General features: G+C 70.1%; 45 protein-coding genes, 1 tRNA gene and 1 pseudogene (2 of these 47 only partly in view). 21 read left to right on the top strand and 26 right to left on the bottom strand.

Annotated elements, in window-relative coordinates:
- Positions 1 to 1,085, top strand: the 3' portion of a protein-coding gene (locus KHC27_RS10180; protein ID WP_213338567.1) for an acetoacetate--CoA ligase. Its footprint begins 883 nt before the window's first position; the window shows 1,085 of its 1,968 coding nt (coding positions 884–1,968); its start codon lies off the left edge, out of view; it ends in the stop codon at positions 1,083 to 1,085.
- Here KHC27_RS10180 and KHC27_RS10175 read toward each other — a convergent pair.
- From KHC27_RS10175 to coxB, 15 genes are all read right to left on the bottom strand, one after another.
- Positions 1,055 to 2,737 (bottom strand): ABC transporter permease, encoded by a 1,683-nt coding sequence (locus KHC27_RS10175; protein WP_213338999.1) that lies wholly within the window; start codon positions 2,735 to 2,737, stop codon positions 1,055 to 1,057. The two genes, KHC27_RS10180 and KHC27_RS10175, sit on opposite strands and share 31 nt — an antisense overlap.
- A 38-nt stretch (positions 2,738 to 2,775) precedes the next feature.
- Positions 2,776 to 3,837, bottom strand: coding sequence for an extracellular solute-binding protein (locus tag KHC27_RS10170; RefSeq protein ID WP_213338565.1), 1,062 nt, complete (start codon positions 3,835 to 3,837; stop codon positions 2,776 to 2,778).
- Between the two features lie 269 nt (positions 3,838 to 4,106).
- Positions 4,107 to 4,586: a bacterioferritin gene (bfr, locus tag KHC27_RS10165; RefSeq protein WP_213338562.1), complete on the bottom strand. Its 480-nt coding sequence runs from the start codon at positions 4,584 to 4,586 to the stop codon at positions 4,107 to 4,109.
- Between the two features lie 135 nt (positions 4,587 to 4,721).
- Entirely contained in the window at positions 4,722 to 4,958 is a 237-nt protein-coding gene (locus tag KHC27_RS10160) for a (2Fe-2S)-binding protein (RefSeq protein WP_213338560.1), read from the bottom strand.
- Between the two features lie 194 nt (positions 4,959 to 5,152).
- On the bottom strand, positions 5,153 to 5,761 hold the full coding sequence (locus tag KHC27_RS10155; RefSeq protein WP_213338558.1) for a GNAT family N-acetyltransferase: 609 nt from the start codon (positions 5,759 to 5,761) through the stop codon (positions 5,153 to 5,155).
- Between the two features lie 26 nt (positions 5,762 to 5,787).
- Positions 5,788 to 7,083 (bottom strand): M16 family metallopeptidase, encoded by a 1,296-nt coding sequence (locus tag KHC27_RS10150; RefSeq protein ID WP_213338556.1) that lies wholly within the window; start codon positions 7,081 to 7,083, stop codon positions 5,788 to 5,790.
- Positions 7,080 to 8,486, bottom strand: a complete 1,407-nt coding sequence (thrC, locus tag KHC27_RS10145) for a threonine synthase (RefSeq protein WP_213338553.1) — start codon at positions 8,484 to 8,486, stop codon at positions 7,080 to 7,082. Before thrC ends, KHC27_RS10150 begins: the two co-directional genes overlap by 4 nt.
- Positions 8,487 to 8,549: 63 nt before the next feature.
- Positions 8,550 to 9,377 (bottom strand): SURF1 family protein, encoded by an 828-nt coding sequence (locus KHC27_RS10140; RefSeq protein WP_343210882.1) that lies wholly within the window; start codon positions 9,375 to 9,377, stop codon positions 8,550 to 8,552.
- Entirely contained in the window at positions 9,374 to 9,760 is a 387-nt protein-coding gene (locus KHC27_RS10135; protein WP_213338552.1) for a DUF983 domain-containing protein, read from the bottom strand. Before KHC27_RS10135 ends, KHC27_RS10140 begins: the two co-directional genes overlap by 4 nt.
- Before the next feature lie 87 nt (positions 9,761 to 9,847).
- Positions 9,848 to 10,684 carry a cytochrome c oxidase subunit 3 gene (locus tag KHC27_RS10130; protein WP_213338550.1) on the bottom strand — a complete coding sequence of 279 codons (837 nt, stop codon included), beginning with the start codon at positions 10,682 to 10,684 and terminating at the stop codon, positions 9,848 to 9,850.
- A gap of 70 nt (positions 10,685 to 10,754) precedes the next feature.
- Complete coding sequence (locus KHC27_RS10125) at positions 10,755 to 11,363, bottom strand: cytochrome c oxidase assembly protein (RefSeq protein ID WP_213338549.1); 609 nt, start codon at positions 11,361 to 11,363, stop codon at positions 10,755 to 10,757.
- Between the two features lie 7 nt (positions 11,364 to 11,370).
- Positions 11,371 to 11,547 (bottom strand): hypothetical protein, encoded by a 177-nt coding sequence (locus KHC27_RS10120; RefSeq protein ID WP_213338548.1) that lies wholly within the window; start codon positions 11,545 to 11,547, stop codon positions 11,371 to 11,373.
- Positions 11,548 to 11,574: 27 nt separating this feature from the next.
- On the bottom strand, positions 11,575 to 12,531 hold the full coding sequence (locus KHC27_RS10115; RefSeq protein WP_213338547.1) for a heme o synthase: 957 nt from the start codon (positions 12,529 to 12,531) through the stop codon (positions 11,575 to 11,577).
- 153 nt (positions 12,532 to 12,684) lie between these two features.
- The gene (ctaD, locus tag KHC27_RS10110; RefSeq protein WP_213338542.1) at positions 12,685 to 14,277 is read right to left on the bottom strand and encodes a cytochrome c oxidase subunit I; all 1,593 of its coding nucleotides are present in this window, start codon (positions 14,275 to 14,277) and stop codon (positions 12,685 to 12,687) included.
- Positions 14,278 to 14,334: 57 nt separating this feature from the next.
- A complete protein-coding gene (gene coxB, locus KHC27_RS10105) occupies positions 14,335 to 15,225 on the bottom strand; it encodes a cytochrome c oxidase subunit II (RefSeq protein WP_213338994.1) in 891 nt (296 codons plus the stop codon).
- Between the two features lie 330 nt (positions 15,226 to 15,555).
- On the opposite strand from coxB, the gene KHC27_RS10100 reads away from it, so the two are divergent.
- From KHC27_RS10100 to KHC27_RS10045, 12 genes are all read left to right on the top strand, one after another.
- On the top strand, positions 15,556 to 16,071 hold the full coding sequence (locus KHC27_RS10100) for an invasion associated locus B family protein (protein ID WP_213338539.1): 516 nt from the start codon (positions 15,556 to 15,558) through the stop codon (positions 16,069 to 16,071).
- A gap of 63 nt (positions 16,072 to 16,134) precedes the next feature.
- Complete coding sequence (locus KHC27_RS10095) at positions 16,135 to 16,785, top strand: HAD family hydrolase (protein ID WP_246519798.1); 651 nt, start codon at positions 16,135 to 16,137, stop codon at positions 16,783 to 16,785.
- Between the two features lie 24 nt (positions 16,786 to 16,809).
- Positions 16,810 to 17,742: a bifunctional DNA-formamidopyrimidine glycosylase/DNA-(apurinic or apyrimidinic site) lyase gene (gene mutM, locus KHC27_RS10090; protein ID WP_213338538.1), complete on the top strand. Its 933-nt coding sequence runs from the start codon at positions 16,810 to 16,812 to the stop codon at positions 17,740 to 17,742.
- Between the two features lie 11 nt (positions 17,743 to 17,753).
- Positions 17,754 to 18,566 (top strand): enoyl-CoA hydratase, encoded by an 813-nt coding sequence (locus KHC27_RS10085; RefSeq protein WP_213338537.1) that lies wholly within the window; start codon positions 17,754 to 17,756, stop codon positions 18,564 to 18,566.
- Positions 18,567 to 18,703: 137 nt separating this feature from the next.
- Positions 18,704 to 18,967: a 30S ribosomal protein S20 gene (gene rpsT / locus KHC27_RS10080; protein ID WP_213338531.1), complete on the top strand. Its 264-nt coding sequence runs from the start codon at positions 18,704 to 18,706 to the stop codon at positions 18,965 to 18,967.
- A 1,159-nt stretch (positions 18,968 to 20,126) separates the two neighbouring features.
- Positions 20,127 to 21,638, top strand: a complete 1,512-nt coding sequence (gene dnaA / locus KHC27_RS10075; RefSeq protein WP_213338529.1) for a chromosomal replication initiator protein DnaA — start codon at positions 20,127 to 20,129, stop codon at positions 21,636 to 21,638.
- 195 nt (positions 21,639 to 21,833) lie between these two features.
- Positions 21,834 to 22,949: a DNA polymerase III subunit beta gene (gene dnaN / locus KHC27_RS10070; protein WP_213338527.1), complete on the top strand. Its 1,116-nt coding sequence runs from the start codon at positions 21,834 to 21,836 to the stop codon at positions 22,947 to 22,949.
- The gene (gene recF, locus KHC27_RS10065) at positions 22,949 to 24,100 is read left to right on the top strand and encodes a DNA replication/repair protein RecF (protein WP_213338991.1); all 1,152 of its coding nucleotides are present in this window, start codon (positions 22,949 to 22,951) and stop codon (positions 24,098 to 24,100) included. Before dnaN ends, recF begins: the two co-directional genes overlap by 1 nt.
- 5 nt (positions 24,101 to 24,105) lie before the next feature.
- Positions 24,106 to 24,498, top strand: a complete 393-nt coding sequence (locus KHC27_RS10060) for a VOC family protein (protein ID WP_213338525.1) — start codon at positions 24,106 to 24,108, stop codon at positions 24,496 to 24,498.
- A gap of 66 nt (positions 24,499 to 24,564) precedes the next feature.
- Positions 24,565 to 25,179 carry a LysE family translocator gene (locus tag KHC27_RS10055; RefSeq protein ID WP_213338524.1) on the top strand — a complete coding sequence of 205 codons (615 nt, stop codon included), beginning with the start codon at positions 24,565 to 24,567 and terminating at the stop codon, positions 25,177 to 25,179.
- 58 nt (positions 25,180 to 25,237) lie between these two features.
- Entirely contained in the window at positions 25,238 to 27,664 is a 2,427-nt protein-coding gene (gene gyrB / locus KHC27_RS10050) for a DNA topoisomerase (ATP-hydrolyzing) subunit B (protein ID WP_213338523.1), read from the top strand.
- A gap of 235 nt (positions 27,665 to 27,899) precedes the next feature.
- Positions 27,900 to 29,609 carry a thiamine pyrophosphate-binding protein gene (locus KHC27_RS10045; RefSeq protein WP_213338521.1) on the top strand — a complete coding sequence of 570 codons (1,710 nt, stop codon included), beginning with the start codon at positions 27,900 to 27,902 and terminating at the stop codon, positions 29,607 to 29,609.
- 180 nt (positions 29,610 to 29,789) lie between these two features.
- Here KHC27_RS10045 and KHC27_RS10040 read toward each other — a convergent pair whose 3' ends face one another.
- On the bottom strand, positions 29,790 to 31,268 hold the full coding sequence (locus tag KHC27_RS10040) for a hypothetical protein (protein ID WP_213338518.1): 1,479 nt from the start codon (positions 31,266 to 31,268) through the stop codon (positions 29,790 to 29,792).
- A 408-nt stretch (positions 31,269 to 31,676) separates the two neighbouring features.
- Between KHC27_RS10040 and KHC27_RS10035 the strand changes: the two genes are divergently transcribed.
- Positions 31,677 to 32,204, top strand: coding sequence for a hypothetical protein (locus KHC27_RS10035; protein ID WP_213338514.1), 528 nt, complete (start codon positions 31,677 to 31,679; stop codon positions 32,202 to 32,204).
- A 53-nt stretch (positions 32,205 to 32,257) separates the two neighbouring features.
- Here KHC27_RS10035 and KHC27_RS10030 read toward each other — a convergent pair whose 3' ends face one another.
- From KHC27_RS10030 to KHC27_RS10020, 3 genes are all read right to left on the bottom strand, one after another.
- Positions 32,258 to 32,815 (bottom strand): hypothetical protein, encoded by a 558-nt coding sequence (locus KHC27_RS10030; protein WP_213338512.1) that lies wholly within the window; start codon positions 32,813 to 32,815, stop codon positions 32,258 to 32,260.
- Between the two features lie 39 nt (positions 32,816 to 32,854).
- Positions 32,855 to 34,513: a lysine--tRNA ligase gene (locus KHC27_RS10025; RefSeq protein ID WP_213338506.1), complete on the bottom strand. Its 1,659-nt coding sequence runs from the start codon at positions 34,511 to 34,513 to the stop codon at positions 32,855 to 32,857.
- A gap of 169 nt (positions 34,514 to 34,682) precedes the next feature.
- On the bottom strand, positions 34,683 to 35,639 hold the full coding sequence (locus tag KHC27_RS10020; RefSeq protein ID WP_246519797.1) for a transporter substrate-binding domain-containing protein: 957 nt from the start codon (positions 35,637 to 35,639) through the stop codon (positions 34,683 to 34,685).
- 104 nt (positions 35,640 to 35,743) lie between these two features.
- Here KHC27_RS10020 and KHC27_RS22035 point away from each other — a divergent pair.
- A pseudogene (locus tag KHC27_RS22035) lies at positions 35,744 to 37,822 on the top strand (glycosyltransferase); the annotation flags it as partial.
- A 324-nt stretch (positions 37,823 to 38,146) separates the two neighbouring features.
- On the opposite strand, the gene KHC27_RS10015 reads toward KHC27_RS22035, so the two are convergent.
- Entirely contained in the window at positions 38,147 to 38,737 is a 591-nt protein-coding gene (locus KHC27_RS10015) for an SCO family protein (protein ID WP_213338989.1), read from the bottom strand.
- A gap of 465 nt (positions 38,738 to 39,202) precedes the next feature.
- Here KHC27_RS10015 and KHC27_RS10010 point away from each other — a divergent pair, with 465 nt between their 5' ends.
- The 4 genes from KHC27_RS10010 (at position 39,203) to KHC27_RS09995 (ending at position 44,839) form a co-directional block, all read left to right on the top strand.
- Positions 39,203 to 41,308 (top strand): putative bifunctional diguanylate cyclase/phosphodiesterase, encoded by a 2,106-nt coding sequence (locus KHC27_RS10010; RefSeq protein WP_213338504.1) that lies wholly within the window; start codon positions 39,203 to 39,205, stop codon positions 41,306 to 41,308.
- Positions 41,309 to 41,376: 68 nt separating this feature from the next.
- Positions 41,377 to 43,611: a VTT domain-containing protein gene (locus KHC27_RS10005; RefSeq protein ID WP_343210881.1), complete on the top strand. Its 2,235-nt coding sequence runs from the start codon at positions 41,377 to 41,379 to the stop codon at positions 43,609 to 43,611.
- Entirely contained in the window at positions 43,608 to 44,435 is an 828-nt protein-coding gene (locus tag KHC27_RS10000) for an endonuclease/exonuclease/phosphatase family protein (RefSeq protein ID WP_343210880.1), read from the top strand. The genes KHC27_RS10005 and KHC27_RS10000 overlap by 4 nt, the downstream gene beginning before the upstream one ends.
- Positions 44,432 to 44,839, top strand: a complete 408-nt coding sequence (locus tag KHC27_RS09995; RefSeq protein WP_213338500.1) for a dihydrofolate reductase family protein — start codon at positions 44,432 to 44,434, stop codon at positions 44,837 to 44,839. Before KHC27_RS10000 ends, KHC27_RS09995 begins: the two co-directional genes overlap by 4 nt.
- A gap of 69 nt (positions 44,840 to 44,908) precedes the next feature.
- On the opposite strand, the gene KHC27_RS22030 is transcribed toward KHC27_RS09995, so the two are convergent.
- Positions 44,909 to 46,849 (bottom strand): ABC transporter ATP-binding protein, encoded by a 1,941-nt coding sequence (locus tag KHC27_RS22030; RefSeq protein WP_213338498.1) that lies wholly within the window; start codon positions 46,847 to 46,849, stop codon positions 44,909 to 44,911.
- 92 nt (positions 46,850 to 46,941) lie between these two features.
- Positions 46,942 to 47,832: a LysR family transcriptional regulator gene (locus KHC27_RS09985; RefSeq protein WP_213338496.1), complete on the bottom strand. Its 891-nt coding sequence runs from the start codon at positions 47,830 to 47,832 to the stop codon at positions 46,942 to 46,944.
- A gap of 106 nt (positions 47,833 to 47,938) precedes the next feature.
- Between KHC27_RS09985 and KHC27_RS09980 the strand changes: the two genes are divergently transcribed.
- Both KHC27_RS09980 and KHC27_RS09975 read left to right on the top strand, forming a co-directional pair.
- Positions 47,939 to 49,510 carry a proton-conducting transporter transmembrane domain-containing protein gene (locus KHC27_RS09980; RefSeq protein WP_213338494.1) on the top strand — a complete coding sequence of 524 codons (1,572 nt, stop codon included), beginning with the start codon at positions 47,939 to 47,941 and terminating at the stop codon, positions 49,508 to 49,510.
- Between the two features lie 25 nt (positions 49,511 to 49,535).
- Positions 49,536 to 51,974, top strand: a complete 2,439-nt coding sequence (locus KHC27_RS09975; RefSeq protein ID WP_213338492.1) for a YbcC family protein — start codon at positions 49,536 to 49,538, stop codon at positions 51,972 to 51,974.
- Between the two features lie 291 nt (positions 51,975 to 52,265).
- Here the strand turns inward: KHC27_RS09975 and KHC27_RS09970 are convergent.
- The 4 genes from KHC27_RS09970 to KHC27_RS09955 all read right to left on the bottom strand — a co-directional run.
- A tRNA-Gly gene (locus KHC27_RS09970) sits at positions 52,266 to 52,339 on the bottom strand.
- A 231-nt stretch (positions 52,340 to 52,570) separates the two neighbouring features.
- A complete protein-coding gene (locus KHC27_RS09965) occupies positions 52,571 to 55,699 on the bottom strand; it encodes an efflux RND transporter permease subunit (protein ID WP_213338490.1) in 3,129 nt (1,042 codons plus the stop codon).
- A 124-nt stretch (positions 55,700 to 55,823) separates the two neighbouring features.
- Complete coding sequence (locus tag KHC27_RS09960; RefSeq protein ID WP_213338483.1) at positions 55,824 to 56,930, bottom strand: efflux RND transporter periplasmic adaptor subunit; 1,107 nt, start codon at positions 56,928 to 56,930, stop codon at positions 55,824 to 55,826.
- 212 nt (positions 56,931 to 57,142) lie between these two features.
- A protein-coding gene (locus KHC27_RS09955) for a gamma-aminobutyraldehyde dehydrogenase (RefSeq protein ID WP_213338481.1) crosses the window boundary here: on the bottom strand, positions 57,143 to 57,671 show its 3' end. The gene runs 911 nt beyond the window's last position; the window shows 529 of its 1,440 coding nt (coding positions 912–1,440); its start codon lies off the right edge, out of view — the gene reads right to left on this strand; its stop codon occupies positions 57,143 to 57,145.

The following is a 57,671-nucleotide window of genomic DNA, read 5'->3' as shown; positions in this document are numbered from 1 at the left end:
TCCAGCACATCAAGGAGCACCGGCTGCACTGCGACCTGCGCCCGGGCGACCGGCTGTTCTATTTCACCACCTGCGGCTGGATGATGTGGAACTGGCTGGTCACCGGCCTCGCCAGCGGGCTGACGCTGTGCCTGTTCGACGGCTCGCCCTTCGCCCCCCGCCCGTCCGTGCTGTTCGACTACGCCGAGGCCGAGCGGTTCGCCCTGTTCGGCACCTCGGCGAAGTACCTCGATTCGCTGCACAAGGAGGGGGTCCGCCCGATCGAGACGCACGACCTCTCCGCGCTGAGGGCGATCACCTCGACCGGCTCGCCGCTGGCGCCGGAGAGCTTCGGCTTCGTCTATGAGGGCATCAAGCGGGACGTCCACCTCGCCTCCATCTCGGGGGGCACCGACATCGTCTCCTGCTTCGTGCTGGGCGACCCCACCGCCCCGGTCTACAAGGGCGAAATCCAGTGCGCCGGCCTCGGCATGGCGGTGGATGTCTGGTCCGACGAGGGCCAGCCGCTGCGCGGCGAACGCGGCGAGCTGGTCTGCACCCGGCCGTTCCCCTGCATGCCGGTGATGTTCTGGAACGACCCGGAGGGGGCCAAGTACCGCGCCGCCTATTTCGAGCGCTTCCCCGATGTGTGGTGCCACGGCGACTTCGCCGAATGGACCAGCCATGGCGGGCTGATCATCCACGGCCGCTCCGACGCCACGCTGAACCCGCAGGGTGTGCGTATCGGCACCGCCGAGATCTACGCCCAGGCCGAGCAGGTGCCGGAGATCGTCGAATCCCTCGCCATCGGCCAGGAGTGGGACAATGACGTGCGCATCGTGCTGTTCGTCCGGCTGAAGCCGGAGGCCAACCTCGACGCCGATCTGGAAAAGCGCATCCGCGCCCAGATCCGCACCGGCGCCTCGCCACGCCACGTACCGGCGAAGATCGTCGCGGTGGCGGACATCCCGCGCACCCGCTCCGGCAAGATCACCGAGCTGGCGGTGCGCGACGTGGTCCACGGCCGGCCGGTGAAGAACACCGAGGCGCTCGCCAACCCGGAGGCGCTGGAGCTCTACCGCGACCGTCCCGAACTGGCGACCTGATCGCCGCCGCGCGACAACCGGGCGAGCAGGATGACCGGGGCGAGGCCGACCAGCACGATGAGCAGCGCCGCCAGGGCGCCGTCCTCATAGGTGCCGCGGGCGGCCTCGCCATAGACGTGGCTTGCCAGCGTCTCCAGATTCAGCGGGCGCAGCATCAGGGTCGCCGGCAGCTCCTTCATGCAGTCCACGAACACCAGCAGCGCCGCGGCGCCGAGCGCCGGGCGCAGCAGCGGCAGATGGATGCGCCGCACCATGCCGGGGGGCCGCTCGCCGAGGCTGCGCGCCGCCATGTCGAGGGTTTCGCCGATCTTGCCGTAGCCGGCTTCCAGCGACCCCACCGGAATGGCGAGGAAGCGGATGGTGTAGGCCAGCACCAGCGCCGCCCCGGAGCCGGAGATCAGCAGCCCCGGGGCGAGGCCGAACAGGGCGGCACCGAGCGTGGCGAGCGCGTTGTCGAGCTTGGCCAGCGGCACCAGCAGCCCGACGGCCAGCACCGTTCCCGGCACGGCATAGCCGAGCCCGGCCAGTCGCCCCGCCACCGCGGAGCCAAGCGCCCCGGTGCGGCGGGCCACCACCACCAGCGCGCCAAGACCGAGCGCGACCAGCGTGCCGAGCGCGGCGAGCAGCGCCGTCGCCCCCGCCTCCGCCAGCAGCCCCTCGGGAAGACGGCCATGGAACTGGTAGCGTCCCAGCGCGGTGTGCAGGAGATGGCCGGCCGGCAGCAGGAAGCCGAGCGCCACCGGCAGCAGGCAGGCGAGGAAAGCCCCCGCCGCCGCCGGGCCGCCGAGCCGGCGGCGCAGCGTCGGGTGGGCCCGCCCGCCCACCGCCCCGACCCGGAGCTGCCGCCGGCCCCAGCGCTCCGCCAGCGTCAGCGCCACCACGATCGCCAGCATCACCAGCGCGATCTGCGCCGCGCCGGGCAGATCGGAGCGATTCAGCCAAGTCGAATAGATCGACAGCGTCAGCGTCTGCACGCCGAGGAATTCGGAGGCGCCGATATCGTTCACCGTCTCCATCAGCGCCAGCGTCAAGCCGACGACGATGGCGGGGCGCGCCAGCGGCAGCGCGATGCGGCGGAAGGTGGCGGCCGGGCCGAGGCCGAGGGTGCGCGCCGCGTCCAGCGCGGCGGCGGTCTGCACCAGAAAGGCCGAGCGCGCGGTGAGATAGACATAGGGGTAGAGCACCAGCCCGAGCAGCACGATGCAGCCCCACAGCGAGCGCACCTCCGGCAGGGGCAGGTCGCGCGGGCTCGTCATCCCCAGCGCGGCGCGGATCGCGGTGGGGATCGGCCCCAGCGGGTGCACGGCGTCGAGATAGACATAGGCCTGGATGTAGGTCGGCACCGCGAGCGGCAGCAGCAGCGCCCATTCGAACACGCCGCGGCCGGGAAAGCGCGCGGTGGCCACCAGCCAGGCGGTGCCGGTGCCGATGACCGTGACCACGACGCCGACGCCGGCGACCAGCAGCGCGGTCTGTGCCAGCGCCTGCGGCAGCACATAGACCAGAAGATGCGGCCACAGCGCCGTCGAACCGGACGCCGCGATGGCCGCCAGTGCGAGCAAGGGTGCCAGCACCACCCCCACCACCGCCCAGACGGCGCCCCGCAGCAGCGGCAGCGGCGCACGCCGCCGCGACCGGGAGGCTGCCGTCAGGAGGGCCGGGGCGGCCCCCGGCGCTGCGCCCGTGGCCGTCAATTGTCGAAGCCGACCTTGTCGATCAGGTCCGCCGCCGCCTTGCGGGCACCGGCGACCTTGACGAGATCGACATTGTCGACCTTGAGCGGACCGAAGGCGGCGATGATCGGATCGACCGGCGCGCCCGGCACCACGGGGTACTCGAAATTGCCCCGGGCATAGAGGTCCTGCGCCGCCGGGGAAACGAGGTATTCCAGCAGCTTCACGGCATTGGCCCTGTTCGGCGCGTTGGCCGCCACCACGGCGCCGGAGACGTTCACATGGGTGCCGCCGCCTTCGAAGGTGGGCAGGATCACGTTGATCGCCTCGGCCCACTTCTCCTGGTCCGGCCCACCCTTGCCCGAGCGCATCAGCCCGACATAGTAGGAATTGCCGACGCCGATATCGCAGATGCCGCCGAGGATGTCGCGGGCGTTCTCGCGATCGCCGCCGGCCGGCTTGCGCGCGAGGTTGGCCTTCACCCCCTTCAGCCACTCCTCGGCCTTCGCCTCGCCGTGGTGGACGATAAAGGCCGCGATCAGGGCGGTGTTGTAGGGGTGCTTGCCGGAACGGATGCAGAGCTTGCCCTTCCACGCCGGGTCGGCGAGCCCCTCATAGGTCAGCGCGGTGTCCTTCACCCGGTCCTTCGAGACATAGGCCACGCGGGCGCGGGCGGAGAGCGCGAACCAGCGGCCGTCCGCGCCGCGCAGATTGGCCGGAATGGCGGCGTCCAGCACCGGCGAGGCGATCGGCTGGGCCACGCCCTGGTCGACGATATCAAGCAGATTGCCGATATCCACGGTCATCAGCACGTCCGCCGGGGAGGCCGCGCCCTCCGCCTTCACCCGCTCGACCAGACCGTCCTTGATGAAGACGCTGTTCACCTTGATGCCGGTGGCCGCGGTGAAGCCGTCGAACAGCGGCTTGGCGAGGCCCGGCTCCCGGGTGGTGTAGATGTTCACCACCTCCTCGGCCGCGACCGGGCCCGCCGTCAGGCCGGCGGCCAGACCAAGGACGGCCGCAGCGGCGAGAAATCGGCGCCGGGTGGCGCGCAGGGAGGGGGCGAGACGGTGGCGCATCGGTGATCTCCGGGTTCAGCCATGAGCGGCGCTCCCGGACGGGCGGCAGCGCCGGCTACGGCATCTAGAGAAGACATGACCCAGGGTCAATCAAAAGATGAGTGAATTCAATACGTTAGAAATTTTCCAATGAACAGCCACCCGCCATGGAGCTATGGCAGGCGCTTCCATGGGGATGCGGGATGCGGCAAGGAGCCGGGGCGGCGGCGGAATGAAAAGGGCGGCCGTACGGCCGCCCTGTGGGTCGTATCGGTCGGGCCGGGACGCACTCAGTCGTCGAGATCGCCGATATGGTGCTGGGCGTAGAGCTGAAGGCCGATCTGCCCGATGAGGTCGAGCTGGGTTTCGAGGAAGTCGATATGGCCTTCCTCATCCGCCATCAGCGCCTTGAAGAGGTCGCGGCTGGGGTAGTCCTGCACGGTCTCGGCGTAGGTGGCGGCTTCCTGATAGAGCGAGCGGGCCTCGAGTTCGGCCGCGAGGTCGCACTCGATGACCTCCTTCACATTCTGGCCGATGCGCAGCGGATCGAGCACCTGCAGATTGGGGAAGCCCTCGAGGAACAGGATGCGGTCGATGAAGCGATCCGCGTGGTGCATTTCCTCGATGGACTCGGCACGCCACTTGGCGGCCAGCTTCTTGTAGCCCCAGTTGTCCAGCATGCGGAAATGCAGCCAGTACTGGTTGATGGCGGTCAGCTCCGACCTCACTCCGCGATTGAGATAGTCGATAACCTTGGGATCGCCCTTCATGGCCGCGGCCTCCTGATCACATGAACCCGACCTGTTTAGAGTCTCTCTAAAGAGAGCGCCAGCCGGTAAACGGGATTTTACCGACGAAACCGGGCTATGGAAGCCTTCCAATGCCAAAGAATGGCGTTGCCCCGGCTATTCCGCCGCCGCCGCGTGGCCGGCCGCCGCCGGGCATTCCAGCGGGCAGGCGCCGCAGGCGGAGCCGAGCGCCTGATCGATGATGGAGCGGATGGTGCGGGCGCAGCGGCCGCATTGCGGGCTGCAGCCGAGGCAGCGATACACCTGGCCCGCCGTCCGCACCGCCGCACCGGGGCCGGCGACGGCATCGCGGACCTGAGTGTCCGACAGCACATTGCAAGAGCACACGATCATCGCGCCAACGCACCTGAAGTGATGAGCTTGTTAGAATAATTCCAAACAAGCCTGTCATCTTCCGTTGTCGCGCTACAGCTCGCGGCCGTCAACGGGCAAATGCGTATCTGGCGATAGAGTGATCGAATAATACTGGCTTCGCGCCAGCTTTACATTTTACTTCTTCCAGACTGCGCAGCGTGAAGGCGCAGCGTCTATCCCGCGCCGTCGGCATGGGGCGCGATGGGATCGCTGGAGAGCCGGGCGAACAGCAGGTGATCCTGCCACACCCCGTTGATGCAGAGATATTCCCGGCCATAGCCCTCCTGCCGGAAACCGACCCGCCGCAGCAGCCGGATCGAGGGCTCGTTGTGCGGCAGGCAGGCCGCCTCGATCCGACGCAGCCCGAGGCTGCCATGGGCGAAGGGCAGCAGCGCCGCCACCGCCGCGCTCATATGGCCCTTGCCGGCGTGGTCCTGCCCCATCCAGTAGCCGAGGCTGGCGGTCTGGGCGACGCCCCGGCGCACATTGGAAAGGGTCAGCCCGCCCAGCAGCGCCTGGTCCTCCAGCCGGAAGACGAGGAAGGGATAGGCCTGGTCCTCCCGCACATCCCGGGCGTAGCGCCGCAGCCGCCGGCGGAACGCGCCGCGGGCGAGGTCATAGGCCGGCCACAGCGGCTCCCACGGCGTGAGGAAGGCCCGGCTGCGCTCGCGCAGCGCCGCCCATGCCGCATAATCCGACATCACGGGCGCCCGCAGCAGCACGCCGCGCCCCTCGATCAGGGGCGGCGAATCCGGCCAGGCGACAACGCGGAAGAGAGCCATGAGGGTGCGCCGTCTTGCGGCGGCCGCTAGGCCGCCTTTACGTCAAGACGTTCGACGATGCGGGCAGCGGTTTCAAGTGTCTTGCCCGGCCCGAGCGCGACGAAGGTCGGCCGGCCCTGCCCGAGCAGGCGGCGCCCCGCCGCCCGCGCGTCGGCGAGCGTGACGGCTTCCAGCCGCGCCACGATCTCCTCCAGCGGGATCGGCCGGCCAAAGGCCAGCATCTGCCGCGCGAGCTGGTCGGCCCGCGCGCCGGAGCTTTCCAGCGCCGTCAGCAGCCCCACCTTCGCCTGCGCCTTGGAACGGGCGAGTTCGGCCTCGCTCATGGTCTCGCTGCACTGGCCGATCTGATCGATCACCACATCGGTCAGTTCGGACACGTCGCCGCCGTCGGTGCCGGCGTAGATGCCGAACAGGCCGCTGTCGCCATAGGCCCAGTGGAACGAATAGACGGAGTAGCAGAGCCCCCGGCTCTCCCGCACTTCCTGAAACAGCCGGGAGGACATGCCGCCGCCGAGCACATTGGTGAAGATCTGCAGCGCGTGGAAGCCGGGATCGCGGAACGACAACCCCTCCAGCCCCACAAGCAGGTGCGCCTGTTCGAGATCGCGCCCGCCGCCGATCCGGGTGCCGCCCTGGTAGCGCGCCGCCGCCGGCTCCGGCTTGGCCTCCGCCGGGAAGCGGGCGAGCCGGCCGGCGACCTCCGCCACCACCCGCTCATGCTCCACCGCGCCGGCCGCGGCGACGATGGCGCGCGGGCCGCGATAGTTGCGGTCGAGATAGGCCTGGAGCTGGGCGGGACCGAAGGAGCGCACCGTCTCCGGCGTGCCGAGGATCGAGCGGCCGATCGCCTGCTCGGGGAAGGCCCGCTCCTGGAACAGGTCGAACACCAGATCGTCCGGCGTGTCGAGCGCGGCGCCGATCTCCTGCACGATCACATTGTGCTCGCGGGCGAGCTCCTCGGCATCGAACGCCGGCTCGGTCAGGATGTCGGCCAGCACGTCGATGGCGAGCGGCACGTCCTCGCCCAGCACCCGGGCGTGGTAGGCGGTGTGCTCGACGCTGGTGGCGGCGTTGATGTCGCCCCCCACCGCCTCGATCTCCTCGGCGATGGCCCGGGCGCTGCGCCGCCGCGTGCCCTTGAACGCCATGTGCTCCAGAAGGTGGGAGATGCCGTGCTCGTCCGGCCGCTCGTCGCGCGCCCCCGCGCCGACCCAGATGCCGAGCGAGGCGGTCGCCAGATGCGGCATGGCGTCGGTAATGACGGTCACGCCGTTGTCGAGCGTGGAAATACGCGGCACGCCGCCGGCCTCGCGGTCCGTCATGCCCCGGCTCCCGCCCGCGCGTGGCGGGAAATATACGTCTCGATCGCGGCGAGATCGTTCGGCAGCACCGGCGTGCGCTCCGGCCGCTCGTAGAGATCGGCGAGGTGCGGCGGCAGCTGCGGGCGCTCGCCGCAGGCCCGTTCCACCGCGTCGGGGAACTTGGCGGGGTGCGCGGTGGCAAGCACCACCTGGGGCACATGGGGATCGTGCCGGACCCGCTCGGCGGCGCTCACCGCGACCGCGGTGTGGGGATCGAGGAGATAGCCGGCCTCGCGCCGCACCCGGGCGATGGTCGCCGCGGTCTGTTCCTCGTCGCTGCGCAGCGCGTCGAACTCGGCCCGGATCGCCTCCAGCGCCGCCGTGGGCGGGGCGAAGGAGCCGGATTGCGCCAGCGTCGCCATCAGCCCGCGCAGCGCGCCGGCGTCGCGGTCCAGCGCGTCGAACAGCAGGCGCTCGAAATTCGACGACACCTGTATGTCCATCGAGGGCGACGAGGAGGGCACCACGCCGGTGACGTCATAGCGCCCGGTCTCCAGCGTGCGGGCGAGGATGTCGTTCACATTGGTCGCAACCACCAGCCGGTCGACCGGCAGGCCCATGCGCTTGGCGACATAGCCGGCGAGCACGTCGCCGAAATTCCCGGTGGGCACGACGAAGGAGAGCGGCCGGTGCGGCGCCCCGAGCGCGGCACCCGCGGCGAAATAATATACCACCTGCGCGACGATCCGCGCCCAGTTGATGGAGTTCACCCCCGCCAGCGCCAGACGGTCGCGGAAGGCGTGGTGGTTGAACATCGCCTTCACATGGGCCTGACAGTCGTCGAACGTGCCCTCGATGGCGATGGCATGGACATGGGGGCTGTCGACGGTCGTCATCTGCCGGCGCTGCACCTCGGAGACGCGGCCGGCGGGATAGAGGATGAAGACATCGGCCCGCGCGCTGTCGCGGAAGGCCTCGATCGCGGCGCTGCCGGTGTCGCCGGAGGTGGCGCCGACGATGGTGGCGCGGGCGCCGCGTGCCGCCAGCGCATGGTCCATCATGCGGCCCAGCAGCTGCATGGCGACGTCCTTGAACGCCAGGGTCGGCCCGTGGAACAGCTCCAGCACGAAGCGGTTGGGCGCGATCTGCACCAGCGGCGTCACGGCGGGGTGGCGGAAGCCGGCATAGGCGGCCTCCAGCATCGGGCGCAGCACCTGGACCGGAAACAGCTCATCGGCGAACGGGGCGATGACGCGCTCCGCCGTATCGGCATAGCTGAGCCCGGCGAGCTGCGCGATCTGCGCGGGCGCCAGCACCGGAAACTGCTGCGGGACATAGAGGCCGCCGTCGCGGGCGAGGCCCGCCAGCAACGCATCGGTGAAAGCGAGGACGGGAGCTTCCCCCCGGGTCGAGACGTAGCGCAACGGCGCCTCCGTGAATGCGCCGGCAACCTAGTGGCCGGGCGGCCGTCACGCAAGCGCGCCGCGTCAGCGCGGCTCCCGCAGCCGCACCCAGGCAAAGGCGGCGAAGACGCCCAGCAGGGTGGCGGCGAGGCCGAACCAGGTCAGGGCATATTCCAGGTGCCGGTTGGGGAAGGTGACCCGGGTGAGCCCGCCAATGGGCAGAGCCTTCGGCCGCGTGGCGTCCGCATCCGCGTCGATCAGGAAGGGGGCGACCCTCAGCAGGTTGCGGGCCGCCGCGATGGCGACGGGGTCGCGGGTGTACCAGGCGTCGCGGGCGGGGTCGTTCTCCGGGGTGAAGAGTCCCTCTTCCTCCGGCATCCGCAGCAACCCGGTGACCGTGACGAGGCCATCGGTCTGGGCTTCCGGCCGGGTTGCCGGCGCACGGCGGTCCAGCGGCACGAAGCCGCGATTGACCAGGATGGCGGCGCCATCGGTGAGCACCAGCGGCGTCACCACCCAGTAGCCCGGCCCGCCGCTGCCGTCCGGCGCGGTGTCGACCAGCGCGTAGACCTGCACCTCGAGATCGTGCCGGAAACGCCCGGTCGCGCTGATGTGGCGGTACTCGTCGGCATCGAAGCCGACGCCGCTCCACTCCGTCTCGGCCGGTGCCGGGACCGGCGGCTGGTGGATGCGCGACTCGACCTTGGCGAGAAGGCCCTCCTTCCACGCCAGCCGTTCGAGCTGCCAGCTGCCGAGGCTGACCAGAATCGCGAAGGCGACCAGCGTGGCGAGGCCGGGCACGATGAGCCGGCGCCAGCGCGGCTTGCGCGGCCGCGGCGCCGGGGCGCCCGCCCCGGCCGGGCGCGTCGCCGGGCGGGCGGCGTCCATGGCCGGCTGATCGTGAAGCGTCACGGAGTGCCCCGGTCGAGGCGCCCCTCGGCGGCGCGCTTGGCATATTGCTGGGCGATCAGCAGCGCCTTGAGGGGTCGCATGAGCCCGACCGTCGACAGCAGCACCAGCGGGGTCCAGAGCAGGGCATGGACCCAGAGCGGCGGCGACCAGGTGAGTTCCACCCACAGCGCCAGCCCGACCACCAGCGTACCGGCGAGGAGGATGATGAACACCACCGGCCCGTCGCCGGCATCGGCGAAATCATAGCTGAGGCCGCAGCGCTCGCAGGCCGGGGCGACGGTGAGAAAGCCGCTGAAAAGGCGGCCACGCCCGCAACGCGGGCAGCGGCAGCCGAGGCCGGCGGCGACGGGCGAGACGGCGGTGTCGAAGGGCTTCAGGTCCATGGCCGCAGTTCTACTCCTCCGGCGCCTCGCTGCAAACGCAAACGGGGCGGCCCAGGGCCGCCCCGCCGATACCGTCCGGTCCGGGGGTCAGTGCGCCGCCGCGCCGCCGCCCCACACATAGATGAAGGTGAACAGGAACAGCCACACCACGTCAACGAAGTGCCAGTACCACGCCGCCGCCTCGAAGCCGAAGTGATGGGTGGGGGTGAAGTGCCCGGCATAGAGCCGGCCCAGGCACACGGCGAGGAAGATGGTGCCGACGATGACATGGAAACCGTGGAAGCCGGTCGCCATGAAGAAGGTGGCCCCGTAGATGTTGCCGGAGAAGGCGAAGGTGGCGTGGCTGTACTCATAGGCCTGGCACAGCGAGAACAGCACGCCGAGGCCGACGGTGAGCCAGAGGCCCCACTTCGCGCTCTGGCGATCACCATGCACCAGCGCATGGTGGGCCCAGGTCAGCGTGGTGCCCGAGGTGAGCAGGATCAGCGTGTTCAGCAGCGGCAGGTGCCAGGGGTCGAAGGTCTCGATGCCCTGGGGCGGCCAGTGCCCGCCGGTGAACTCGTTGCGGGTGAAGTTGATGGCTTCGCCGGAATAGAGCGAGGCGTCGAAGAACGCCCAGAACCACGCCACGAAGAACATCACCTCCGAGGCGATGAACAGGATCATGCCGTAGCGCAGGTGAAGCTGCACCACCTTGGTGTGGGCGCGGGTGTGCTGCGCCTCGCGGATGATGTCCCGCCACCACACCACCATGGTGTAGATGACACCCAGCAGGCCGACGATGAAGACCAGCGAGGTGAGCTGGCCGTGCATCCAGAAGACCGCGCCGACGGCCATGACGAAGGCGAAGACCGAGATGACGAAAGGCCACGGGCTCGGGTCGACGAGGTGGTAGTCGTGGTGCTTGGCGTGGGCCTCGGCCATGGGTCGCGCTCTCCGTGCGTCTGTTTCTAGCGGGCCAGTCGGATGGCCGCGATATTACCATTCCGTTTCGTCACAGGGGAGCCTTCGCGGGGGTACCCTGGCCCGAGGCGACCGGCGTCGCCTTGGGGAAGAAAGTGTAGGACAAGGTGATGGTGGACACGCTGGCGGCGTCGATGTCGGTGACCATGTCGGGGTCGACGAAGAAGACCACCGGCATCTCGATCGACTCGCCGGGCTGCAGCGTCTGGTCGGTGAAGCAGAAGCACTGCATCTTGCCGAAATGGCTGCCGACCACGCCGGGAGTGACGTTGTAGGTCGCGGCGGCGGTCACCGGCCGGTCGGCGTGGTTGGTGGCGCGGAAATGCACCAGCTTGGTGTCACCGAGCCGAACCTGCATCGAGCGCACTTCGGGTTCGAAGCTCCAGGGCAGGCCCGGCGCCACATTGGTATCGAACCGCACCTCGACCACCCGGTCGATGGCATGGTCCGGCGCCGCCGCCGCGACCCGGGTCGCGCCGCCGAAGCCGGTGACCTGGCAGAACATCTTGTAGAGCGGCACGGCGGCGTAGGAGGCGCCGACCATGGCGCCGACGAACGCGACGCAGGCGACCGCCACCACGGCGTGACGGCGGCTGCCGGCGCGGGCATCGGGGGCAGGCGAAGGATCACGCGCGCGCATCGTCACCTCACAGCGGCCGGTTGAGGACGTTGGGTCCGAGCTTCACGATGGTGACGACGTAGAACAGGACGCAGAGCGCGCCCAGCACCACGGCGATGGCGATCGAGCGGGAGCGCTGGCGGCGCTTCTGCTCGGGGGTGAGGACCACGCCCGGGTCGCGGGGGTCCTTGGGTGTGTTGGCCATGATGTCTCTCCCTGCCGCGCCCATGGTTCAGATGCCGATCCCGGACGGTACCGGCAGGGCTTCGACCAGAAGCACCGCGAACAGCAGGAAGAGATAGAGGATGGAGAAGGCGAAAAGACGCTTGGCCGCCTTTTCCGCCGCGACGCCCTCCCGCCGGCGGTACACCTCCAGCGCCAGCGCCAGCATGGCGGCGCCGGAGACGACCGAGACGACGCCATAGGCGAGCCCGGCCATGCCGAGGGCGAAGGGCGCGATGCCGAGCGGCACGAGCACCAGCGTGTAGAGCAGGATCTGCCGGCGGGTTTCCGCCTCGCCCGCCACCACGGGGAGCATGGGCACGCCGGCCCGGGCGTAGTCGCCGGTCTTGTAGAGCGCCAGCGCCCAGAAATGCGGCGGCGTCCAGAAGAAGATGAGGAGGAAGAGCAGCACGCTCTCGAGCCCGATCCCGCCCGAGGCGGCGGCCCAGCCAACCATGGGGGGAAACGCCCCGGCGGCGCCGCCGATGACGATGTTCTGCGGCGTCGAGCGCTTCAGCCACATGGTGTAGATGACGGCGTAGAAGAAGATGGTGAAGGCCAGCAGCGCCGCCGACAGCACGTTGACCAGCAGGCCGAGCACCAGCACCGAGCCGACCGACAGCGTCATGCCGAAGGCCAGGGCTTCGCCCGGCGTCACCCGGCCGGCGGGGACCGGGCGGCCGCGGGTGCGGGTCATCACCGCGTCGATGTCGGCGTCCCACCACATGTTCAGCGCGCCCGAGGCGCCGGCGCCGATGGCGATGCACAGCAGCGCGGTGAAGGCGATCACCGGGTGCACGTCGCCGGGCGCGCGCACGATGCCGACCAGCGCGGTGAAAATGACGAGCGACATCACCCGCGGCTTCAGCAGGGCGATGTAGTCCGACACCGAGGCGAAGGACGGAACGTCGATCGCCGCGGGTTCGGAACCGGTCACTTCGTATTCGCGCGAGGCGACGTCACTCATCATGCGCTCCGGTTCCGCGCCGTCCCCCCGCCCGGCGCAATGGCCGCCGGAGCGGTTTCCCGGGGGAAGGCGCGTCCTTGGTTCAGGCGACCGGCGCGAGGTGCGCGCCGGGAACTCGTCGGGCCACGGGCCGAGGCCCGGGCCGGCTACCGCTCACTTGATGCGCGGCAGGGTGTCGAAGTGGTGGAACGGCGGCGGCGAGGACAGCGTCCATTCCAGCGTGGTGGCGCCGACGCCCCACGGGTTGTCGCCGGCCGGCACCTTGGCCGCGAACATGCGGTAGACGCCGAACAGGAACACCAGCACCGCGACGCCCGAGATGTAGGAGCCGATCGAGGAGATGAAGTTCCAGTGGGCGAAGGCGTCGGGATAGTCGGCGTAGCGGCGCGGCATGCCGGCGAGACCCAGGAAGTGCTGGGGGAAGAACACCAGGTTCACCCCGACGAAGGTCATCCAGAAATGCAGCTTGCCGATCGACTCGGAGTACATGTAGCCGAACATCTTCGGCGCCCAGTAGTACCAGCCGGCGAAGATCGCGAACACCGCGCCGAGCGACAGCACGTAGTGGAAGTGCGCCACCACGTAATAGGTGTCGTGCAGCGAGCGGTCGATGCCGGCGTTCGACAGCACCACGCCGGTGACGCCGCCCACGGTGAACAGGAAGATGAACCCGATCGACCACAGCATCGGCACGCGCAGCGAGATCGAGCCGCCCCACATGGTGGCGATCCACGAGAAGATCTTCACGCCCGTGGGCACCGCGATGATCATGGTCGCGGCGACGAAATAGGCCTGGGTCGAGGCCGACAGACCCACCGTGTACATGTGGTGCGCCCACACCACGAAGCCCACCACGCCGATCGCGACCATGGCGTAGGCCATGCCGAGATAACCGAACACCGGCTTCTTGGAGAAGGTGGAGACGATGTGGCTGACGATGCCGAAGCCCGGCAGGATCAGGATGTACACTTCGGGGTGGCCGAAGAACCAGAACAGGTGCTGGAACAGGATCGGGTCGCCGCCGCCGGCGGGATCGAAGAAGGTGGTGCCGAAATTGCGGTCGGTCAGCAGCATGGTGATGGCACCCGCCAGCACCGGCAGCGAGAGCAGCAGCAGGAAGGCCGTGACGAGCTGCGCCCAGGCGAAGAGCGGCATCTTGTGCAGCGTCATGCCCGGCGCGCGCATGTTGAGGATGGTCGTGATCAGGTTGATCGCGCCCAGGATCGAGGAGGCGCCGGCGATGTGCAGCGACAGGATCAGCAGGTCCATCGCCGGGCCGGGGTGGCCGAGCTTGGACGAGAGCGGGGGATAGATGGTCCAGCCGCCGCCGAAGCCGTTGGAGCCGGCCGCGCCCTCGACGAACAGCGACAGGATCGCCAGCGCGAAGGAGGGCGGCAGCAGCCAGAAGGCGACGTTGTTGATGCGCGGGAACGCCGTGTCCGGCGCGCCGATCATCAGCGGGATGAAGTAGTTGCCGAAGCCGCCGATCATCGCCGGCATCACCATGAAGAAGATCATGATGAGGCCGTGGCCGGTGGTGAACACGTTGAAGGTCTGCGGGTCCGAGAAGATCTGAAGGCCCGGCTGCTGCAGCTCGGCACGGATGCCGATCGAAAGAATGCCGCCCACGACCCCCGCCACGATGGCGAAGATCAGGTACATGACACCGATGTCCTTGTTGTTGGTCGAATAGACCCAACGCTTCCAACCCGTGGGGTCGCCCGCGTGACCGGCTGCGTATGCCATGAACTCGTCCCTCATCCGCGCTTGCGCGCTTCTCATCTCAAACCAGTCTGCCGGCGCTCAGCGCGTCGTCGGCAGGGCGGCAGCCGCATCGTTCTCGGCGAAGGTCGGACGCGGCGCGTCGCCCGAGGCGAATTTCTGCTTGGCTTCCTCGACCCACGCCGAGAAGGCCGGCTCGCTCACCACGCGGATCGCGATCGGCATGAAGGCATGGTCCTTGCCGCACAGCTCCGAGCACTGGCCGTAGAACACGCCTTCCTGGGTGGCCTGGAACCAGCTCTCGTTCAGGCGGCCCGGCATGGCGTCGATCTTCACGCCGAAGGACGGCATGGCGAAGGAGTGGATGACGTCGGCCGAGGTCACCTGGATGCGGACGATCTTGTTGACCGGCACCACGACCTCGTTGTCCACCGCCAGCAGGCGCGGCTGGCCCGGCTTGCGCTCCTCGTCGGTCAGCATGAGGCTGTCGAAGGTGAAGGCGCCGTTGTCGGGATATTCATAGGACCAGTACCACTGGTGCCCGGTGATCTTCACCGTCATGTCCGCCTTGGGGATGTTCAGCTCGAGGAACAGCAGGCGGAAGGAGGGAATGGCGATCGCCACGAGGATGAGGACCGGGATCACGGTCCACGCCACCTCGATCAGCGTGTGGTGGGTGGTCTTGGAGGGAACCGGGTTCGCCTTCTCGTTGAACTTCACCAGCACGATGATGAGCAGCGCCAGCACCAGAAGCACGACGCTGACGATGATGAAGAGCAGGAAGGTGTGGAAGGAATGGATGCTTTCCATCACCGGCGAGGCGGCACCCTGCAGGTTGACCTGCCAGTCAGACGGCTGCCCCGTACCGGCGAGGGCGGCACCCGAGCCCGCCAGCACCGTCGCGATGCCCGCGGACAGGCCCGTTCCGAAGCCCCCGCACCTGCGCACGGCTTTGCTGATCCACGACTGCATCGCGATCGTCACTCCCTAAGATCTTGGCTGCGCGCCCTCAACCGTTGCGTCAGTCGCGTGCGGGGAACGGCGGCAATTGACCTACATCAAACACAAAACGCCACCCCGGGCAACGAGACATGGGTCCGCTCCTGTGCGACATGACGTCGGGTCTGGCTGGAGCCATTCCAATTCCGGGAGAACCTCCGCGCGCCCCATTCTTGACATAGCGCGCGTGCGCTGTAGGCCTCCTTCCCACGGGAGGCTGCGACCGACCGAAGCAGCCCCGAATCGTCGGCGCCCCTCCAGGCGCAGGCCCCCTCCGAAGCCATTTCCTCGGGAGAGTAGACCATGCGCGGGTTCCCCTCGCTCAATCTCGTGGCGCCCGCCTTCCTGGCCCTCGCCATGCTCCTCGCCGCCGCGGGAGGCGCCAGCGCGCAGGGGGTGGTGCGTTCCGTCCACGGGGACTGGCAGATCCGGTGCGACACCCCGCCCGGCGCCCAGTCCGAGCAGTGCGTGCTGCTGCAGAGCGTGCAGGCGGACGACCGGCCCAATGTCGGCCTCACCGTCATCGTGCTGAAGACCGCGGACCAGCAGAGCCGCCTGCTGCGGGTGCTCGCCCCGCTCGGCGTGCTGCTGCCCTCGGGCCTCGGGCTGAAGATAGACAACACCGATGTCGGCCGCGCCGGCTTCGTGCGCTGCGTGCCCAATGGCTGCGTGGCCGAGGTGGTTCTCGACGACAAGCTGGTGGGCCAGCTCCGCAATGGCCAGAACGCCACCTTCATCATCTTCCAGACACCGGAAGAAGGTATCGGCATTCCGCTGAGCCTCAACGGGTTCGGCGAGGGCTTCGACAAGCTTCCCTGACGCGAGGACGCCGTGAGCCGATCCGAGCCGCCGCCTAACCGCCCGGACACGCCCGGCCAAGAGATGCCCGGCCAAGACACGCCAGCCTCCGGCATGCCCTCCCCCGGCGGGCCGCGGCTGGTGATCTTCGACATGGACGACGTGCTGGTGCGCTACGACCCGCAGGCGCGGCAGGCGGCCATGGGGGCGCTGGCCGGGCTCGACGCCGGGGAAGTCGAGCGCCGGATCTGGCACAGCGGCATCGAGGACGCCGGCGACATGGGCGCGCTCGACGCCGACCAGTATCTCGCCGCGGTGGGCGCGGCCCTCGGCATCGCCTTCGACGACGCCGCCTGGGTGCGCACCCGCGCCCCGGTCACCCGGCCCGACCCCGCCATGACGGCGCTCGCCGCACGGTTGGGGGAGCGCGTGCCCCTCGCCCTGCTCACCAATAACGGCCTGCTGATGAAGCGCCATTTCGACGCGGTGGTGCCGCATCTGCGCCCCGTCTTCGGCACCGCCATGCATGTCGCGGCCGACTTCCGCACCAAGAAGCCCGACCCCGCGATCTTCCGCCGCCTGGCCGCGCTGCACGGGGTGGCGCCGCAGGACGCCCTGATGATCGACGACAAGGCCGTGAACGCCGCTGGCGCCCGGGAGGCGGGGCTGCGCGCGCACCATTTCACCGGCATCGACGGGCTGATCTCGGAACTGCGCGCGCTTCACCTTATATAGGGCGCAGCCACAGCGAGCCCGCCCATGCCCGAACTGCCCGAAGTCGAAACCGTCCGGCGAGGCCTCGCCCCCGCCATGGAGGGGCTGCGGCTGAGCGCGGTCGAGGCGCGGCGCCCCGACCTGCGCTGGCCGCTGCCGGAGCGCTTTGCCGAACGCCTCGCCGGCCGGCGTGTCCTCGGGCTGGGGCGCCGGGCGAAATATCTGCTGGCCGATCTCGAGAGCGCGGCGGAAGACCCCGCCGGCGGCGAGGTTCTGGTGATGCATCTCGGCATGTCCGGCTCGTTCCGCATCGAGAAGGCCGGCGGAGCGGCGGGCCCGGACGCGCCGGGCGGAACGGTGGAGATGCCCGGCGCCTTCGCCCTCGCCCGCTCCCGGCTGGAGGCGCACGACCACGTCGTCTTCGAAATCGAGGACGGCACCCGCATCGTGTACAACGACCCCCGCCGCTTCGGCGCCATGCTGCTGGTGCCGCGCCGCACGCTGGAGGAGCACCCCCTCTTCCGCGGCGTCGGGCCCGAGCCGCTCGGCAACGCCTTCGACGCCGCCTATCTCGCGCGCGCCTGCGCTGGCCGCGCCACCTCGCTCAAGGCGGCGCTGCTGGACCAGAAGGTGGTGGCGGGGCTCGGCAACATCTATGTCAGCGAGGCGCTGCACCGCGCCGGCCTCTCGCCGCGCCGGGCGGCCGGCACGCTCGCCACCGCCGCCGGCGGGCCCACCGCCGCGGCGCGGCGGCTGGTGCAGGCGATCCGCGACGTCCTCGCCGAGGCGATCGCCGCCGGCGGCTCGACCCTGCGCGACCACGCCGGGGTCGACGGCACGCTCGGCTATTTCCAGCACACCTTCCGCGTCTATGACCGCGAAGGCGCGCCCTGCCCTTCCCCCGGCTGCCGCGGCGCGGTGCTGCGCTTCGTGCAGAACGGCCGCGCGACGTTTCACTGTGAGAGCTGCCAGCGATAGGAGGGCCGCCGATGTCCTATGAGAACATCCTCGTCGAAACGCATGGACGCATCGGCGTCCTCACCCTCCACCGCCCGAAGGCCCTCAACGCCCTCAACCGGGCGCTGATAGCCGAGCTGAATCAGGCACTTGATCGATTCGAGGCGGACCCCGGCATCGGCTGCATCGTCCTCACCGGCTCCGAGCGCGCCTTCGCCGCCGGCGCCGACGTCAAGGAGATGCAGCCGCTGACCTTTCCCGCCACCTACACCGACGACTTCATCACCGACTGGGAGCGCCTGTCCCGCTGCCGCAAGCCCGTCATCGCCGCCGTCTCGGGCTATGCGCTGGGAGGCGGATGCGAGATGGCCATGATGTGCGACATCCTCATCGCCGCCGACAATGCCCGCTTCGGCCAGCCGGAGATCCAGCTCGGCATCCTGCCCGGTGCCGGCGGCACCCAGCGACTCACCCGTGCCATCGGCAAGGCCAAGGCGATGGAGATGTGCCTGACCGGGCGCACCCTGGACGCGGCCGAGGCCGAGCGCGCCGGCCTCGTTTCCCGCGTGGTGCCCCTTGCCGACCTCCAGGCGGAGACGATGAAGCTGGCGGAGAACATCGCCGCCCTCGCCCCCGCCGCGGCCCTGATGGTGAAGGAGAGTGTCAACCGCGCCTTCGAGACCACGCTCGCCGAAGGCATCCGATTCGAGCGGCGCCTGTTCCAGGCGCTGTTCGCCACGGCCGACCAGAAGGAGGGCATGGGGGCTTTCGTCGAGAAGCGCCAGCCCAGCTTCGGCAAGGATTCCTCCCATGAGGCGGCGGCCAGGACCCGCCACGAAGATTGACGCGCTGCCCTTCCGCGACTATAAGGCCCGCCACACGCGAAGGCGTCCCTTCGGAACGCCGCGCACCCCTATTGCCACCTGACAGCAGGCATGGGCAGGGTCACCCCTGACCCTTGCGACGTAGAAAAGGACGGCCGATGGCCAATACGCCTTCCGCCAAAAAGGCGGCGCGCAAGATCGAGCGCCGCACCGAGGTCAACAAGAACCGCCGCTCGCGCATGCGCACCTTCGTGCGCAAGGTCGAGGAGGCGCTCGCCTCTGGTGACCGCGACGCCGCTGGCGTTGCCTTCAAGGCTGCCGAGCCGGAGATCATGCGCGCCGCCCAGAAGGGCGTGCTGCACAAGAGCACCGCGTCCCGCAAGGTGTCGCGCCTCGCCCATCAGCTCGCCAAGCTCGGCTGATCGAGGCGCCCGGCCACACGCCGGGACATCGCTTCCGACCTGATTGCTGAACCCGGCCGCGAGGCCGGGTTTTGGCGTTTTGGCCTCCCTCGCCTCTCTGGTCGACAGCCCCGCCGCTGGAGCGCTGGAGCAGCGAAATACCTACGCGTGCTGCGGTGCGAAAACACCTCCGGCCGCGCCGGAAACACGTTGCACAAGTGTCACACTCGGCATTGAGCGGCACGATGGCGGCCGGAATCATGCTTGACTCTCGCGGCACACTTCCGGCGTGGAATCGGCGTTGAAGGCGGCATGACACGACCTCCGCATGCCAGAAAATATGATGCAATATCCGTATGTTACGACCCACGCCGCGCCAGCCTCACCGAATCTGTGGTGGACATGGGTCCACCCTTGCGGCTCGTCGAAAAACCTCTCCTTTTCCGCCAGCCGGAAGGCCCGGCGAATCTCGCAAGCGACTCAGAGATTTGCCGACTAGGGGTCAGTCGCATGCATGCCTCCCCGGCTGGGCTCGCGGCCTTGGCAGGCCCAATGGCGTTGCACCCGCGAAGACCCCTGTGTATGTTCACTCCATCTTCGGTCGGCCGAAGATCGCTCAGCGCAAAGTTGAGATATCGGCTACCACTCATCGGTGGTGAGGGGCTCGGAGGTGCATTGCCTAAATGAAGACGCCTATTGTCGTTTGCGTTGTTTGTTGAGTTTCGGGGCCGTCGGCAGCGTCCGCTCGACGATGCTTCCCGAATGACGATTGAGTTCTTGTGGTTGTATTCCAAAACAAGCAAAAACTTTGACAGGCAGACATCTATATTGTCTGCGAAGGGGCTACTATGACTCTCGATGCCTGCGATCTAGAACGTCTTCCTGCCCGCACCGAAAGGGTGCGGTCCAGGGACATCTTCCCGCCGAACTCATCCACTCATTGCGCGGAAGACCAGAGCCCTCACGCCTGCTGTGAGGTTCGATCGCAGGAATAGGCGCGAGAAGCGCCTCATCCACCTGAAGCCATATTCGAGACGGCGATACCGACACGTAGCGCTCCCCAAGGCGTAGCGGCCGCATTTTGCGGTGTGCGCCCCGGTTGGAGCGCCTTGCGCATGCCGGTCCTTGCCGCCTCGTCCTGTTGACAACAAGACCTCAATTCGCAAGGCGGGAGCTCACCATGTTCAGGCCAGATGATCTGGATATCTCCGACCGAGCCGGCACGGCGCAGCCCGCCACCCGGTCTGCTGTCGGCGGCCGCGACGGGGGCAGCGTCCGCGACATCTGGGAGCGCGTGCGTGCGTGCCTTCGCGCCAAGATCGGCGAAGAAATCTATGCGAGCTGGTTCACCCGTCTGGAGCTGGACGGCGTGCAGGGTGAGACCGTTTATCTCTCCGTGCCGACGCTGTTCCTGAAAAACTGGATCCAGCAGCACTACGTGGAGAAGATCGCGGAACTCTGGCAGCCCGAGCTGCCGAATGCCCGCGTGGAGCTCATGGTACGTTCCGCGGTGGTGCGCTCCGGCTCCTCGCCCGCGTCTGTTGCCGCCCGCCGCATCGTCCGCCCGGCCGAGCCCCGCCGCGAGGCCACCTCCGCGGCGTCCGCGCCGACCCCGGCGCCGGAGGCCCGCGCGGTTGCCAGCGACATGACGGGCGGTTCGCCGCTCGACCCCCGCTTCACGTTCGAGAGCTATCGCCTTGGCAGTTCCAACCGCCTCGCCCATGCCGCCGCGCTGAAGGTCGCCGAAGCGCCAGCTGGCGCAAACCCAGTATTCAACCCGCTCTATCTCCATGCCGAGGTCGGGCTGGGCAAGACGCACCTGCTCCAGGCCATCGCCGCCGCCGGGGCTGCCCGCGGCCGCCGGGTGGTCTATCTCACCGCCGAACGCTTCATGTACGGCTTCGTCAATGCGCTGAAGACCCAGTCCTCGCTGGCCTTCAAGGAGCAGCTGCGCGGCATCGACGTTCTGGTCATCGACGACCTCCAGTTCCTGCAGGGCAAAAGCGTCCAGCAGGAATTCTGCCACACCCTCAATGCGCTGATGGATGCCGGCCGGCAGGTGGTCATCGCCGCCGACCGTCCTCCCGCGGAACTCGACGCCCTGGAGGAGCGGGTGCGCTCGCGCCTTGCCGGCGGCCTCGTGGTGGAGATCGCCGCGCTCGACGAAGAGCTGCGGATCGCCATTCTGAACGCGCGGGTCGCCGCGCTCGCCCAGCAGCATGCCGGCTTTGGCGTGCCCGCCGATGTGCTGAGCTTCATCGCCCGCAATTGCGGCCAGAACGGCCGCGACCTCGACGGCGCACTGAACCGCCTGCTGGCGCACAACCAGTTCAACAGCAGCGCCATTTCTCTGGAAATGGCGGAAGTGGTGGTGCGCGACCTCGTCCGCTCCTCCGAGCCCAAGCGGGTGAAGATCGACGACATTCTGCGCATTGTCGCCAAGCACTACAACGTAACCCGCGCCGACATCCTCTCCCAGCGCCGCACTGCCAATGTGGTGAAGCCGCGCCAGATCGCGATGTACCTTGCCAAGATGCTCACGCTTCGCTCGCTGCCGGACATCGGCCGCCGGTTTGGCGGACGCGACCACACCACGGTGCTGCACGCCGTGCGCAAGATCGAGGGTCTGGCAGGCACCGACCGGGTGCTGGCCGACGAACTCGAGGCGCTGAAGCGGCTGGTCAACGAGTAGTCCCCGCTCTCCCCTCTTGTTGTCCCCATAATCTGTCCCGCCGACGCCGTCGCGGCCTTGCGCTGCGGCGAAACGGGCGGCAATGTCGTCGGCCCGGCGGCGCACCCGCGCCGCCCGCCGGGGCGCGGTGAGGCAGTGCCCGCTTCCTTCGCGCCCCGTGCGCGGTCCTAACTCTCCGAGCTGGAAGTCGCGGCCATGAAGGTCACCGTCGAGCGGGGCGAACTGCTCAAGTCTCTCGCCCATGTCCATCGTGTCGTCGAGCGGCGGAACACCATCCCGATCCTCGCCAACGTCCTGATGCGCACCGGCCCGCGCGGTCTCGCGCTTAAGGCCACCGATCTCGACATCGAGATCGTCGAGACCATCCCCGCCGAGGTGGCGCAGGAAGGGGCGACGACGGTTCCGGCCCACACCATCTACGACATCGTGCGAAAGCTGCCCGAGGGCTCGCAGGTCCTGATCGAGACCAGCGGCGACCGCGGCACCCTCACCGTGCGCGCCGGCCGCTCCCGCTTCTCCCTGCAGACCCTGCCGGAGACCGACTTTCCCGACCTCGCTGCCGGCGAGATGAGCCACAGCTTCCCCATTCTGGCGGGCGAGCTGAAGCGGCTGGTCGACAAGACGCAGTTCGCCATCTCCACCGAAGAGACGCGCTACTACCTCAACGGCATCTATCTCCATGTCGCCGAGGCCGGTGGCCCGGTCCTGCGCGCGGTCGCCACCGACGGGCACCGCCTGGCGCAGGCACAGACGGCGGCCCCCGCCGGCTCGGCGGGCATGCCCGGGGTCATCGTGCCGCGCAAGGCCGTCGCCGAGATCCAGCGTCTCGTCGAGGACGGCGAAGCCGAGATCGGGATCGAGCTTTCCACCGCCAAGATCCGCGTCTCCCTGGATCGTGTCGTGCTCACCTCCAAGCTGATCGACGGCACCTTCCCGGATTATGGCCGGGTCATTCCGCTGGCCAACGACAAGACCCTCATCGTCGACAAGGCCGATTTCGCCGCGGCGGTCGACCGTGTCTCCACCGTCGCCAGCGAGCGCGGGCGGGCTGTGAAGCTGGCGCTCGCCGACGGACGCCTCACTCTTTCCGTCACCAATCCGGATTCCGGCAGCGCGGTGGAGGAGATTGAGGTCGAATACGCCGCCGAGCCGCTCGATATCGGCTTCAACAGCCGTTATCTGCTCGATATCACCTCGCAGATCGAGGGCGCGACAGCGGAGCTGAAGCTGGCCGACCCCGGCTCGCCCACCCTTGTCCAGGACCCGGAGAAGCGCGGCGCCCTCTATGTCCTGATGCCGATGCGCGTGTGATACCCGCCGCCCGCATCACGCGGCTGCGCCTCACCCATTTCCGCAGCTACCCCACGGCGGAGATCGTCGCCGGCGAGGGGCCGGTGGTGCTCACCGGGCCAAACGGCGCCGGCAAGACCAACCTGCTGGAGGCGATCTCCTTCCTCTCTCCCGGCCGTGGCCTGCGCCGCGCGGCGCTTGAGGGAGTTGCTCACCGGGCTGCCGGTGCGACGGCCGCCGGCTGGGCGGTCGCCGCCACGGTGGAGGGAGCCTATGGCGAGGTCGCGCTCGGCACCGGCGTCGAAACGCTGGATGACGGCTCGCGGCAGCGGCGTTCCCGCATCGATCGCGAGCCGGTCGGCTCGGCGAGCGCCTTCGGCGACCATCTGCGCGTGGTCTGGCTCACGCCCGACATGGACGGGCTGTTTCTCGGCTCGCCCGGCGACCGGCGCCGGTTTCTCGACCGGCTGGTGCTTGCGGTCGACGCTGGCCACGCCACCCGGGTAAGCGCGCTGGAACGGGCGCTCAGGGCCCGCAACCGCCTGCTGGAAGAACCCGCGACGGAACCGCGCTATCTCGAGGCGGTCGAGCAGGAACTCGCCGCCCTCGCCGTGGCGGTGGCCGCGGCGCGGGTGGAGGCGGTGCGCCGCCTTGCCGCCGGAATCGCTGCGAACCGCGACGATGCCTCGCTCTTTCCCTGGGCGAGCGTGGCGCTCGAAGGTGCCGTGGAGGCGGCCCTCCGCGAGCGCCCGGCCACGCTGGTGGAAGACGAATACCGCCATGTGCTGCGCCAGGGCCGGCCCCGTGACCGCGCCGCCGGACGCACGCTCGAGGGTCCCCATCTCACCGACCTCAGGGTCGGTCACGGCCCCAAGGCGATCCCGGCAGCCCAGGGCTCCACCGGAGAACAGAAGTCGCTGCTCATCGGGCTCGCCCTCGCACATGCCCGGCTTGTCGGCGAAATGACCGGGCTGGCGCCGGTGATGCTGCTCGACGACGTGGTGGCCTATCTCGACCCCGAACGCCGTGCCGCCCTGTTCGAGGCGCTAGCGGCGCTGGGCGGCCAGGTGTGGATGACGGGCGCCGATCCGTCCGCCTTCGCGGCTCTTGGCAACCGGGCCGAACGGTTCGACATCCGCCCCGGCCAGATCGTTCCGCTAACCCACGGGTGAGCCTCATGCTGGACCACGTCTCGATCACCGTTTCCGACCCGCGAACCGCCCTCCCCTTCTGGGATGCCGTGATGGCCGCGCTCGGGATTCCGCGGGTCTGGCGGCGGGAGGACGCCGCCGGCTACGGCATCCGCAACGACGCCGGCGACGACGCCCACAGCTACCTCACCGTACTGGCGAGCAGCGGGACGGTGGTGCCGGACAATCGCCACTGGTGCTTCCGCGCCCCGAACCGCGCAGCGGTTGACGCCTTCCATCGCGCGGCACTGGCGCAGGGCGGACGCTGCGATGGCCCCCCGGGCCTCCGGCCGCAGTACCATGCGGCCTATTATGCCGCCTTCGTGCTGGATCCCGACGGCAACCGGATCGAGGCCGTCCATCACCGGGTGCCGGACTGAGATGGGGCGCGCCAAGGGCATGAGCCAAGGGGTTGACCTTTCGCGCGCACGCGCGCACGGAGAGGCATGGACCTTCTGGGACTGTTCGTCTTCGCCGCAGCGCTCGCGCTGGCTGCCGCTTCTCCGGGCCCCAGCGTGATCGCGCTCGTCGCCCGCACGCTGGTGCGCGGCCGGGAGGGTGCGGCAGCGCTGGTGGGCGGCATCATCCTCGGCGACATGGTCTGGCTGGCAGGCGCCATTCTCGGCCTCGCGGCGCTGGCAGCCGCGCTCGGTTCGCTCTTCGTGCTGGTGCGGCTGGCGGCGGCCGCCTATCTCGTCGTCCTCGCCTGGAAGATGTGGACGGCACCGGCTGCCACGGTCGCTGCGGCCGATATCCGCGAGAGCGAAAGCCAGGCCGGCCTGTTCCTCACCGGACTCGGCATGACGCTCGGCAACCCCAAGGCGATGGCGTTCTATCTGGCGCTGCTGCCGAGCCTGATCGACCTCAACCATCTGGGCGTGCTCGCCTTCGCCGAGCTCTGCGCGGTGATCGTGGTGGTTCTCGGGGCCGTCTTCGGCAGCTACGTCGCCCTTGCCCACCGCGCTCGCCATCTCGCCGCAAGCGCCCGCGCGGTCCGCTTCATCAACCGGGCCTGCGGCACCGCCATGGCCGGCGCAGCCGTGCTCGTCGCCACGAAATGAACGCGCGAATGCGCTAGTAATAGTCCAGATCGCTGCAACGATTCGAAGAGAATTGAACATGGCCGATTCCGACCCCTCTCCGTCCTCGGAAGAATACGGGGCCCAGTCCATCCAGGTCCTCAAGGGCCTGGATGCGGTGCGCAAGCGCCCGGGCATGTATATCGGCGACACGGATGACGGGTCGGGCCTCCACCATATGGTGTATGAGGTGGTGGACAACGCGATCGACGAGGCACTTGCCGGTTACGCCACCGAAGTGACGGTGACGCTGAACGACGACGGCTCGGTCACCGTCACCGACAATGGCCGCGGCATCCCGACCGATATCCATAAGGAAGAAGGCGTCTCGGCGGCGCAGGTCATCATGACCCAGCTTCACGCCGGCGGAAAGTTCAACCAGAACTCCTACAAGGTCTCGGGCGGGCTGCACGGGGTCGGCGTCTCCGTGGTCAATGCCCTGTCGACCTATCTCGACCTCACCATCTGGCGCGACGGCTATGAATACTTCATGCGCTTCCGCCATGGCGATGCCGAGCAGGACCTCGCCCGGGTCGGGCCGGCGCCCGACGGCCGCCGCGGCACCAAGGTGACCTTCCTGCCTTCGCCGGCCACGTTTACGCGGATCGAGTTCGACTACGGCACGCTGGAGCACCGGCTGCGCGAGCTGGCCTTCCTGAATTCAGGGGTTCGCATCGTGCTCACCGACGCCCGTTCGGCCGAAGTAAAGCGCGAGGAGCTGATGTATGAAGGCGGCGTCGAAGCTTTCGTCCAGTATCTCGACCGCTCCAAACAGGCCCTGCTGCCCCGGCCCGTGGTCATCCGCGCCGAGCGAGACGGCATATCGGTGGAATGCGCGCTGTCGTGGAACGACAGCTATTACGAAAACGTGCTCTGCTTCACCAACAACATCCCTCAGCGTGACCGCGGCACCCACTTCACCGGCTTCGCCGCAGCGCTGACGCGGCAGATCATCGGCTATTCCGAACGCTCTGGCATCGCCAAAAAGGAGAAGGTGGACCCCACCGGCGAGGACTGCCGCGAGGGCCTGACCGCCGTGCTCTCGGTGAAGGTGCCGGATCCGAAATTCTCCTCGCAGACCAAGGACAAGCTGGTCTCCTCGGAGGTTCGCCCGGTGGTCGAGGCGCTGGTCAATGAGGCGCTGGGAAGCTGGCTCGAGGAAAACCCCTCGGAAGCCAAGAGCGTCGTCGGCAAGGTGGTGGAGGCCGCCGCCGCGCGCGAGGCCGCCCGCAAGGCGCGCGAGCTCACCCGCCGCAAGAACCCGCTCGACGTCGCCTCGCTGCCGGGCAAGCTGGCGGACTGCCAGGAGCGGGACCCCGCCAAGTCGGAGATTTTCATCGTCGAGGGCGACTCGGCCGGTGGCTCCGCGAAAATGGGCCGCAACCGCGCGTTCCAGGCGATTTTGCCGTTGCGCGGCAAGATCTTGAACGTCGAGCGCGCCCGTTTCGACAAGATGCTGTCGTCGGACCAGATCGGCACGCTCATCACCGCGCTCGGCACCGGGATCGGGCGCGACGACTTCAATGCCGACAAGCTGCGCTACCACAAGATCATCATCATGACGGACGCGGATGTCGACGGCTCGCACATCCGCACCCTGCTGCTGACCTTCTTCTTCCGGCAGATGCCGCAGCTCATCGAGCGCGGCCACATCTACATCGCGCAGCCCCCGCTCTATAAGGTGACGCGCGGAAAATCCGAGCAATATCTGAAGGATGAGCGCTCTCTTGAGGACTACCTCATCACCCAGGGGCTCGACGACGCCAGCCTGATCCTCGCCTCGGGCGAGGTGCGGCGCGGGGCGGACCTGCATGCGGTGCTGGAGAGCGCCCGCTCGTTCCGGGCGGTGATGCACGGGCTGCACCCGCGCTACAACCGGGCGGTGGTGGAACAGGCGGCGCTGGGCGGCGCCTTCCGCTCCGGCGTGCTCGGCGATGAAGAGCAAGCCCCTGAAATGGCTATCAAAATCGCCGATAGGCTGAACATCGTCGCGGAAGAGACGGAGCGCGGCTGGAGCGGCGCGGCCGACCCGACGGGCTTCCGCTTCACCCGCACCGTGCGCGGGGTGAAGGAATCGGTGGTGCTCGACGCCGCCTTCGTCACCTCCGGCGAGGCCCGCCGCCTCAACACCCTTGCCGACGAGCTCCAGGAGGTCCACGCGGCTCCCGCGACGCTGCGCCGGGGCAGCGCCGATGCGGTGGCCTTCGGCCCCATGGACCTGTTCGACATCGTCACCGACGCCGGGCGCAAGGGCGTAAAACTCCAGCGTTACAAGGGCTTGGGAGAGATGAACGCCGAGCAGCTCTGGGAGACGACGCTCGATGTGAACGCCCGCTCGCTGCTGCAGGTGACGGTGAAGGAGGAGGCCGAGGCGGCCGATCTCTTCGCCCGGCTGATGGGCGACATTGTCGAGCCGCGCCGCGAGTTCATCCAGGACAATGCGCTGAAGGCGATCGTCGACGTCTGACGGTTCGATCCGGCCGAAAAACGGTGTGGTGAGGTGGACGATGTGTCCGATCGGTGCGATCGGACCGAGCCCCGGCACCGCCTGCCCGCTGCGCCGCCACGACGGCCGGGCGCGGTGCCGCCACCCCTGCTTTTCGGGCATGGGCGCGCCGGCCGGATGCGGCTAGATTGCGACCCGGCCGGGCCTCCCGGCCACCTCCCGTCCCGCGCGACGCGCGCAGCCCGGCAAGCAGGCCATGACACTCCCCTCCCCCGCCTTCCCCGCCCCCGAGCCGACCCGGCGCACCGGCGCGCGCCTCCTGGTCGACGCGCTCCTTGCCCATGGCGTGACCCGCGCCTTCGGCGTGCCGGGGGAAAGCTATCTCGACGTGCTCGACGCCCTCGCCGACACCTCGGTCGACTTCGTGGTCTGCCGGCAGGAGAGCGGGGCGGCGATGATGGCGGAAGCGGTGGGCAAGCTCACCGGCCGACCCGGCATCTGCTTCGTCACCCGCGGGCCCGGCGCCACCAATGCCAGCGCCGGGGTGCACATCGCCTCGCAGGATTCCACCCCGATGATCCTCTTCGTCGGGCAGATCGGGCGCTCGATGCGCGGGCGCGAAGCCTTCCAGGAGGTGGATTACCGCGCGGCCTTCGGCCCGCTGGCGAAATGGGCGGTGGAGATCGACGAGGCCGCGCGCATTCCCGAGATCGTCGCCCGCGCCTTCCGCGTCGCCATGCAGGGCCGACCCGGCCCGGTCGTCATCGCCCTGCCGGAAGACATGCTGAGCGAGACCGCGGAGGTCGCGGACGCGCCCGCGGTCGAGCCGGCCGAGACCTGGCCGGGCCTCACCGACATGATGCGGCTGCAGAAGATGCTCTGGGCCGCTGAGCGCCCGGTCATGATCCTCGGCGGCAGCCGGTGGAACGCGCGCGCGGTGTCCTCGGTGGTGCGCTTCGCCGAGCGCTTCGACCTGCCGGTGGCGGCCTCCTTCCGCCGGCAGATGCTGTTTCCCGCCGACCACCCCTGCTATGCCGGCGATGTCGGGCTCGGCATCAACCCGAAGCTGGTGGCGCGGCTCAAGGCGGCGGACCTCGTCATCGTCGCCGGCGGGCGGCTCGGCGAGGTGCCCTCGCAGGGCTATTCGCTCTACGGCATTCCCGATCCCGGCGTGCCGCTGGTGCATGTCCATGCCGACCCGGAGGAGCTCGGCCGGGTCTACCAGCCGGCCCTCGCCATCAATGCCTCCGCCGGCGCCTTCGCCGCGGCGCTGGAAGGGGTGCAGCCGCCGAACCGCATCGTCTGGGGCGGCTGGCGCGAGGAGGCCCGGGCCGACTATCTCGCCTGGAGCGAGAACCCGCCCGCCAATCCCGGCCCGGTGCAGATGGCGACGCTGGTGCGCTGGCTGCGCGCCCTGCCGGCGGAAACCACCGTCTGCAACGGCGCCGGCAATTTCGCCACCTGGGTGCACCGCTTCCACCGCTTCCGCGCCTATGGCAGCCAGCTCGCGCCGACCTCCGGCTCGATGGGCTACGGCTTTCCCGCCGCCATCGCGGCGAAGCGCGCCTTCCCCGACCGTCCGGTGGTGGCGGTGTGCGGCGACGGCGACTTCCTCATGACCGGGCAGGAACTCGCCACCGCCGTGCAGCACGGCATCCCGGTGCTGGCGGTCATCATCGACAACGGCATGTACGGCACCATCCGCATGCACCAGGAGCGGGAATTCCCAACCCGGGTCTATGCCACCAGCCTGACCAACCCGGATTTCGCCGCCTATGCCCGCGCCTTCGGTGCCTTCGGCGCGACGGTGGAGACCGACGCGCAGTTCGTCCCGGCGCTGGAGGCGGCGCTGGCCTCCGGCCAGCCGGCGGTGGTGCATGTGAAGCTCGACCCGGAGGCGATCACCCCGGTGACGACGCTGGCGGCGCTGCGGGAAGCCTCGCTCGCCCGCCGCTCGGTGAGCTGAGGCGCCGGGCGCAAAGCCCGCCGCGCGGCGCGGTCGATCAGGCGCCGCGGGGCGCGGGCTGCGATGGCGGCGGCGCGGGCAAGGCCGGAAGTGGCGGGCCGTCTGCGTCCCGTCCGCCTCGCCTGTCGAGATCGCCCGCTGCCGGACCAACCGACCTCGACAGGCTTTGCCGCGCCGTTCCTACTTCGCCAACAGGCGCAGCAGAACGATGTTCTTGCTGTGGTCCTTGTCATCGGTGCTGCCGGCGACCACGATCAACCGCGAACCGTCGATGACAAGGCTGTTGGCGACATCGTCACCGTCACCCAGCGAGATTCCGAACACACCATCCGGGGTGCCGTCCTTGCCGCCGTCCGCGCCGAAGCTCTTGTCCAGGCGGCCGTCGGGCAGAACGCGCACCACGGCGATGTTCTTGCTGTTGCCGTCGGTGTGATAGCCCGCGACCACGATCTTCCCGTCGGGCTGAAGGCCAATCGACGTGGCGGCATCGTCGCCCTTGCCGAGATCGACCGCCACGAAGCCATCCGGCGTGCCGTCGCCGCCGCCGTCGACACCGAAGCTGGCGTCGAGCGAGCCATCATGCCGGAAGCGGGCCAGCACCATGTTCGAGCTGCCATCCTTGGCGGTGGTGGTTCCGGCAATGACGATGCGGCCCTTCTTGTCCAGCGCCACGGCGCGGGCAACGTCATTGCCATCGCCCAGTGACTCGCTGACCACCCCATCCGGGGTGCCGTCCTTGCCGCCATCCGCGCCGAAGCCCTTGTCGAGCTTGCCATTCCTGGTGAGGCGCGCCACGATGATGTTGTCGCTGCCCTTTTCCCGGTGCGAGCCGGCGACGACGATCTCGCCGTCACGCTCGATGGCGAGGCCATTGGCGACATCGTCACCCGCACCGAGGTCGATGCTGACGAAGCCATCGGGCGTGCCGTCGGCCCCGGCATCCGCGCCGAAGCGCTTGTCCACCGTGCCGTCGGCGTTGAAGCGGGCCACCACGATATTGGAGCTGTCGCCCTTCACCGTATCGCCGGCCACCACGATCTTGCCATCGGCGGCCAGCGCCACGGCGCGGGCGATGTCGTCGCCGTCGCCCAGCGATACGTTCACCACGCCATCGGGCGCGCCATCGGCGTTGCCGTCCGCGCCGAAGCTCTTGTCCAGCGTGCCATTCCTGTTGAAGCGCGCCACGAAGATATTCTTGCTCTTGCCGTCCTGGTGATAGCCGGCCACGACGATCTTGCGATCGGGCTGCACCGCAACCGCCGTCGCAACGTCGTTGCCGTCTCCGAGCGACACGTCCACCACACCGTCGGGCGTGCCGTCCTTGCCGCCATCCTTGCCGAAGCTCTTGTCGAGCGTGCCGTCATGATTGTAGCGCGCGACGATGACATCGGACGAGCCGTTGGCGACATGACTGCCGACCACCACGAGCTTATCGTCCGGCGTGCGGGCCACGGCGGTGGCGATGTCGTCGCCGCTTCCAAGCGACGTCGAAACAACGCCGTCCGGCGTGCCGTCTTTGTTGCCGTCAGCACCGAAGGTCTTGTCCAGCACACCGGCACCGCCAGCAAAAGCAGATGGCGCAGCCGTCAAAAGAACCAGAGTGGAAATACCCGAGAGCAGACACGTGCGCGCTACCCCCGTGCCGAACATATTTCGCATGAACTTCTCTCCACTGTACCATGTGCAATGCAATATAATTTTGCAGTGCAGCATTATAATACCATGTTACATCCCGACACTATGGCGGGCTATAATTTCACCTATGAATGCAGACCGGAACTACCTCCAAAATGGCAGCGAAGGATGCCAACAGGAGGCGATAGTGGGAGAGATACCGATTGACTTTCGGCCCTGACGCGGGGCGTCCAGACGCGCCCCGAAACGGCTCTGCTACCGGCCGTCCCAGGCTCCCCTCAAGAAGATGCCCCCCGGGCCGGCCCCCTCGCGGAGGAGCCTCCCGTTGGGGTAGATGTTTCAAGAAGCTCGCCGGCGCCGCTGCCTCATCGGCCAACGGCCTTTCCACCTCCCTGCGTCGCCACCGGAAGTGCCCATGAACCGGAAGTGCCCATGAGTCGCCTCGACCCGCAGCGCCCCACCCCACAGGCCGCACCACGGAAGGCCCCTCGATCCGCCCTCGCGCTGCCCGTCGCGGCACTGCTCGTGGCGCTGATGGCGGGCGGGGCGGCACCGGCTTGTGCCGAGCCGGTGTGGTTCGGCGACAGCCGGGGCGAGACGGCGCACCTCACCCTCGGCGTGCCCGGCGGGGAGGAATGGGTGCTGGACATCGCCTGCGCCCGCGGCAGCGGCACGCTGGCGTTGCGGACGCGGTTCGGCTCCAACGGGCTGCTGCCGGGCGAGCCGGCCGAGGTGACGCTGGAGAATAGCCGCGCCCGGGTGGTCTTCCCCGGCACCGCGGTCGCCGATGCGCCGCGCGGGGCGGTCGACGTCGAGGCCCGCGGCCCACTGGCCGGCCTCGCCACCATCGTGCGGACCAACCGGCCCTTCGTCGCGGCGGTGAAGGGCGCGCGCTACATCATGAGCCAGGCCGGCATGGCGGAACCCTATGCCGCGCTGGTCGCAGCCTGCGGCGGCTGAGGTCGCGTGGGAAAGCCAACCGCAGACGGCCCGCCGGAAACGGGCCCCCGCGCTCAGCCGGGCCGGTCGGCGGGCGGGTAGGGCGTGAGGGTGACGCGGGCGGCGGCAAGGCGGCGGTAGAGCCGGCGCTGCTTCACCAGCGGCCACCACTCGAACAGGAAGATCTCCATCGGGTGCCAGTTCGCCACCCAGCCGAGGATGACGAGCCCTTCCATCGCCACCGCGGCGAGGCGGGAATTGGGGAACAGGCTGACGAGGAACTGGCCGAGGCCGAGGCACAGCGCCAGCACCACCAGCCCCACCGCCAGCGCGGTGCGGCCGTCGGCGAACAGCCGCGCGAGGTCGCGCGAGGCCCGCTCCGCCCGGCGGGTGAAATGGCCGGAGACGATCTCCGGCAGGGAGCGGGCAAGCTCACCCGCCGCGGCCTCCGGCGGCAGGTGGATGGCGAGCTCCAGCGCGCTGCCCGGCGGGGTGTCGCCGGCGCGCTCCTCGACATAGTCCTCCAGCTCCGGGTCGAGCCCCCGCTCGCGGAACGGGAAGGGGTCGAGCATGTCGAGAAGCTGGCGCGGATCGTCCACATGCAGGTCGATCCGCCCGGCGCGGCGCGGCATTATCCCTCCCCCCAATGGCGCGGAATGCCGCGGCCGGCCTCAGGCCGCGCTTTTCGCCAGCTCACCCGAGAGCGCCCGGGCGATGAGCGCCCGGGTCTCGGCGATGCCATAGGCCGCGACGAAGGTGCCGAAGCGTGGCCCCTCGGTCTCGCCGAGCAGCAGCTCGTAGAGCGCGCCGAACCAGGCGAAGGACACGCCGGGTCCGCCATCCGGCCCCTTGCGCTTGAGGTCCTGATAGCGCGGCACCGGGCGGGCGACGTCCAGCACCGCGTTCTGGATCGCCTCGCGGTCGGAACCGTCGAGCCCCGCCAGCGCGGTGTCGAGCCGGGCCAGCGCGTCGGCCTCCACCTCGTCGGGCAGGCGGAAGGCGCGGGTCGGCTTCACCCGGTCGACGAAGTAGCGCACGGCATAGCCGGCCAGCCGATCGAGGTCGGGGTGCGTGGCCGGCGTCACGCCGGGCGCATAGCGGCCGATGAAGCGCCACAGCACGTCCTTGTCCTCCGCGTTGGAGGCGGAGGCGAGCTTCAGCAGCAGGCCGAAGCTGATCGGCAGCTCGATGGCCGGCGGGTTGCCGGAGTGGATGTGCCACACCGGGTTGCCGAGCCGGTTCTTCCAGTCCTGCTGGGGATAGCGGGCGAGGAAGGCGTAATACTCGTCCACCGCCTTCGGGATGACGCCGAAGTGCAGCTTCTTCGCCGAGCGCGGCGACTGGAACATATACAGCGCCAGGCTCTCCGGGCTGGCATAGGTCAGCCATTCGTCGATGGTGAGGCCGTTGCCCTTCGACTTCGAGATCTTCTGGCCCTGCTCGTCGAGGAACAGCTCATAGACGAAATGCTCCGGCGCGGTGCCGCCAAGAATCTCGCAGATCCGGTCATAGATCGGGGCGTTGGTCTGGTGGTCCTTGCCGAACATCTCGAAATCGACGTCGAGCGCGGCCCAGCGGGCGCCGAAATCCGGCTTCCACTGCAGCTTCACGTTGCCGCCGGTGACCGGCACGGTCTTGTCGACGCCGTCCTCGTCGGTGAAGGTGATGGTGCCGGCGGCGGCGTTCACCTCCTTGAGCGGGACATAGAGAACCCGGCCGGTGGTGGGCGAGATCGGCAGGAACGGGCTGTAGGTCGCCTGCCGCTCCTCGCCGAGCGTCGGCAGCATCACCTCCATGATGGCCTCGTACTTCTCCGCCGCGCGCAGCAGCACCGCGTCGAGCTTGCCGGCCTTGTAGTAGTCGGTGGCGCTGGCGAACTCGTAGTCGAACCCGAAGGTATCGAGGAAGCGGCGCAGCATGGCGTTGTTATGGTCGCCAAAGCTGGCGAAGCCCTCGCCGAACGGGTTCGGCACCACGGTCAGCGGCTGCTGGAGATAGGGCCGCAGCGCCACCGGGTCCGGCACGTTCTCCGGGATCTTGCGCATGCCGTCCATGTCGTCGGAGAAGCACAGCAGGCGCGTCTTCACCTGCCCGCCGGTGAGCACATGGAAGGCGTGGCGCACCATGGTGGTGCGCGCCACCTCGCCGAAGGTGCCGATATGGGGCAGGCCCGAGGGGCCGTAGCCGGTCTCGAACAGGACCTCGTCCTTCGGTTTCCGCTTGAGGCGCTCGACGATCTTGCGCGCTTCCTCGAACGGCCAGGCACCGGCCGTCTGGGCCGCCTCGCGCAGTTCGGCTGCAACATCCTCGACCGTCGCGGTCGCCGTCATGATGGGTCTCTCCCGGGGTAGGCTCGCGTGAATGGGCGCGGACACTAGGAAGCGGGGACCGCAGCGTCAATGAAAAGGGCAGTCACCGGCGCGGCGCGGCCCACGATTCCGCCGTCCGCTCCCTCGGCTCCGGCCCGATGCGCGCCGCTGTCCGGCCCGTCCGTCGGCCTCAATAGACGCTGATCGGAAACCAGCGCAGGTAGAGATCGGCATACACGCCCTCTTCCCAGAGCTGGTTCAGCGCATAGTTCACCGACTGGCGCAGCACGTCATTGTCCTTCTTCACCGCGATCGAGAGGCCCTCGCCGAAATAGCGGCTCTCGGTGAAGGGGCCGCCGACGAAGACGCAGCAGCCTTCCGATCCGGTGCCGTTCAGCCAGAAGGCGGACGGCACGCCATCGGCGAAGATCAGCGCCACCTCGCCGCGCTTCAGCGCCGCGCGCAGGGCCTCGGCGTCGGGATAGGTCCTGAGCGCGGCCCTGGCGAAGAAGTCCCGGAGATACGCCTCATGGGCGGTGCCGGCGACCACACCGACGCTCTTGCCCGCCAGCGTCTCCGGCCGGATATCGCCGGGGGCGTCCGCACGGCGGGCGAGGAAGCGGGCGGGCGAGCGGAAATAGCGCTCGCTGAAATCCACCAGCGCCCGGTTCTCCGGCGTCACCGCGATGCCGGCGATGGCGGCATCCGCCGTGCCCTGGTTCAGCGCGGGCACCAGCGCGTCGAACGGCTTGATCTCCAGCGTGCACTGCACCTTCAGCTCGAGGCAGATGGCGCGGGCGAGATCGACGTTCAGCCCGGTCGGCAGCCCGTCCGGGCCGCGGAAGGAGAAGGGCGGGAAATCGTCGGTGGCGACGAAGCGGATCTGAGGTGGCAGCCGCACGGGATCGGGCCGGTCCGGCCGGTGCCGGGGATCGAAGAAGCCGGGCAGCGCCGCCGCGGCCGCCCGGGCAGCGGCGGGGGCAACGGCCGGCGGGGAAGCCGGCGTCGCGGCCGGCGCGCCCTGCGCCATCGCCAGCCGTGGAACGAGGCCCGCCGACCCGCACAGCAGGAGCACAACCGCGAGCCGCCACGCCCATTCCGCGGCATAAGAGCCGATTCCCGCCGCCCGACTGACGAAATATCGCATGGCACCTCGCGCGGCGGTTGCATTGCCGGCCACTCTGCTGCGACCTTGTAGCCTCTGTGGGGGAAAGGCGCGAGGGGGCGGCGACGCCCGCGCGGGGGCGGCGGATGGCGACAGGGGGCGATCCCGGCGCGGGATGGCGGCTGCAGCGGCCGGGCGAGCGGATTCCGGGGCGGGCCACGGCGCCGCCGCGCGCGGGCGGCTCGCCGGCCGTGCCGCAGAGGCCGGGCGCCGGCAACGAGCCTGCCCCGCGCCACGCCCGCCCGGCTGCCGGCGAGCCCGAACACCGTGAGAGATCGGACCGGGCCGGCCCAAGGGGCGGGGCCGACACCTCGGGCCGGCCCGGCATGCCGGCTACCGCCGGCGCGGCGGCCGCGCCCATGGCCGGCCAGCCGGGGGTGGCGCACGCACCGGCAAGGCCCAACAGCCCTCCCCCACCCGCGCGCGCCGCCATGACGACACGGCTGGCCCGCCTCTGGCAGCGGCTGTTCGCGGCCGACCCGACGCCAGCCACCCGGCCGGCGCGCGCACCCACCGGCACGACCGCCGCCCCTAGGCCGGCAGGGTTTCCGCTGTCCCCTGGTGCCGCGCCGGCGCCGGGGCCGCCGCCCGCCTCGCCCGGCATCGCCCGTCCCCGGCGGCCGGTGCCGCGCCCGCCCGGCGAGGCGCCGTGGCCGGCCGAGATCGCCGGCCTCGCCGCCCGCATCGCGCCCGGCGCGCTGGCGAGCGCGGTGGCCCGCGCCGGGCGGCTGGGGATCGGCGCCGACGAGGTGCTGCTGGCCCGTGGGCTGGTCACGCCCGACCAGCTCCTCGCCGCCACCGCCGCCTATCTCGGCCTGCCCGCCGCGCGGCCGGACGAGGAGGCGGCGCCCGGCCAGTCTCCCACCACGATGGAGCGCCCGCTGGCGGGCCTGACCTATCGCGGCCTGCGCGGGCTTCTGGCCAGCGGGGTGCTGGCGCGCGGGCGGACGGTTGTGGTCGCCCCGCGCGGCCTCGCGGTACGCCGGCTCGCCCGCCAGCTTGCCGCCGCCCCGGCGCTGCGTGGCCGGCTGCGGCTCACCAGCCCGGAGCGGCTGCGGGCGCATGTGCTGGCGGAGCGCGGCGCCCATCTGGCGAACTGCGCCGCCTTCCGGCTGAAGGTGGCGCGGCCGGAGGCGAGCGCGGGCACGCTGGGCGCCAGCCGGCTGCTGCTGGCGGGGTTGGCGGTGGCGGCCGCCGTCGCGCCCTTTCTCGCCGGGCTGATGCCGGACGCGGCGGTGCTGGCCACCGCGCTGCCGGTGGCGGCCTTGCTGCTCGGCTGGTCGATCCTGCGCATCACCGCCTGCGCCACCGCCGGGCCGGCACCGGAGCGCCCGCCGCTCACCGAGGCCGAGCTGCCGCGCTACAGCCTCATCGTGCCGCTGCACCACGAAGCGGCGGTGCTGCCGCGCCTCGCCGCCCATCTCGGCCGGCTCGACTACCCCCCGGAGAAGCTGCAGATCCTGCTGGTGGTGGAGCCGGACGACCCGGCCACCCGCCACGCCGCCGAGCGGGCCACCGACGACCGCCGGTTCGAGGTTGTCGTCGCCCCGGCGCTCGGCCCCCGCACCAAGCCGAAGGCCATGAACGCGGCGCTGATCCGCGCGACCGGCGACCTCGTCGCGGTCTATGACGCCGAGGACGAACCGGAGCCGGACCAGCTCCGCCGCGCCGCGGCGGCCTTCGCCGCGCCGGGCGGCGGGCGGCTCGGCTGCGTGCAGGCGCGGCTCGTCATCGACAATGCGGCCGACAGCTGGATCAGCCGCCAGTTCGCCGCCGAATATGCCGGCCATTTCGACCTGATGCTGCCGCTGCTCGCCGGGCTGGGGCTGCCCATCCCGCTCGGCGGCACCTCCAACCATTTCCGCCGCGACGCGCTGGAAGGCGCTGGCGCCTGGGACCCGTTCAACGTCACCGAGGACGCCGACCTCGGCATCCGGCTCGCCCGCCATGGCTGGGGCATCGCGATCATCGGCTCCAGCACCCATGAGGAGGCCACCAACACCTTCCCCGCCTGGCTGCGCCAGCGCACCCGCTGGTACAAGGGCTGGCTCCAGACCGCGCTGGTGCATCTGCGCCGCCCGCGCGCGCTCTGGCGCGATCTCGGCCCGCGCGGCGCGGCGGGGATCGGCCTGCTGCTGGCGGGCAACCTGTTCGCCGCGCTGATCCACCCCTTCTTCCTCGCCGCGCTGCTGCACGATCTCGCCGCCGCGCGGGTGGCGGTCACGCTGCCCGGCGTGGCGGCGCAGGCGCTCGGCATCGGGGTGCTGGCGGCAGGCTATGGCGCGACCGCGCTCTATACCCTCGTCGCCATGCGCGAGCGCGGGCTGCGCGGCTGCCTGCCCACGCTGGCGCGGGTGCCGCTCTACTGGCTCATGCTGTCGCTGGCGGCGTGGCGGGCGATGGCCCAGCTCGTGCTGGACCCCTATCGCTGGGAGAAGACCACCCATGGCCTCGCCCGCACCTCGCGGCGGGCGGGCGGGGCGGCGGACTCAGAGGTAGCGCCGCAGCTCGGCGGCGCTCTCCTGCGGCGGGCGCTTGAGATTGAGCGGCGCGATGAAGCTGCCGTCCTTGCCCATGAGATAGACCACCGCCGTGTGGTCCATCGTGTAGTCGCCGCCCTGCGTCGGCACCTTGCGGGCATAGACGCGGTAGGCCTTGATCGCCGCCGCCACCTGCTCGGGGCTGCCGGACAGGCCGAGAATGGAAGGGTGGAAGCTTCCGATATAGCTCTTCATCACCGCCGGCGTGTCCCGCTCCGGGTCGACCGTGACGAACAGCGCCGACAGCTTGCGCGAATCCGGCCCCAGTTCGTCGAACACCTGCGAGAGGTCGGACAGCGTGGTGGGGCAGATGTCCGGGCAGTGGGTGAAGCCGAAGAACACCAGGAAGGGCGTGCCCGCGAAGGTCTTGTCGGTCACCGTCCGGCCGTCCTGGTCGACCAGCTCGAACGGCCCGCCCACGGCGGAAGGCCCGGCAACCCCGGCCGGGCGGCCGGGCAGCAGCGCCATGGTCGCGGCGAGCAGCGCCGCGGCGCCGAGGACGAAAAGGGCGAAGACGAGGACGATGCGGCGCTGGGGCATGGGGCTCACGGCAACAGGGGCGGACCGGACCGCGCCGGGCCGGCGCGTCAGAAGCAATAAGCGAAGCCAGCCGCCACCATCTCAAAGAAAACGGCGGCACCGTGGCGCCACCAGAGCCCGATTGCCGCAGCCAGAAGCAGCAGGGATATGCCAAGCACCAGTCCCAGAACCGGCGAAAGGCGAGCCGCTGGAGCGCTCCGCGCCATAGTCCACCCGATTGTCGCGGCCTTTGCCGGGGTCATGGCGGTCGCGGACTTGTGACACCGCGCCACTCTCCCATGGAGAGGCCGCACGAATCGGGCGAAAGAAGGGCTAGGGTCTTGTCGGTGGACTGTTAAGCTGTTCGCATGCATGGAGCGGAGACGGCAGTCAGGCGGGGCGGGCTTGATCCTCGAGAGGGATGACGACGGTATGGGCATGAGGCGCGGCGAACGACCCGACCCCGCGGGTGCGGCGGCGCGGTCGGTGCTGAGCGAAGCCGACGCCCAGCGCGGCCTGGACGTGGCCCTCGATTCCATGAGCGATGCCTTCGCGCTGTTCGACGCCGAGGACCGGCTCATCCTGCACAATTCGCGCTATCTCGACTTCTTCCCCTTCCTGCGCGGCCTCGGCGACCTTCAGGGCGTTCCCTTCTGCGAGATGGTGACGGCGCCCAACGCCGAGTGGAACCGGACCGGCAACCCCGATGGCTATATCGAGGAGCGCATGCGCCGGCACTTCGCCGCCGATGGCGAGCCCTTCGACATCCCGCTCCTCGGCGGCGGCTGGGCGCGGGTGCGGGAGCGGCGAACGCCGGATGGCGGCATCGTCTCCACCTGGACCGACATTTCCCAGCTCAAGGCCGCCGAGCAGCACCTGCTCGGGGCGATCGCCGGCATCGGCGAGGGCTTCGTGCTGCTCGACGACGACCTTCACATCCGGCTGGTGAACGACGCCTTCCGCGAGATGCACGCCGGCGCCGGGCTGGACCGGCTCGAAGGCGCCGAGCTCGGCGAGCTGATCCACCGCGGCACCGAGGCCGGGCTCTACGACCTCGCCGGCGACGGCCATGACCAGATCGTCGACCGCATCCTCGCCGCGGTGGACCAGGAGGGCGGACGGCTGGAGATCGGCCTGCGCGGAGGCGGCTGCGTGCTGGTCAACCACCAGCGCATGCCCGAGGGCGGCGTCGTGGGCATCTGGACCGACGTCAGCTCGCAGAAGCAGCGCGAGCGCGAGCTTCTCGCCGCCCGCCAGCAGCTCCAGAAACAGTCCGACGCGCTGTCCGAATTCGCCCGGCTGCTGGCCCGGCAGGCACGCTCCGACAGCCTGACCGGCCTGCCGAACCGCCTCGCCCTCGAAGCCAAGCTCGCCGCCGCGTTGCAGGAACAGCTTTCCGGCGTGTGGGTGATGTTCGTCGACATCGACCGCTTCAAGACCATCAACGACGCCGCCGGCCACGGCACCGGCGACGAGGTGCTGTGCGCCGTGGGGCGCTTCCTGCGCTCCCGCCTGCACCCCGAAGACATGGTGGCCCGGCTCGGCGGCGACGAATTCGCCATCCTCATCACCGAGATGGACGAGGCGGACGTGATGGAGATCGCGACCGGCCTGATCGAGAGCACCCGCGCCGCCCCCTTCGCGGTGGCCGGCCGCCGTTTCGCGCTGGGGCTCAGCATCGGCATCGCGACCCCTTCGGCGGAGCTCGCCAGCGCCTCCAGCCTGCTCGCCGCCGCCGACACCGCCTGCTACCTCGCCAAGGAGGCCGGGCGCGGGCGGGTCCATCTGTACCGTTCCGATCCGTCCGGCAGTTCCCACGAGGCGCTGGGCTGGGGCGAGCGCATCGCCGCCGCGCTGCGCGAGGACCGCTTCGCCCTGCGGCTGCAGGCGATCGTCGACAATGTCGGCACGGTGGTGGGCTACGAGGCGCTGATCCGGCTGGTCGACGAGCACGGCCAGGTCCGCAGCCCCGCCAATTTCCTGCCGGCGGCCCGCCGCGTCGGCCTGATGGACCGGATCGACGAATGGGTGTGCCGGCGCACCGTCGACTACGCCCGGCAACTGCTCCGCCAGGGCGGCCATCACTACGTCTCGATGAATTTCGGCGCCGGCGCGCTGTCCGACCCGCTGTTCCAGAAGCGGCTCATCAGCCTGCTCGACGCCAATCCCGGGGTGGAGCGGACGCTGCGGGTGGAGATCACCGAGACCGACCAGATCGCCGATCCACGCGTGCTGGCGAGCTTCCTCGCCCATCTGCGGCGGCGCGGCATCCGGCTGTATCTCGACGATTTCGGCAGCGGCTACAATTCCTTCGACCTGCTGAAGCACCTGCGGGTGGACGGCATCAAGATCGACTGGACGGTGACCCACGACCTGCTCTCCGACCCCATCGACGAGGCGCTGATCCGCGCCGCCGTCTCCATCGCCGGCTCGCTCGGGCTGGAACTGGTCGCGGAGGGGGTGGAAGGCGAGCCGGAGCTGAACCGGCTGCGGGCGCTGGGGGTGCGGCTGTTCCAGGGCCATTACTTCCACCAGCCGGAAGACGCCGCCAGCACCCTGCCCCGGGCAACCGCCGCCCTGCCGCCGGCCTGAGCGGGCCGACCTCAACTTTTCCGCCGCCACAGCGTTGTCCTCGCCGGAATGGAACGAGGATGCACGGCGTGCTGGACAGAACGGTTGCCTTCGACCCCGCCACGGACAGGACATCGCGGGAAACGCGGGCCCAGCGGGACAGCCCCGCTTCGCCGGACGGCCTCGGCACGGCGGCGGACGCGCTGGAGCCCGGCCGCAATGTCTGGAAGGTGGCGCGGGCCGACCGGGCGGCGGTGCTGGTGGATGGCGCCGCCTATTTCGCCGCGCTGCGGGCCGCGCTCATCAAGGCCGAGCACAGCATCCACATCGTCGGCTGGGATCTCGACAGCCGCACCCGGCTGGTGGGCGATTCCGGCCGCTGCGAGGACGACCTGCCGGAGACGCTGGCGGCCTTCCTCACCGAGCTGGTGAAGCGGCGGCCGACGCTGCGCATCCGGCTGCTGCTGTGGGACTATTCGCTGGTCTTCGCGCTCCAGCGCGAGCTGGCGCCGGTCTATTCCTTCCTCTGGCGCACCCCGGAGCAGATAGAGATCTGCCTCGACGACGTGCTGCCGGTGGGCGCCTCGCACCATCAGAAAATGGTGATCGTCGACGAGGCGGTGGCCTTCACCGGCGGGCTGGACCTCACCGCCCGGCGCTGGGACACCTGCGAGCACCGGCTGGATGATGCCCGCCGGGTCGATCCCTCCGGCGTGCCCTACCCGCCCTTCCACGATGTTCAGGCCGTGGTGGACGGCGAGGCCGCCGCCGCGCTCGGCGAGCTGGTGCGCACCCGCTGGCGCCGGGTCGCCTGCGAGACGCTGCCGCGCCACCCGCCGGCCCGGCGCGGCGCCCCCGCCGCCGACCCCTGGCCCGACCATGTCACCCCCGATTTCCGCGACGTCGCCATCGGTATCGCCCGCACCATGCCGCGCCACGGCCGCGAGCAGCCGATCGACGAGGTGCAGCACCTGTTCGAGGACATGGTCGGCGCGGCCGAGCGGCTGGTCTATATCGAGAACCAGTTCGTCACCCATGTCGGCACCGCCGAGCGGCTCGCCGCCCGCCTGCGCGAGCGCCCGGCGCTGGAAGCGCTGATCGTGTGCCCGCGCTCCTATGACGGCTGGGTCGAGCGCCGGGTGATGATCGCCGGGCGGCTGCGCTTCATGCGGATCCTGGAAACCGCCGGCGTCGCCGACCGGGTCCGCGTGCTCTACCCCGAAAGCCGGGAAGGCGAGGCCGCCGTCCCGGTGATGGTGCACGCCAAGGTCACGATCGTCGACGATGACCTCGCGCGGATCGGCTCGGCCAATCTGTGCAACCGCTCCATGGGCCTCGACAGCGAGTGCGACATCGTGATCGCCGCCGGCGGGGAGGACGGCGCGACCGTCCGCGCGGGCATCGCCGCGCTGCGCAACCGCCTCATCGCCGAGCATTCCGGCCTTGCGGAAGCGGCGATTGGGGAGCGGCTGGACGCCGGCGGCTCGCTGCTGGAGCTGATCGACGCGGCGGCGAGCCAACCCGCGGCCACCCGCCGGCTTCTGCCGGTGGAGGACGCCGCCTCCGGCATCGACCCCCGCGAGGCCGCGATCGACGCCATGGCCGACCCGATCGAGCCCTTCGACGAGGACAGCCCGCGCGCCAGCCCGCCGCGGCACTGGAACCTCGCCTTCGTCCTCAAGGCCGGCGTGGCGATCAGCGCCGTGCTGCTGCTGACGCTGGTCTGGCAGATGTCGCCGCTCGGCAATACCGAGCAGATCGTGCAGTCGATCACCGCCATCTCCGACCGGCCCTGGGCGCCCTTCGCGGTGGTGGCCCTGTTCCTGCTGGCGGAATGCGTCGCCTTTCCCGTCACCATCCTCATCTTCGCGACCATCGCGGTGTTCGGCGGCTGGCAGGGCTTCCTGCTGGCCGGGCTGGGGGCGCTGGCGAGTTCGGTCGTGACCTACGCGGTGGGCCGGCGGCTCGGCTCGCGGCCGCTGCGGCGGGTCATCGGCCCCCGCATCAACCGCATCCGCCGCGCCCTGGCGAGCCGGGGCATCATCACCGTGGCCTCGGTGCGCCTGGTGCCGCTGGCGCCCTTCACCTTCGTCAATCTCGTCGCCGGCGCGGTGGGGCTGCGCTTCGTCGACTATATCGCCGGCACCGCCCTCGGCCTGCTGCCGGGGCTGCTGGTGATGTCGGCGCTCGGCAACCAGATCACCGCACTGTTCAGCGAGCCGACGGTGGGCGGGGTCGTCGCGCTGGTGGGGTTCGTGGCGCTGTGGGTGCTGATGGGCGTCGGCCTCCAGCTTCTCATCGCCCGCTACCGGCCGCTATCGTGAGCGGGACGGATACAGCCCCCGCGCCGCCGGGTGCCGGCGTGGTGCGGGTAATGAGCTGGAACCTGCATGGCGGCATCGGCCCGGACGGGCGGTTCGACCTGGCCCGGATCGGCACGCTCATCGAGCGGCACCGCCCGGACGTCCTCGCGCTGCAGGAAATCGACACGCGCGGCCGCGACCCCGCCTGCCTCGCGCCGCTGGAGCTGCTGGCCGGCGGCGGGCACCGGGCCGAGGCCCGGACCATCGTCACCGACGACGGCCATTACGGCCACGCCCTGTTCAGCCGCTGGCCGTTCGAGCGGGTGCGGCTGCACGACCTCTCGCACCGCCGGCGCGAGCCGCGCTCGGCCATCGAAGCCGAGATCCGGGTGGGTGGGATCGGCATTCACCTTGTCGCGGCCCATCTCGGCCTCGATATTCCCGAACGGCGGATGCAGGCGCGGCGGCTGGCGAAGCTGGCCGAGGCGCCCTGGGCCGCGACGACGCTGATGATGGGCGACTTCAACGACTGGTTCCCCTTTGGTTCGGTGCAGCGGGCGCTGGCGGAGGCGCTACCGGTCCGCACGCGGCTGCGCACCTTCCCGACGGTGATGCCGGCGCTGAAGCTCGACCGCATCTATGCCAACACGCCCCTGCTCGCGGTCTGGACGGACCGGGCGGCGGCGTTCTGCTCCGATCACCTGCCGATCATCGCCGATGTGCGCCCTTCTCGCGGTACGGCCGGGGCGCGCGGCGACCGGGCCGCGAGGCAGGCGGCAGAGACCTTCGAAGCGGCCGGGGCAGCGCCGATGCCGCCGGACGAGCGCTGGAGGGAAACGGGATGAACGAGGGCAAAACCATCGTCCGCGCCATGTGCGCCATCGGCCGGCGGGGCCAGCTCGGTCTTCGCGGCGAACTGCCCTGGGAGGGCGATCCCGACCCGGTCTATGCCGCCGACGCCGCCCGCTTCTTCGAGGCGACGCGCGGCCATGTGCTGATCGCAGGGCCGGCGACCCGCGCCTCCATACCCGCCTTCGCCGAGGCCGACCGCGAGGTGGTCGAGATCCGCTCGCGCGACGTGCCGGCCGAGGTGCTGGCGCGCTTTCCCGGGCGGGTGGTCTATGTCTGCGGCGGGCCGGCGCTGTGGGCGTCCTATGCGCCATGGGTGCAGCACTGGGACATCACCCGCCTGCCCTATGACGGCGCCGCGGACCGCTGGTTCGACCCCGCCTGGCTGACCGCCGGCTGAGCGCCGCGCGGTCGGCGCTACGTCGCCTCGGGCGACATCCGGGGCCCGGGACCGGCCGGGGCGCGCCGTTCAGCGGGAGACGACGTTCACGTCGCCGTCCGCCACCGTCATGACGAGATCGAACTTCTCGATGGTCCGCAGCCGATGCGCGATCATGAAGATGGTGATGTCCTTGTCGATCATGTTGATCGCGTTCATCACGAGGTCTTCCGTCTCGTTGTCGAGGGCGCTGGTCGCCTCATCCAGCACGAGCACCTGCGCCCGGCGATACAGCGCCCGGGCGATGCCGATGCGCTGCCGCTGGCCACCGGACAGGCGGACGCCACGCTCGCCGACGCGGGTGGCGAGCCCCTCCGGCAGCGATTCCACGACGTCGTGGAGCGCGGCCTGCCGGACGGCCGTCAGGAGCCGCGCCTGGTCGATCTCGGCGGCCGGGATGCCGAAGGCGATGTTATCGGCTATGGTGCCGTCCGACAGGAACACCGACTGGGGGACGTGGGCCAGCTGTTCCTGCCAGGCCCGGCAGGTCGCCTCCGTCAGCGGCACGCCGTCGATGCTGAGGGTCCCGGCCGTCGGCGATAGCAAGCCGAGGATCAGATCGATCAGCGTGCTCTTTCCGCTGCCGGTCCTGCCGACGATGCCGACGCGGCCGCCCTTGGGAACGCAGAAATTCACGCCCTTCAAGGTGGGCCGGGAGCTGCCGGGATAACGGAACACGAGGTCCACGGCCTCGATCGACCGCGTGAACGGGAGCGGCGCCACCGCCCCGGCCTCCTGCGGGAGGTGGCGCGCCGGCCGGCGCAGCACGGTCAGCACCTCCTGCAGCACCGCGCGGCTGCTCGCCCCGAGGGAACAGCCGTGATAGATCTGCTGCAGCAGGGGCAGCAGGCGTTGCGCCCCGAGCGCCAGCGCCCCCAGCAGCGGCAGAACGCCGGTCAGCCCGCCCTCCGTCAGGGACAGGAAGACCGCGAGGACCGCGACCAGCACCAGCCCGACCGCCTCCATCGCGAAGCGGGGAACGGCGAGGACGAGATTGGTCTGCGCCTGCGCGCGGCGCACGCCGCTGTCGATGGCGCCGAACCGGGCGATGAACCAGGGCTGGGAGCGGTGCAGGATGACATCGCGAATGCCCCCGATGCCCTCGTTCAGCGCCTGGACGCGCGCGTTCATGCCGGCCGAAATGACCGCGCCGTTGCGCAGGAGGATGCGGCGGCTGACGGTGAAGATCAGGCCGTAGATCGACCCGAACACGCCACCCGCCACCAGCGCGGCCATCGGGTTGATCATGAACAGACCGGCAATGATGATGGCCGCGATCACAGACGCCGTCACCGCCTGCAGGAAGGGGATGAGCATGTCCCGCGCGATGACCTGGGCTTTCTCGACAAGGGAGATCGCCGACGAGCTGTTCTGGGCGATATGCTCGTCATAGGGGCGGTACAGAAGGCGCGTATAGATGTTGACGACGGTGTCGCGCGTCACATCCAGGCTGAAGCGCTGGATGTTCCAGACCAGCAGGATGCGCACGAGGCCGGCGGCCAGCGCGGCCAGCGCGAAGACGCCGGCGACGGCCAGGAGGGCGCCGTGCGGCGTCGTGATGCCGAGCGCGGCGAGGAGCGGCGCGACGTTCGGCTGCCGCATTACCAGATCCGGGTCGTTCATCGCCGCGATGAATGGGAAGACCGATCCTATGGAGATCAGTTCAGCCATCGCCCCGGCAAACATCAGGAACACCAGGGGAAAGATGCGGCGCTTTGTTTCGGCGTTACAATACGAAATGACATCATATATCATGCGTATATTTGTTGTCGTGATGAATGTCTGCATCGTGCCGTTTCGCGCGCCGTGTCGGCCGGTTCTTGAGCCGTGACGGAACCATATCGGCTCGATCGCCCCTCTGCCAGAAGGCCGCGCGCCACGGGCCTCAGCCCTCGAACATCCCTGCCGCGCCACCCTCTCGTGACAGCGCGTGACAGCAAGCCTTGCCGGCGGGCTGTTGCGGCCTTTCACGCCGCACGCCGCCCTGCGGCGGCTGCCTGTCCGGACGATGAGGGCGTCGTGGAAGCGGGGGCGGCGAGCGCCGCCGCATGGCCGGGGGCGGACTAGGCTTCGCGCGCCCCGGCGCCCGGTGGCAGGAGCAGCCGGACCAGCGGGTTGGGAAAGCGCCGCGCCATGGTGACGGCGTGGAAGCTCTCCACGATGCCGGGCAACTGATCGCCTTCCACCAGCACGCCGGCGGCGATCTCGTCCTTGACCACGATGGGGGGCAGAACGGCCAGCCCGATATCCTCGCGGGCGAGAAGCCGCATCATCGCCATGTCCTCCACCTCCGCCACGATCTGCGGCCGCACGCCGAGGCGATCGGCCAGCGCGTCGAAACCGCTGCGGACGCTGCTGTCGACGGTCGGCAGGATGATGGGGTGTGTCCGCAAGCGGTCGGCAAGGCTCGCGGCATGCCCCAGCCGATCCGGCGTCCCGACCAGGCTCACCGGCCGCTCGGCCAGACGATGGGTGACGAACGGGGTCAGGGCGTCGCCCGGCGGCGCCTGATTGACCAAGACGAGGTCGAGATGGCGCACCTCCAGCGCCCGCAGCAGTTCGCCCGCGCCACCCGACCGGAGGATGAGATCGATGTCCGTGCGGCCAAGAACCGGGCGCAGGAACTCCATCTGGAAGTTGCGCGACAGCGTGGCGAGCGACCCGACGCGCAGCGCCTGCCGGGCGGCGCCGGTCTGCCGCAGCGTGCCCAGCATTTCCTCGCCCGTGGAAAAGATCGCGTCGGCATGGTCGAGAACGATCTGCCCGGCTTCGGTCAGATGGAGCTGCCGGCCCCGCCGCTCGAACAGGGCGTGGCCGAGCTGCTGCTCCAGCTTGCGGATCTGCACCGAGAGGGCGGATTGGGTGAGGTTCAGCCGCTCCGCCGTGCGAGTGAGATTGCCGTCGTGCGCGACCGCCCAGAAATAGCGCAGATGGTTGTAGTTCAGCGAGGCCATACCGTTCGATAATAGCGAACGAAATATCGCAGACAATGCATTTTTATCCTGCCCTGCGGATCGGTATCGGAGGCCATCACGCCCGCCACCGATCGAGGGAATTGCCGTGTCGCTCTATCTGCTCCCGCTTTCAGCACCGCTGCTTCTGCTGGCCGCCGCGCTTTTCGGCTTCGTGCGGAACGGCCGACGCCCGCCGCTGGTGCCCGCCGTGGCGGAAGCCGCCGCCTTCGGTGCGCTGCTCATCGCCATCGCCGCGCTGGCGCTCCTCGTCCTGCGCGGCGCCGGCACCAGCGCGTTGATCGGCTGGGGCGGCATCGGCCTGTCGGCCCGGCTCGACCCGGTGAGCGCGACGATGCTGCTGCTGGTGGCGTTCGTCGGCTGGATCGTCGCGCGCTACACCCGCACCTATCTCGATGGCGAGGCCCGGCAGGGTGCCTTCACCGGCTGGCTGTGCGCCGCGCTGGCCGCCGTCCTCCTTCTCGTTCAGGCCGGCAATCTCGTCCAGCTTGTCGGGGCCTGGATCGCCACCAGCGCGGCGCTGCACCGCCTGCTGCTGTTCTACCCCCAGCGCGTGGCGGCGCGGCGCGCGGCGCGCAAGAAGCGGTTGTTCTCCGCGATCGGTGCCGCCGCCCTCGCCGGTGCGGCCGGCCTGATGTGGATCGGCTTCGGCACCACCGACATCGCCTCGATCGACGCCCTCGCCCGGACCGGCGATGCCTCCTGGCCGGTCGCCTTTACCGCCGCCCTGCTCGCGCTCGCCGCGGTGCTGAAGTCCGCGCAGTTCCCCACCCATGGCTGGCTCACCGAGGTCATGGAAGCACCGACGCCGGTCTCGGCCCTGCTGCATGCCGGGGTGATCAATGCCGGCGGCTTCCTGCTGATCCGGTTCGCCGATGTGATGCTGCTGGCCCCCGGCGTTCTCGCGGCGCTGGCGATCGTCGGCGGCTTCACCGCGCTGTTCGGCGCGCTCGTCATGCTGACGCAGCCGGCGGTGAAGACCTCGCTGGCCTGGTCGACCGTGGCGCAGATGGGGTTCATGACGCTGCAATGCGGCCTCGCGCTGTTCCCGCTGGCGCTGCTGCATATCGTTGCCCACTCGCTCTACAAGGCCCATGCGTTCCTGGCATCCGGCGGCGCGGTCGAGCAGGTGGCGGCCCTTCGCCGCCCCGGCCAGGTCGCGGTGCCGGACGGGCCGGCGGTCGGCCGGGCCTTCCTGATCGCGCTCGCGATGTATGCCGGGATCGGCGGGGCGTTCGGCTTCGCCTTCGGGTTCCACCACAAGACGCCCCAGGCCCTCGCCCTTGGCGCCATACTGATCTTCGGCGTCGCCTATCTCCTGGCGCAGGGGCTGGCCGATGCCGCGCCACGGCCCCTGACGCGCAGGACGGCGCTCTACGCCGGCGCCGCGGCCGTGGGCTACTTCGCGCTCCAGTCCGCCGCTGAATGGCTGACCGCGGGAATCCTGCCGCTGACGCCGGCACCGGGCCGCCTCGAATGGACGCTGATGGCGCTCGCGGTGCTGAGCTTTGGGCTGGTGGCGGTGGCGCAGGCGCTGTTCCCGCTCTGGGCCTCGCACCCCGCGGCGACCGGGCTGCGGGTTCACCTGTCCAATGGCCTCTACGTCAACGCCACGCTCGACCGCCTGCTCGGCGGATGGGCGGTCGGCAAGGCCTCGTGAGCCGACGCGAACGAGGACGAAACCCATGCTGATGACCCCGTCGACGTCGCTGCCCCCGCCGCCTGCCGCCATCCTCGAGGCGGCCGACCGCGCGGCCCGCGCCATTCCCCCGCTGTGGCCGCTGGCCTCCAGCGTGGCGGTCAACCCCTTCCTCGGCCAGACGCGCGAGCCGCTGGCAAACGCGGCGGCACGGCTGCGCCGCGTCGCCGGCGTCGCGGTGACCATGCCGCGGAGCTGGTATGCCGGGAAGCTGCGTTCCGGCGAGATCGCCGAGGAGGATGTGCAGGCCGCCTTCGATGCGGCCCCCGCGACGCTGCGGCCGGAGACGGTCGCGGCCCTGAAGCAGGCGCTCCACGCCGGAGCGACCCCGCCGCGCGCCGTCCCCACCGTCGCCGACCTCGCGCGGGATGTCTCCGGGATCGACTGGCCCGGCATCGTCAATGAGCGCGTCGGCCACTGGGCCGCGCGCTATTTCGACCAGGGCCAGGCGCTCTGGGCCGACGCAAGGGCGCGCAGCGCCTATGCGGCGTGGCAGGCGGTCGCGACCCACGACCTGACGCCGGAGATCGCCGGCCTCGCGGGGTTCGCGCAGGGCGTGGCGGAGGCGCCGGCCAATGCCGGGGACGCGCTCGTCGACGGCGTTTCCCGGCTCGGCATCCCCGGCGCCGCGCTGGAGAGCTATTTCCACCGCCTGCTGATGAGCCTCGGCGGCTGGAGCCAGGTCGCCCGCCACCGGCTCTGGCAGGCGGAGCTGGCCGGGGCCACCGACGGGTCGGTCACCGACCTGCTCGCCATCCGCATGAGCTGGGAGGCGGCCCTGCTGCGCCAATACGCCTCCGCCCTCGCGCCGCCGTGGCGGGCGGCGCTCGCGGCCTATGCCGAGCCGGTCGGCGCCACCCGGGAGGACGTGGTCGACGCCATCCTTCAGGAGGCGGCGGAACGGGCCGCGCAGCGGCGCCTCCAGTCCCTCCTTGCGCGGCCGTCCGCGCCCCAAGTGCCCTCCGGCCGTCCCGCGCTCCAGATGGCCTTCTGCATCGACGTGCGCTCGGAAGTGTTCCGCCGGGCGCTGGAAAGCCTTGATCCCGGCGTCGCGACGCTGGGATTTGCCGGATTCTTCGGCCTTGGCATCGGCCATCGCCGCTTTGCATCGGATGTCGTCGAGGCCCGCCTGCCGGTGCTGCTGGCGCCGGCTGTCTACACGTGCTCCGGGGAGCCGACGCCGGCCAGCGAGCGGGCGGACCTCGCCGCGCGGGTCGCAGCGCGGGCGAAGCGGGCCTGGGGCCGGTTCAAGCTGGCGGCCATTTCCTCCTTCGCCTTCGTGGAAGCCACCGGCCCGCTCTATGCCGCCAAGCTCGTGCGCGACGGGCTGGCGCTGGCGCGGCACGGGGTGCCCGCCGACCCCGCCCCGCGCCCGGCCGCCGCTCTCGACCTCGCCGCCCGGCTGGCGATGGCGACGCGCGTGCTGAGGGCGATGTCGCTCACCGAGGGCTTTGCGCGGCTGGTGCTGCTCGCCGGCCACGGCGCCAGCGTGGTCAACAACCCCCATGCCAGCGCCCTGCACTGCGGCGCCTGCGGCGGCTATCCCGGCGATGCGAACGCGCGGCTGCTGGCCACGCTGCTCAACGATCCGGATGTCCGGGTCGGCCTCGCCGGGCACGGCATCGCCATTCCCGCCGATACGCTTTTCCTCGCGGCGCTGCACGACACGACGACCGACGAGGTCACCCTCTACGCCGCAGATCATCCCTCGGCCTCCCATGCCGGCGATCTCGAGCGGGCGCGGCATTGGCTGGCCGCGGCCGGCGCTCTGGCCCGGGGCGAGCGGGCGCTGCGCCTGCCGCGCGCAGGGGCCGGTCAGGACGTGGCGCGGCGGGCGCGCGACTGGGCCGAGCTTCGGCCGGAATGGGCGCTGGCCGGCTGTCAGGCCTTTGTCGCGGCCCCGCGTGCCCGCACCGCCGGGCGCGACCTCGCCGGGCGCGCCTTCCTCCACGACTATGACTGGCGCCGCGACGAGGGCTTCGGCGTGCTGGAGCTGATCCTGACGGCGCCGGTCGTCGTCGCGAGCTGGATAAGCCTGCAGTATTACGGCTCGACCGTCGCGCCCGATGTCTTCGGGGCGGGCAACAAGCTGCTGCACAACGTCACCGGCGGGGTCGGCGTGGTGGAGGGCAATGGCGGCGTGCTGCGGACGGGGCTGCCGTGGCAATCGGTGCACGACGGCGAAGGGCTGGTGCACGAACCTCTGCGGCTTTCCGTGCTCATCGAGGCCCCGCGCGCGGCGATTGCCGACATCCTCGCGCGCCACCCCGAGGTTAGCGCGCTGTTCGAAAACCGCTGGCTCCACCTGTTCGCGCTCGACGAAGAGGGCCGCATGGCGTGGCGCTACGCCGGCAACGGAGGCTGGGAGAGCACCGCCCGCGAGGCGGCCGGGAACGGGAAGGCGCCGCTGCCGGCGTTCGCGTGACGCCGGGCGGGGCTCATCCCGCCGCGCCTGAGAGGAACCGCGCCGGCGCAAGCGTTGCGCCGGCGCGGCAACGCCCAAACGCCAGAAGCCAACTCAGCGACGGGCCTATGGCCTCGGCCGCGGCGCTCCGGCGAAGGGAAGGCGGAGCCGGGATGCGCGGAAGGATCAGGCGTGGCCGGCCCATCGGGCGATGCGTGCCGGCGTCGCAGGACCGTGCCGCATTGCCCGCCGGCTCGACCCCTCAGGATCGTCCAAAACGTTCTGGATTGCTTGGGAAAGCTGGGAATGGGCTGGAGCGGGTGAAGGGAATCGAACCCTCGTATGCAGCTTGGGAAGCTGCCGTTCTACCATTGAACTACACCCGCTCGGCAGGGCGCACATTAGGTGCGGCGCCGGCCGGCTTCAAGCCCTGTTTGCCGGTCGCGAACAGGGAAAACGGCGGCCGGCGCGCCGGCATGGCCGCGCCGGGAGGCGTTCGCCCGGCCCGCGCGCCGTCAGCGGCGGCGCGCCGAAGCCCCTGCTTCGCCCCGAGGATCGGGCGGCGGCAAGACGCCGGTCCCGACGGCTACCGGCCGGGCTCCGCGCGCGCCGGGGCCTCATTCGGCCGGAGCGGGATGGCCCGCGCCGCCGGCACCCGCGCCGGGCGGGCCGGGCGTATGGGCTTCCTGGCGGCCGGGCTCGTGGAGCCCGGGCAGCCCCGCGGCGTGGATTCGGCCCATCAGCGAATAGACCGCCGGCACCACGAACAGGGTGAGCAGCGTGCCCAGACTCATGCCGCCCACGATGACCCAGCCGATCTGCTGGCGGCTCTCCGCGCCCGCGCCATGGGCAATGGCGAGCGGCACCGCGCCCAGCACCATGGCCCCGGTGGTCATGAGGATCGGCCGCAGCCGCAGCACCGCTGCCTCCACCACCGCGGCCCGCCGCTCCAGCCCATGTTCCTGCTGCTGGTTGGCGAACTCGACGATGAGGATGCCGTGTTTGGTGATGAGGCCGACCAGCGTCACCAGCCCGATCTGCGAATAGACGTTCAACGAGCCGCCGGCAAAATACAGCGCCGCCAGCGCCCCGGTCATCGACAGCGGCACGGTGAGCATGATGATGACCGGGTCGCGGAAGCTCTCGAACTGCGCGGCGAGCACGAGATAGATGAAGCCCAGCGCCAGCACGAAGACCACGGCGAGGCTCTGGCCGGCGGCGCGGAACTCGCGGCTCTGGCCGGATACGTCGGTCTGCACCGTCTCGGGCAGCACGTCGCGGGCGGCCTGGTCGAGGAAGGCCAGCGCCTCGCCCTGCGAGGTGCCGGGGGCGAGATTGGCGGAGATGGTGGCGGAGCGAAGCTGGTTGAAGCGCTTCAGCTCCTGCGGGGCCACGGTTTCGCGCACGGTGACGAGATTGGAGAGCTGCACCATCTGGCCGGAGGCGGAGCGCAGGAAGATGGTCTCCAGCGTCTGCGGCGTGGTGCGGTCGCGGGCGTTGAGCTGGACATAGACGTCGTACTGCTCGCCGGCCACCTCGAAGCGCGTCACCTGGCGTCCGCCGAGCAGGCTTTCCAGCGTCCGCCCCACGACGGCGATGTCGATGCCGAGATCGGCCGCCTTGGCCCGGTCGATGGAGAGCGAGATTTCCGGCTTGTTCAGCTTCAGGTCGTTGTCGATGGAGATGAGGCCGGGAAAGTCGCGGATGCGCTCGGTGAAGCGCTTCACATAATCATCGAGCTGCTCATAGGTGCCGGAGGTCTGCAGCACGAACTCAATGGGACGCGAATTGTTGGAGGCGCCGAGCGAGGGCGGGTTGTTGGCGAAGGCGTTGACCCCGGCGATGCGGCGCAGCTCCGGGGTGGCCCCCGCCACCATGCTCTGCTGGCTGCGCGCCCGCTCCGACCAGTCCTTCAGCCGGCCGATGACGAGGAAGCGGTGCACCTCCTGGACGCCGTTGATGATGAGGACGCTTTCCACCTCCGGGAACTTGTCCAGCACGGTCTCGACCTGCGCGGAATAGCGCGAGGTGTAGCCGAGGGTGGAGCCCTCCGGCGCGGTGCCGTTCACCCGGATGATGCCGCGATCCTCCACCGGAGAGAGTTCCGAGGGCAGGATGGAGAGGAAGTAGCCGCTGGCGAGGCCCACCGCGGCGGCGACCACCAGCACGAGCGGGCGCACCCGCAGCGTCGCGGTCAGCAGCCGGCGATAGCCCCCCTCCAGCCCGCGCAGCCCGCGCTCGATGGCCGCGGAGAGCCGGCCGGGACGGCTCTCGTGCTTCAGCAGCCGCGAGCACATCATCGGCGTCAGGGTGAGGGCGACGAAGCCGGAGATCAGCACCGCGCCCGCCAGCGTCAGCGCGAATTCGGTGAAGAGCCGCCCGGTGCGGCCGGCGGCGAAGGCGACGGGGGCATAGACCGCCGCCAGCGTCAGCGTCATCGCGACCACCGCGAAGCCGATTTCCCGCGCCCCGCGTATGGCGGCGGGGATCGGCTTCATGCCGTGCTCGATGTGGCGGAAGATGTTCTCCAGCACCACGATGGCGTCGTCCACCACGAGGCCGATGGCCAGCACCAGCGCGAGCAGCGTCAGCGTGTTCACGCTGAAGCCCAGCGCGTACATGATGGCGAAGGTGGTGACCAGCGAGATCGGGATGGTAACGATCGGGATCAGCGAGGCCCGCAGCGAGCGCAGGAAAATGAGGATCACCAGCACCACCAGCACCACCGCCTCGACGATGGTCTGGTAGACCGACCGGATCGAGCGGTCGATGAAGACCGCATTGTCCTGGCCGATGGTCGCGCTCATGCCCTCGGGCAGGCTGGCATTGATGGCCGGCAGCACGTTGCGGGCGCCGGCCGAGACGTCCAGCGGGTTCGCCACCGCCTGCTTGATGAGGCCGACGATGATCGCCTGGCCGCCCTGGAAGCGGCTGGCGCGGCGCTCGTCCGCGGCGCCCAGCTCCACCCGCGCGACGTCGCTGAGATGGACCTGCGCGCCCCCGGCACGCTTCACCACGATGGCGTTGAACTGGTCGACACCGGTGAGCGCGGTGCGCGAGAGCACGGTGAACTCGCGGTCCACGCTCTCGATGCGCCCGGAAGGGATCTCGACATTCTGCGCCCGCAGCGCGTCCTCGATGTCCTGCACGGTGAGGGCGTAGGCGGCGAGCCGTTCGCGGTCGATCCACACCCGCATGGCGTAGCGGCGCTCGCCATAGATCTGCACGTCGGCGACGCCGGTGAGATTCTTTAACCGGTCGACGACGTAGCGGTCGATGTAATCGGTCAGCTCCAGCCCGTTCATGCGGTCGGAGCGGAACACGACGAACACCACCGGCTGGGAATCCGCCTCCACCTTGGAGATGACCGGCTCGTCGATCTCGTCCGGCAGGCGCTGGCGCACCCGGCTGACGCGGTCGCGCACGTCGCTGGCGGCGGTGTCGGGGTCGATTTCGAGGCGGAACCGCACGGTGATGCGGCTCGATTCCGAGCGGCTGGTGGATTCCAGCACGTCGATGCCTTCGATGCCGGCGATCGAGCCTTCCAGCACCTGGGTGACCTGGCTCTCGACGATGCTGGCGGAGGCGCCGGTATAGGTGGTGACCACCGAGACGACCGGCTCGTCGATATTGGGGTATTCGCGCACGGTGAGACGGGAATAAGAGACGATGCCCACCAGCACCATGAGCAGGCTGAGCACGGTGGCGAACACCGGCCGGCGGATGCAAAGCTCGGAAATACCCATCTGTCCTGCCGTTCGTCCTTGCCTCGCGCCCGCCCTGCCCGCTCCGTCCCGCGGCCGGGATGCCGCCGTCCCTAAGCCCCGCGGCTTTGCCGCCCAGCCTCTGGCTGCGGCTTTGCCCCCCGCCTCAGCCCTGCGGCGGCGGGGGCGGCTCCACCACCTCCACCGGCGCGCCGGAGCGCAGCCGGGCCTGCCCCGCCACCACCACGGTCGCCCCCGGCCTCACCCCGGAGCGAATCTCGACCTCCCCGGCCTGCCGCTCGCCGAGCGTGACCTTGGCCTCCTGTGCCTTGCCGTCGGCGATCACCCAGACGAAGCGTTCCTGCCCGCGCGGCACCACCGCGGCCTCCGGCACGAACAGCGCGGTGCGCGGCACCTCCCCCTTCAGCGTCACCCGCACGAACAGGCCGGGCCGCAGCGTCAGATCGGGGTTGGGCAGCCGGGCCCGCACATTGAGCGAGCGGCCATTGACGTCGACCATGGGGTCGATGGCATAGACCGTGCCGGTGAAGCGCCGGTCGGGAAAGGCATCCACCGTCACCTCCACCGACTGGCCGACCGACACCATGCCGAGGTGGATTTCCGGCACCTTGAAGTCGACCTTCAGCGCGTCGATCTTCTCGAGATTCACCAGCTCGGTGCCGGCGGTGACATAGGCCCCCACCGACAGCGAGCGCAGCCCGACCACCCCGGCGAAAGGCGCGGCGATGCTGTGCTTGGAAAGCTGGACCTGCTGGGTCTGGATGAGGGCGGTGGCGGTGTTGCGCTCGGAAATCGCCTCGTCGAGCGCCCGCGCCGTGCCGGAGCCGGACTGCGACAGCCGCTGCGCCCGCTCGTAATTGGCCCGGGCAAGCTCGAGCCGCGCCTCGATCTCGTCCAGCGAGGCCCGCACCAGCGCGTCGTCCAGCTTCACCAGAAGCTCGCCGGACTGCACCTGCTGGCCTTCCTTGAAGCGGATGTCGGCGATGCGGCCGGCAACCTCGGCGGCCACCTTCACCGACTCGTCGGATTGCAGCGTGCCGATGGAATGAATGTCGGTGGTGGCGCTGGCCTGCCGGGCGGTGGCAATCTCGACCGGCAGCTTCTGCGCCGCCGCCGGCGTCGCGGTCTGCGCCTTCGCCTGCCCGCGCAGCAGCGGCATGTCGGCGGCGATCCAGCCCTTCTGGTGGGCGGCCCCCGCCCCCACCAGCAGAACCCCGATCACCAGAAGAGGCACCAGCATTCGTCGTCGCATGCGGCGGCAATCCTTCGCTGTTGCGTCCTGACGTTACGTCCGTCCGGTCACAACAGATGATACGCCGCTTTCCAACTTAATTCTTTGTCATGCAACGGCGCGGCTTTGCCGCGCCGCAGAGGCCGACGGGCGCGGCCGAAGGCGTTTTTGCCGCGCCGCAGCATGGGGTTCCCAAGGGGCAGACGCAAAGCGACGCCCCCGGAAAGCCGGCCTCAGCCGTTCTTCACCATCACGTGACGGACCACGGTGTAGTCCTCCAGCGCATAGGCCGAGAGGTCCTTGCCGTAGCCGGACTGCTTGAGCCCGCCATGGGGCATCTCGCTGACCAGCATGAAATGGCAGTTCACCCAGGTGCAGCCGTAGCGCAGCCGCGCCGCCGTCGCCATGCCCTTGCCGACATCCTTGGTCCAGACCGAGGAGGCGAGCCCGTAGTCGCTGTCATTGGCCCAGGCCACCGCGTCCTCGACCTCGGAGAAGCGGGTGACGGAAACCACCGGGCCGAACACCTCGCGCCGCACGATCTCGTCGCTCTGCAGCGCGCCGGCCACGACGGTCGGCTCGTAGAAGAAGCCCTTGCCGGCGGCGAGGTGGCCGCCGGTGGCGACCTCGATGTGGTTCTGCTCGGTGGCGCGCTCGACGAAGGAGGCGACACGCGCCCGCTGCCGCGCCGAGATGAGCGGGCCGATGTCGTTCTCGCTGTCGTCGGCCTGGTTGAACTTCAGCGTCGAGACGGCGGAAGCG

This window comes from Ancylobacter lacus (assembly GCF_018390635.1).
GTDB classification, from domain to species: domain Bacteria; phylum Pseudomonadota; class Alphaproteobacteria; order Rhizobiales; family Xanthobacteraceae; genus Ancylobacter; species Ancylobacter lacus.
This window is presented reverse-complemented; position numbering and strand designations above follow the sequence as displayed.

Bases quoted from the DNA above. Each gene is read 5' to 3' on its own strand.
- KHC27_RS10055 (WP_213338524.1), top strand. From the start codon at position 24,565: ATGGACCTTCTGGGACTGTTCGTCTTCGCCGCAGCGCTCGCGCTGGCT.
- KHC27_RS10115 (WP_213338547.1), bottom strand. From the start codon at position 12,531: ATGAGTGACGTCGCCTCGCGCGAATACGAAGTGACCGGTTCCGAACCC.
- KHC27_RS09985 (WP_213338496.1), bottom strand. From the start codon at position 47,832: ATGGCCTCGCTGAACTACAACCATCTGCGCTATTTCTGGGCGGTCGCG.
- KHC27_RS10120 (WP_213338548.1), bottom strand. From the start codon at position 11,547: ATGGCCAACACACCCAAGGACCCCCGCGACCCGGGCGTGGTCCTCACC.
- dnaA (WP_213338529.1), top strand. From the start codon at position 20,127: ATGTTCAGGCCAGATGATCTGGATATCTCCGACCGAGCCGGCACGGCG.
- KHC27_RS09965 (WP_213338490.1), bottom strand. From the start codon at position 55,699: ATGGGTATTTCCGAGCTTTGCATCCGCCGGCCGGTGTTCGCCACCGTG.
- KHC27_RS10100 (WP_213338539.1), top strand. From the start codon at position 15,556: ATGCGCGGGTTCCCCTCGCTCAATCTCGTGGCGCCCGCCTTCCTGGCC.
- KHC27_RS10170 (WP_213338565.1), bottom strand. From the start codon at position 3,837: ATGCGCCACCGTCTCGCCCCCTCCCTGCGCGCCACCCGGCGCCGATTT.
- KHC27_RS10125 (WP_213338549.1), bottom strand. From the start codon at position 11,363: ATGCGCGCGCGTGATCCTTCGCCTGCCCCCGATGCCCGCGCCGGCAGC.
- rpsT (WP_213338531.1), top strand. From the start codon at position 18,704: ATGGCCAATACGCCTTCCGCCAAAAAGGCGGCGCGCAAGATCGAGCGC.
- bfr (WP_213338562.1), bottom strand. From the start codon at position 4,586: ATGAAGGGCGATCCCAAGGTTATCGACTATCTCAATCGCGGAGTGAGG.
- KHC27_RS10130 (WP_213338550.1), bottom strand. From the start codon at position 10,684: ATGGCCGAGGCCCACGCCAAGCACCACGACTACCACCTCGTCGACCCG.
- KHC27_RS10035 (WP_213338514.1), top strand. From the start codon at position 31,677: ATGAGTCGCCTCGACCCGCAGCGCCCCACCCCACAGGCCGCACCACGG.
- gyrB (WP_213338523.1), top strand. From the start codon at position 25,238: ATGGCCGATTCCGACCCCTCTCCGTCCTCGGAAGAATACGGGGCCCAG.
- KHC27_RS10060 (WP_213338525.1), top strand. From the start codon at position 24,106: ATGCTGGACCACGTCTCGATCACCGTTTCCGACCCGCGAACCGCCCTC.
- KHC27_RS10030 (WP_213338512.1), bottom strand. From the start codon at position 32,815: ATGCCGCGCCGCGCCGGGCGGATCGACCTGCATGTGGACGATCCGCGC.
- KHC27_RS10020 (WP_246519797.1), bottom strand. From the start codon at position 35,639: ATGCGATATTTCGTCAGTCGGGCGGCGGGAATCGGCTCTTATGCCGCG.
- KHC27_RS10150 (WP_213338556.1), bottom strand. From the start codon at position 7,083: ATGACGGACCGCGAGGCCGGCGGCGTGCCGCGTATTTCCACGCTCGAC.
- KHC27_RS09975 (WP_213338492.1), top strand. From the start codon at position 49,536: ATGCTGATGACCCCGTCGACGTCGCTGCCCCCGCCGCCTGCCGCCATC.
- KHC27_RS09960 (WP_213338483.1), bottom strand. From the start codon at position 56,930: ATGCGACGACGAATGCTGGTGCCTCTTCTGGTGATCGGGGTTCTGCTG.
- KHC27_RS10040 (WP_213338518.1), bottom strand. From the start codon at position 31,268: ATGCGAAATATGTTCGGCACGGGGGTAGCGCGCACGTGTCTGCTCTCG.
- KHC27_RS10155 (WP_213338558.1), bottom strand. From the start codon at position 5,761: ATGGCTCTCTTCCGCGTTGTCGCCTGGCCGGATTCGCCGCCCCTGATC.
- coxB (WP_213338994.1), bottom strand. From the start codon at position 15,225: ATGCAGTCGTGGATCAGCAAAGCCGTGCGCAGGTGCGGGGGCTTCGGA.
- ctaD (WP_213338542.1), bottom strand. From the start codon at position 14,277: ATGGCATACGCAGCCGGTCACGCGGGCGACCCCACGGGTTGGAAGCGT.
- KHC27_RS10015 (WP_213338989.1), bottom strand. From the start codon at position 38,737: ATGCCCCAGCGCCGCATCGTCCTCGTCTTCGCCCTTTTCGTCCTCGGC.
- KHC27_RS10085 (WP_213338537.1), top strand. From the start codon at position 17,754: ATGTCCTATGAGAACATCCTCGTCGAAACGCATGGACGCATCGGCGTC.
- dnaN (WP_213338527.1), top strand. From the start codon at position 21,834: ATGAAGGTCACCGTCGAGCGGGGCGAACTGCTCAAGTCTCTCGCCCAT.
- mutM (WP_213338538.1), top strand. From the start codon at position 16,810: ATGCCCGAACTGCCCGAAGTCGAAACCGTCCGGCGAGGCCTCGCCCCC.
- KHC27_RS09995 (WP_213338500.1), top strand. From the start codon at position 44,432: ATGAACGAGGGCAAAACCATCGTCCGCGCCATGTGCGCCATCGGCCGG.
- KHC27_RS10025 (WP_213338506.1), bottom strand. From the start codon at position 34,513: ATGACGGCGACCGCGACGGTCGAGGATGTTGCAGCCGAACTGCGCGAG.
- KHC27_RS10095 (WP_246519798.1), top strand. From the start codon at position 16,135: ATGCCCGGCCAAGACACGCCAGCCTCCGGCATGCCCTCCCCCGGCGGG.
- KHC27_RS10160 (WP_213338560.1), bottom strand. From the start codon at position 4,958: ATGATCGTGTGCTCTTGCAATGTGCTGTCGGACACTCAGGTCCGCGAT.
- KHC27_RS10135 (WP_213338552.1), bottom strand. From the start codon at position 9,760: ATGGACCTGAAGCCCTTCGACACCGCCGTCTCGCCCGTCGCCGCCGGC.
- KHC27_RS10045 (WP_213338521.1), top strand. From the start codon at position 27,900: ATGACACTCCCCTCCCCCGCCTTCCCCGCCCCCGAGCCGACCCGGCGC.